The sequence below is a fragment of the Variovorax sp. YR216 genome (genome assembly GCF_900107745.1).
Classification (GTDB): Bacteria; Pseudomonadota; Gammaproteobacteria; order Burkholderiales; family Burkholderiaceae_C; genus Variovorax.
The window spans coordinates 163,591-218,869 of record NZ_FNRO01000003.1 but is presented as its reverse complement, the minus strand read 5'-3'; the positions used below and the strand labels follow the sequence as shown (position 1 = coordinate 218,869).

Below are 55,279 nucleotides of genomic sequence, written 5' to 3'. Positions count from 1 at the left end.
CACCAGATACAGCGCCACCAGCCACAGCAGCAGGCGGCTGCGCAGCGAACGGAGCCTGAAGCTCGGCAACACGCGTGGATCTCATGCCGGCGCAACGCGCCAGCCCAGGCCACGCACGTTGCGGATCGTTTCCGCGCCGAGCTTGCGCCGCATGCCGTGGATCAGCACGTCGATCGCGTTGCTCGTGACTTCCTCGCCCCAGCCATAGATGCGGTCCTCCAGTTGCTCGCGCGACAGGATCGCGCCGGGGCGCTCCAGCAGCGCGTGCAGCAGTGCGAACTCGCGCGCGGTCAGCACCTCACGCACCCCGTTGACGACCACGTCGCGCGTGGTCAGGTCGAGCTGCAGCGTGGCGGTGCCGATCACCGAATGCGCCGCGCCGTCGCGCCGCCGCACCACGGCGCGCATGCGCGCAAGAAGCTCGCGCAACTCGAAGGGCTTGAGCAGGTAGTCGTCCGCGCCGAGGTCGAGCGTCTCGATCCGGTCGTCGAGCCCGTCGCGCGCGGTGAGCACCAGCACCGGCGTCGCGTCGCCGCGCTTGCGGGCGCGGCGCAGCACCTCGGTGCCGTCGATCTTGGGCAGGCCCATGTCGAGCAGCACGCAGGTGTAGCCGCCATCGGCCAGTGCGCTGTGCGCCAATGCGCCGTCGCGCACCCAATCGACCGACCAACCGGCGTTGTCCAGGGCATGCACGAGGCTGCGGCCGATCATTTCGTCGTCTTCCACCAGCAATGCGCGCACGGGGTCTCCTTGTGACTGGAACACAGCCTCCACGAGGCTACGCCCGTTTTCTTAGCCTTGCATGAGTGCGCCGGCGAGCGGATCGGGGCATTTGGTCAGCTTCTGCTGGGATTGGGTCCAGAACATGGCGGTGTCTGTCCACACATGGCTTCAGGAGCAAACCGGGATGAAGTTCCAACTCAAGGCTGTACTGTTCGGCGCCGGCCTGCTGGCCGCGCTCGCCGCCCAGGCACAACAACTCCCCGCCGACGCGCCGGCCGGCACCACGGTGCAGTGCAAGGATGGAAGCTACGCCTCGCCCGACACCAAGTCGGGCGCATGCCGCGGCCACAAGGGCATCAAGACCTGGTACGGCAAGGCCGATGCCAAGACCGGCACGGCTGCGGCGGCGCCGGCTGCAGCACCGGCAGCACCGGCAGCACCGGCAGCAGCCGCTCCGGCCGCCCCGGCGGCGGCACCTGCCGCCAAGGCGCCTGCGGCGTCCGACCCGTCGAAGATGGCCGCAGCACCCGGCGGCGGCGTGGGCAAGGTCTGGGCCAACGACGAGACCAAGGTCTACCACTGCATGGGCGACCGCTACTACGGCAAGACCAAGAAGGGCGAATACATGACCGAAGCCGACGCCAAGGCCAAGGGCATGCACGCCTCGCACAACAAGGCATGTGGGTGAGTTCACCCCCAGCCTCGCCCACTGCGTGTGGCTCTGACACCCCCTCCGGGGGCAACCCCGGCGGCCCGGCAAAGCCGGTTCCGCGGGGTTCCTGGCCTTGGCTAGAAGCGCTCGCCGGCGCCTAGGTAGCGCCATTGCCCGACGGGGAGGTTGCCGAGGACCACGTTGCCGATGCGGATGCGCTTCAGGCCGACGACCTTGAGGCCCACCAGCTCGCACATGCGGCGAATCTGTCGCTTCTTTCCTTCGGTCAGCACGAAACGCAACTGCTCCGGGTTCTGCCAGTCGACCTTTGCCGGCTTCAGCGGCTGACCATCGAGGCTCAGGCCGTGGCGCAGCTTCGCGAGTTGTTCGCGCGGGAAGGCGGCCTGCGAGTTCTGCGCCACAGGCCCGTAGGAGACGCGGACGAGGTATTCCTTTTCCATCGACGAGTCCTCGCCGATGAGCTGCCGCGCCACGCGGCCATCCTGGGTCAACACCAGCAGCCCCACGGAGTCGATGTCGAGCCGGCCGGCCGGGGCGAGCCCCCTGAGCTGCTGCGGAGAGAAGCGGTGCCGGCTCTGGTCTTCGCGCCAGTGCGTGCGTGAGTTGATCAACACCACGGCAGGATCGTGCCCATCCTCGGCCTGCCCGCTGACATAGCCGACGGGTTTGTTCAGCAGGATCGTCACCTGCTGTTGCTGCTGGCTCTGCGCCTTGCGGTCGACCTCGATGCGGTCGGCGGGGGTGACCTTGACGCCCATTTCCGCCACCTGCCCGTTGACCTTGACCCAGCCATTGGCGATCCAGTCGTCTGCCTCGCGGCGCGAGCACAGGCCCAGTTCGGCCATGCGTTTGTTGAGGCGGGAAGGTGCGGTGGTGTCGGACATGGGGATCGGCGGGCTCGGATTGCAGCGATTTTCCGATATCCATGCGCCGATGTTCCAATCGCTGCTTCCTCGCCGACTCCTTGCTGCAGCGCCGCCTCGATGAACATCGTCGTCCTCACTTCGGTCGCCATGCTGGCCTTTGCCGGCAACTCGCTGCTGTGCCGGCTCGCGCTGCAGCACACCGGTATCGACGCCGCCACCTTCACGTCGGTGCGGCTGGTCTCCGGCGCGCTGGTGCTCTGGCTGATCGCATCGCGCCGCTCCGGCGCGCAGCCCCGGCGGCTCGCGGGCGGATGGCTTTCGGCGCTGGCCCTGTTCGCCTATGCCGAGGCGTTCTCCTTCGCGTACATCAGCCTGCCGGCCGGCACCGGCGCGTTGCTGCTGTTCGCGGCGGTGCAGATCAGCATGCTCGGCTGGGGCCTCTCGAAGGGCGAGAAGTTCTCGCGCTGGCAGGCGATCGGCTTCATGCTGGCGGTGGGCGGGCTGGTCTTCCTGCTCCTGCCGGGGATCGCCGCGCCGCCGCTGCACGGCGCGCTGCTGATGATCGTGGCGGGCGTCGCGTGGGCCGTCTATTCGCTGCGCGCCAGGGGCGCGGGTGATCCGACGCAGGTGACCGCGGGCAACTTCGCGCGATCCGCACCAATCGCATTGATCGTCAGCGCCGCGATGCTCTCGTCGATGCGCTGGAGCCCCGCCGGCATCGCCTACGCGGTCGCGTCGGGCGCGCTCACCTCGGGGCTCGGCTACGTGATCTGGTACGCGGCGCTGCGCGAGCTTCGGGTGACCAGCGCCGCGACGGTGCAGCTCAGCGTGCCGGTGATCGCGGCCTTCGGCGGCGTGGCGTTCCTCGGCGAATCCGCCAGCCTGCGATTGCTGGTCGCGTCGGTGCTGGTGCTCGGCGGCGTGGCGATCGTGCTGCTGATGCGCAGCCGTCAGGCCACCAGCCGGTAGCCCACCGCCGTCTCGGTCAGCAGATGGCGCGGCTGCGCCGGATCGGCTTCGAGCTTCTGCCGCAGGTGGCCCATGTAGATGCGCAGGTAGTGGCTCTGCTCGCCATGCGACGGCCCCCACACCTCGCGCAAAAGCTGCCGCTGCGTGAGCACGCGCCCTGCATTGGCGACCAGCACCGACAGCAGCCGGTATTCGGTCGGCGTGAGATGCACCTCGGCACCCGCGCGCCGCACGAGCCGCGCGGCGCGATCGACCTCGACCTCGCCGAAGCGGAACACCGGCTCGGGCTCTTCGCCGCCCGCTGCGGCACGCGGCCTGCGCAGGTTGGCGCGCACGCGTGCGAGCAGCTCGCCCGTACCGAAAGGCTTGGTCAGGTAGTCGTCGGCGCCGGCATCGAGCGCGGCGATCTTGTCCGCCTCGTCGCTGCGGGCCGAGAGCACGATGATCGGCACGCCCGACCAGCCGCGCACATCGCGGATCAGGTTCACGCCATCGCCATCGGGCAATCCGAGATCGAGCACCAGCAGGTCGGGCTGGCGCGTGCCGGCCGCGGCCAGCCCGTCGCGCAAGGTGCCCGCCTCGTGCACCTGCCAGCCTTCGGCCTCCAGCGCACCGCGAACGAAACGGCGGATTTGCGGCTCGTCCTCGATCACGATGGCGGTGGGGCTGGGCATGGCTTCAGAGCGGGATTTCGACAGGTTCAGGCGGTGTGCGGCGCGGCAGCGTGACCGTGAATTCTGCCCCGCCGCCTTCCGCATTCGCCGCCGCGATCTGGCCGCCGTGCGCGCTCACCACCGCCTTGCAGATCGCGAGCCCGAGCCCGACACCCGGCGTCGCAGACTCGGCCTGGCCGCGCGTGAACTTGTCGAACAGCGTCTGCTCGCGGCCCTTCAGCGAAGCAGGCAGGCCCGGCCCGTGATCGCGCACGCCGAGCACCAGGGAGCCTTCGGGCGCGCGCGCGCTGACGACCACAGGCGGCGCACCGTACTTGGCCGCGTTCTCCAGCAGATTGACCAGCACGCGCTCGATCAGCACCGCATCGAATTCGACGAGGGGCAGGTCCGGCGGCAGATCGGTCTGCACCGTCATGTCGCCGAGCGCCGGTCGCGCGGCGCGGATGGCGGATCCGACCACCTCTTCGACCGACTGCCACTCCCGGCGCAAGCTGACCGCGCCGCCGGCGATGCCGCTTTCCAGACGCGCCATGTCCAGCAAGTTGCTGACCAGCGCATGCAACTGATGCGCCTGCGAAACGATCGCGCGCGCAGCCTCGCGCTGCTCACCGCCTTCGGGCAGTGTCTGAAGCGATTCCGCGAGTGCGATCAATGCCGTGAGCGGCGTGCGCACGTCGTGCGAGATCGCGCCGAGCAGTGCATTGCGCAGCCGCTCCGACTCGATCTCGACCACCGCCTGCTGCGCCACTTCGACGTAGTGCACCCGCTCCAGCGCGATCGCGATCTGCCGCGCGAGCGTGTCGAGCTGCTGCGCCTGTTCGGGAATCAGCAGCCAGCGCGGTTGCGCCGGTTCGAGCGCGAGCACGCCGCGCACGCGCATCGGCGCCTTCAGCGGCACGTAGTGCCACGGCTGAGCGGCCAATGTCGTGGTGGCGAGGCCGGCCGGTTGCCCATGGCGGAAGGCCCAGTCGGCCACGCTGGCGTCGAAGCCTGGCGCGGCATCCTGCGGGATCACGAGGCGGTCGTTGGCATCGGTCAGCAGAACCAGTGCGCGGCCTCCGAAATGCCCCTGCACCGCGGCCGCGCCGAGCTGCGCGACCTGCGTGCTCTCGAGCGCCGCCGACAGCTCGCGCGTGAGCTCGAAGAGCGATTGCGCGCGCCGCTCGCGGCTCGCCGAAACACTCGCGGCAAAACGCAGCCCCGCGGTGAGCTGCCCCACCAGCAGGCCGACCGCGAGCATCACCGCGAAGGTCAGCACGTACTGAATGTCACCCACTGCGAACGACAGGCGCGGCGGGACGAAGAAGAAATCGAAAGCCGCGACGTTGAGCAGCGCCGAGAGCGCCGCCGGACCGCGGCCGAAGCGCATTGCGACCCCAACCACGCCGAGCAGGAAAAGCATCACGATGTTCGCAAGCTCCAGCACGCCCACGAGCGGCGCCACCAGCGACGTGACCGCGACGCTGATGGCGGCCGCCCAGGCATAGGCGGGCCAGCGTGCGCGGGGGCGATCCTCCATTGCCGACCCGGCGCGCCGCGCGGCCACCGGCCCGCTCGACAGCCGGCGCGAACTCTCGGCCCGCGCGACTTCGACGATGTCGAGGCCCGGTGCGTCGCGTGCGAGCCGGCGCGCGAGCGGGGTCGCCGGCCACCAGCGCACCCAGCCGGGCGCGGAGGTCGCGCGGCCGACGACGAGCGTCGCGCAGTTGAGCCGCTGCGCCTGCGCGGCGAGCGCGGCGGCGATGTCCTCGCCGGTCAGCACCGCGGTCTCCGCGCCGAGACCTTCCGCGAGCTTGAGCACCGCGAGGATGCGGTCGCGCCGCGCCGCGTCGAGTCGCTGCAGGCGCGGCGTTTCGACATACGCCGCATGCCAGCGCACGTTGAGCTGGCCGGCCAGCCTCGCTGCGGTCCGCACCGTCTGCGCCGCGCCTTCGTCCGGGCCGACGCAAGCCAGGATCGCGCCGGACGTGTTCCAGGCTGGCGGGCCCGCATCGCCGAGCGGGCCGGACTGCTCGACGCGCCAGTTGCGCACGTCGTCTTCCACATGCTCGGCGGTGCGGCGCAGCGCGATCTCGCGCAATGCGATCAGGTTGCCCTTGCGGAAGAAGTTCTGGGCCGCGCGCTCGGCCTGGTGCGGCACATAGACCTTGCCGGCAGCGAGCCGCGCGGTCAGTTCGTCGGGCGTGACGTCGACCAGCACCACCTCGTCCGCCTCGTCGAGCACCGAGTCGGGCACCGTCTCGTGCACGCGCACGCCGGTGATCGCCCCGACCGTGCCGTTGAGGCTCTCGAGATGCTGGACGTTGAGCGCCGACCACACGTCGATGCCCGCGGCAAGCAGTTCCTCCACGTCCTGCCAGCGCTTGGCGTGGCGCGAACCGGGCGCGTTGGTGTGCGCGAGTTCGTCGACCAGCAGCACCGCGGGCTTGCGCGCGAGCGCGGCGTCGAGGTCGAACTCGGCGAGCGAGCGGCCTCGATGGCTCACGCTGCGCAGCGGCAGCACGTCGAGCCCCGAGAGCAGGGCCGCCGTCTCGCTGCGGCCATGGGTTTCCACGACGCCGACCAGCACGTCGCGGCCGGCCGCACGCTCGCGTTGCGCCGCGCTCAGCATCGCCCATGTCTTGCCGACACCCGCACTGGCGCCGAAGTAGATGCGCAGCCGACCCCGCCGCGCCCGCGCCTCATCCGCGCGCCATTGCGCGAGCAGGACGTCGGGGTCGGGACGGGCGTCGTCGTTCATCGGATCGGGCGACGCAGGTTACCCCATTGGATCAGGGAGCCGGTTGGGCATCGAGCGCGAGATTGAGCGCAAGCACGTTCACGCGCGGATCGCCGAACAGGCCGAACAGCGGCCGCTCGGTGCGCGCATCGATCATCGCCAGCACCTGCTCCACCGGCAGATTGCGGGCGCGTGCGATGCGGGGCGCCTGATAGCGCGCGGCGGCCGGACTGATGTCCGGATCGAGGCCGCTCGCCGACGCGGTGACCAGATCGATGGGCACCGGCACGGTATTGCCCGGATCGGCCGCCCGCAGTGCCTCGATGCGCGCCTTGACGGCGTCCGCGAGCGCCGGGTTGAGCGGCCCCTGGTTGGCGCCACCCGACGCCCCGCCGTTGTAGGGCATGGGCGCTGTGGCGGAAGGACGGCCCCAGAAGTGCTTCGGGTCGACGAAGTTCTGGCCGATGAGTGTCGAGCCGACCGGCTTGCCGTCGCGGATGACGAGGCTACCGGCCGCCTGATCGGGAAACGCGGTGCGCGCGACGCCGGTCACGGCAAAGGGATAGACGATGCCCGTGATCGCGCTGAGCAGCACGAAGAGCACGATGGCGGGACGAAGGGTGTCTTTCATGTCGATGTCCTCAGACCAGACCGATGGCCACCAATAGCCAGTCGATGAGCTTGATGCCGATGAAGGGAACGATCAGGCCGCCCAGGCCGTAGATCGCGAGGTTGCGGCGCAGGAGCGAGGCCGCGCCCACCGGCCGGTAGCGCACGCCCTTGAGCGCAAGCGGGATCAGGAACACGATCACCACCGCATTGAAGATCACCGCCGACAGGATCGCCGACGAAGGGCTTGCCAGCCGCATCACGTTGAGCGCGCCCAGTTGAGGATAGGTCGAGATGAAGATCGCCGGGATGATCGCGAAGTACTTCGCGACGTCATTGGCGATCGAAAAGGTGGTGAGCGAGCCGCGCGTCATCAAGAGCGCCTTGCCGGTCTCCACCACTTCGAGCAGCTTGGTCGGATTCGAATCAAGGTCGACCATGTTGCCCGCCTCCTTCGCGGCCTGCGTGCCGCTGCCCATCGCGACGGCCACATCGGCCTGCGCGAGTGCGGGCGCGTCGTTGGTGCCGTCGCCGGTCATCGCGACGAGACGGCCATCGGCCTGGTAGCGGCGGATCAGCGCGAGCTTGTCCTCGGGCGTGGCCTCGGCCAGGAAGTCGTCCACGCCGGCCTCGGCCGCGATCGCGGCGGCGGTGAGCTTGTTGTCGCCGGTGATCATCACCGTCTTGATGCCCATGCGGCGCAGTTCGGCGAAGCGGTCGCGGATGCCGGTCTTCACGATGTCCTTGAGCTCGACCACACCGAGCACGCGCTCGCCTTCGGCCACCGCGAGCGGCGTGCTGCCGCGGCGCGCGACCGCGTCGGCCGCATTCGCGAGCGCGGCCGGCATTGCGCCGCCAAGCGCTTCGACGTGGCGGCGCACCGCATCCACCGCGCCCTTGCGCAGCACGATCGGATGGACATCGAGGCTGTTCGAGGCCGCCGGGAGATCGACGCCACTCATGCGCGTCTGCGCAGTGAAGGGCACGACATGCGCGCCTTCGACCGGCGCATCGACGGTGCCGCCTCGCCGCGCGAGCTCGACGATGCTGCGGCCCTCGGGCGTTTCGTCCGCCAGCGATGCCAGCAGCGCGGCGCGCGCGAGGCGCTCCTGCGACACACCCGGCGCAGGCATGAAGGCGCTGGCCTGCCGGCTGCCGTGGGTGATGGTGCCGGTCTTGTCGAGCAGCAGCACATCGACGTCGCCCGCGGCCTCGACCGCTCGGCCCGAGGTGGCGATCACGTTGGCCTGCATCATCCGGCTCATGCCGGCCACACCGACCGCCGAGAGCAGTCCGCCGATGGTGGTCGGGATCAGGCACACCAGCAGCGCGACCAGTGCGGTGAGCGACACCACCGTGCCCGTGCCCGCCGCGCCGACGCTGAACACCGAGTAGGGCAGCAACGTGGCGGTGACGACCAGGAACACCATCGTGAGCGCCACCAGCAGGATCGTGAGCGCGATCTCGTTCGGCGTCTTCTGGCGCTTGGCGGCCTCGACCATGCCGATCATGCGGTCGAGGAAGGATTCGCCCGGGTTCACCGAGATGCGCACCACCAGCCAGTCGGACAGCACGCGCGTGCCGCCGGTGACCGCGGAGAAGTCGCCGCCCGATTCGCGCACCACCGGCGCGGATTCGCCGGTGATCGCACTTTCGTCGACCGAGGCCACGCCTTCGATCACTTCGCCGTCGAGCGGAATCACGTCGTGCGTCTCGACCAGCACCACGTCGCCGCGACGCAGGTCGGTCGACTTCACCGGCAGCCACTTGCCGCCGTGCCGGGGGTCGGCCAGCTTCTTGGCCCAGGTGTCCTTGCGCAGCCCGCGCAGCGAAGCGGCCTGCGCCTTGCTGCGGCCTTCGGCCAAGGCCTCCGCGAAATTGGCGAAGAGCACCGTGAACCACAACCAGATCGACACCGCGAGCACGAAGGCCGGCGGCATGCCCGTTTCACCGGGGTAGCTCAGCGAGTGCACCCAGAGCACGGTCGTGACGATGCTGCCGATGTAGACGATGAACATCACCGGATTGCGCCACTGCACGCGCGGGCTCAGCTTGGTGACAGCGGCCCAGAGCGCCGGCTTCACCAGCGCGGCGTCGAACAGGGAAAGGGAGGTCTGCGTTTTCATGTCGTTGATCACATCCAGAGCATCAGGTGCTCGACGACGGGGCCCAACGCGAGCGCGGGGACGTAGTTGAGGAGCCCCACCAGCAGCACCGTGCCGATCAGCAGCGCCACGAACAGCGGCCCGTGCGTGGGCATGGTCCCCGCGGTGACGGGGATGCGCTTCTTGGCGGCCAGCGCGCCCGCGATCGCGAGCACCGGCACGATCACGCCGAAGCGGCCAAACCACATCGCCACCGCGAGCAGCCCGTTGTAGAAGGGCGTGTTGGCCGACAGGCCGGCGAAGGCGCTGCCGTTGTTGTTGCCGGCCGAGGTAAGCGCATAGAGGATCTCGGAGAAGCCATGCGCACCCGGATTGGCAATGCCCGCCTTGCCCGCATCCGCGATCACCGCAATGGCCGTGCCGGCCAGCACGAGGATCGGCGTGACGAGGATCGCGATCGAGGTCAGCTTCATCTCGTGGACTTCGATCTTCTTGCCGAGGTACTCCGGCGTCCGGCCGATCATCAGCCCCGCGATGAACACCGCGAGGATCGCGAAGATGAGCATGCTGTAGAGGCCGGTGCCGACGCCGCCGAAGACGACTTCGCCGAGTTGCATCAACACCATCGGCACCATGCCGCCGAGCGGCGTGAACGAATCGTGCATCGCGTTCACCGCGCCGCAGGAGGCCGCGGTGGTGACCGCGGCGAAGAGGCCCGACGCCGCGATGCCGAAGCGCACCTCCTTGCCTTCCATGTTGCCGCCCGACTGCAACGCGCTTGCGGCCTGGTCCGCGCCGAGCGCACCCAGCAGCGGGTTGCCGGCCTGTTCCGCCGGAATCACCACGACGACCGCGGCGACGAAGATCACCGTCATCGCCGCCAGCACCGCCCAGCCCTGGCGCAGGTCGCCGACAACGCGGCCGAACGTGAAGCACAGCGCGGCCGGGATCAGGAAGATCGCCAGCATCTGCACGAAGTTGGCAAGCGCGGTCGGGTTCTCGTAGGGGTGCGCCGAATTGGCGTTGAAGAAGCCGCCGCCGTTGGTGCCGAGCATCTTGATGGCCTCCTGCGAAGCCACGGGCCCCATCGCGAGCGTCTGCGTCGTGGTGGTCGCGTCTTCCGTCACCGGATTGCCCGCCGCATCCTTGACCGGCTGGCCGGCAGCGTCGAGCTTCGGGTTCTGATAAGCGGTGGCCTCGACGGTGGTCACCGTCTTGTAGGCATCGAAGTTCTGGATCACGCCCTGGCCGACAAAGAAGATCGCGAGCACGAAGGAGACCGGCACCAGCAGCCACACCGTGATGCGCGTGATGTCGACCCAGAAGTTGCCGACGAAGCCCTTGCCGTCGGTGCTGCGTGCCGCAAAGCCGCGCGCCAGTGCGAACGCGACCGCGATGCCGGTGGCCGCGGAGAAGAAGTTCTGCACCGCGAGCCCGAGCATCTGCGTGAGATAGCTCATCGTCGATTCGCCGGCGTAGCCCTGCCAGTTGGTGTTCGACACGAAGCTCACCGCGGTGTTGAAGGCCGAATCCGGCGACACCGCCGCCATGGCCGCCGGATTGAGCGGCAGCCAAGCCTGCAGCCGCTGCAGTGCGTAGACCGCCAGCGCGCCGAGCGTGTTGAAGGCGAGCAGCGCGATCGCGTAGCTGCGCCAGTGCATCGGTCGATCGGGCGACGTCCCCGCCAGCTTGTAGAGCGGCGCTTCGGCCGCCTGCGTCCAGCGCGGCAGCCGCCCTTCGCACATCGCGGCGAGGTAGCGCCCGAGCGGCCAGGCAAGCAGGCCCAACACCACGAGATAGAGACCCAGCAGGGCCCATGCGGAGGCATTCATTTCAGAACTCCTCCGCACAGATGAGTGCGAACACGAGATACGCGAACAGGATCACGGCGACGAGGCCGCCGAATCCGTAGAGGATTTCAAGGCTGATCACGGCCGCGCCCTCCGTGGCGTTTCGAGCCTGATCAGGCCGGCCACCATCGCCACCATGGCGATCCACAAGGCCGCCAGCGAGGCCAACCACACGATGTCCATTCGATTCACTCCTGCGTACAAGACATGGCATGCAGTCTCGGCAGGCACGCGTAAAAAGGGGGAACAGACTCCGTGCGGGGCCGTAAAGAAAGCGTAAAAGCCGCCCGCGCGCAGTCGCCATGCGTTGCGTTTTTCACGCAAGCCGCGGCTGTTGCAAGTGCGTGGGCCGCAGCGTGATTTCGTTGATACCCCCTCTGGCGCCGGAGGCTTACAACCCTTTTCGCGACCTGTCGAAAGGGAACATCATGGACAGCGAATCGATTGCACTGGTGGTCGACGAACCCATCGCCGGCCACTTCTACTGGGTGCTGCAGAAGCAGGACGGCGCCGACTGCAAGCCCATCGATGCGGCCGCGGGGCCGATGCCGACCTACGGCGCGGCCATGATGGCCGGCATCGAGGCGCTGCAGCGCCGGGCGGATGCGCGCGGCGCGGATGCAGGCGGTGCGCCGACCATCACCACCTACGTCGATCCCGAAGAGGATCTCGGCCCGCCCACCATCCACTGAGCGCGCCGGCCTTCCGCCGAACTCTCGATTCGAGACGGCGGCCATCTCGAATCAAGAGCCCTCGGACGGTCTCGCTGCGGCACACTCCGGCGCTTCATGCGCCGGAGCACGGCGCCAATCCAACACGAGACATCCATGATCCGAAAGCTGCTCACCCTCTGCACGCTCGCAGTGGCCTTTGCCGCCACCGCGCACGCAGACACCTATCCCTCGAAACCCATCCGCATGGTGGTGCCCTTCCCGCCCGGCGGCGGCACGGACATCCTGTCGCGGCTGGTGGCCAACAAGCTCACCGAAGTCAGCAAGTGGACCGTGGTGGCCGACAACCGCGCCGGCGCGGGCGGCACCATCGGCATCGCCGAAGCGGCGCGCGCCGCGCCCTCGGGCTACGAGATGGTCATGGGCCAGAAGGACAACATGGTCGTCGCGCCCTGGCTCTACAAGAACCTGAGCTACGACCCGACCAAGGACCTCGTCGCCGTCGCGCACGTGGCGTACACGCCGGTCATCATCGTCACGCGCGCCGAGTCGAAGTTCAAGACGCTGGCCGACGTGGTCAACGCAGCGCGTGCGCAGCCGGATGCGGTCACCTATGGCTCGCCGGGCAACGGCACCACCATTCACCTCGCGGGCGAGATCTTCAAGAGCGCGGCCAACATCAAGCTGCGGCACGTGCCTTACAAGGGCTCGAACGCCGCGATGATGGACGTGCTGGCTGGCAACGTCGACCTGATGGTCTCGTCGGTGCCGTCGGCCATCGCGCAGATCAAGTCCGGCAAGCTGCGCCCGCTGGCGGTGACCTCGCTGCGCCGCAGCAGCTCGCTGCCCGACGTGCCGACCGTGGCCGAGCTGGGCTACAAGGACTTCGACGTGAGCACCTGGTATGGCCTCTTCATGCCGGCCGGCACGCCGAAGGACATCATTGCCAAGGTCAACGCCGAGGTGAACAAGCTGCTGGCGACGCAGGAGATGAAGGACGCGATCATCGGCCAGGGCGCCGAGCCGCAGAGCATGACGCCCGAGCAGTTCGGCACGCTGCTGAAGACCGACTACCAGAAGTGGAAGGGCATCGTCCAGGCTTCTGGCGCCACGATTGAGTAGCACCCCCAGGCTCGCGCACTTCGTGTCGCTCTCCACCCCCTCCAGGGGGCAACACCGGCGGACCGGCGGAGCCGGATCCGCGGTGTTTCCCGAACGGGCCTGGCTTCGCCGGCCCTAAGGTCGCTGCGCGTCAGTCGCGGACGTCGGCGACCGGGTTGCTGCCGAAGTCCGCGCGGCCCAGATATTTCAGGATCTTCGCCGCGGCGGATTGCGGCGAATCGAGCTTTCCATCGGCCTTGAGGCGCTCGAAGCGCACGCGGTCCGGGAACATGTCCGGGTCGCCGCCCCGCAGTTCCACCTGCATGTCGGTGTCGATCACGCCCGGCGCGAGCGACACGATCCGCGCGGCGCCCGGGCCCTTCTCTTCCAGGGCCACGGCGCGGGAGAAGTGATCCATGCCGGCCTTCGCGGCGCAGTAAGGCGCCTGGCTTCCCATCGCATTGCGGCCGAGGCCGGACGAAATGTTGAGCACCTTGCGGTCGGCGCGCCAGCCCTTGGTTGCACCCAGGAAGGCTGCGGTGAGCAACATCGCCGATTCCAGCCCGACGCGCAGGGCCTGCGACAGGTCGGCGGGCACGGCTTCGGACAACGGACGGATGCGCCCCACGGTGCCGGCGTTGTTGATCAGCGTGGCGCTGTCGAAAGAAGCGGCGTCGAGTGTTGCGAGCCATGCCGAAAGCCGCTCGGCGGCAGCCACCGGCTCCGCGAGATCGAGCTGCCACTGTTCCAGCTCGGCGCCGGCCTCACGGGCCAGTTGGGCGAGCTGATCGTCGCTCCGGCGGGAGATGCACAAGAGGCGTCGGCCCGGTTGCAGAAGCTGTTCGGCCATGGCACGGCCCAGGCCGCGCGATGCGCCGGTGATGACGGTGAGATGCGAAGAAGTCATGGCGGATTTCGTGAGAAACATCTTGCGGACGGGATTTGCCGCGCCTGCGATGGTATCGGCGCGAGGGCAGGCGCTGACTAGAATCGGCCCGCTTTCCTCGACAGAACATGCCCACGCACTACCAAGCAGCGAGTGATCCCGGCCCTTTCGCGCGGCGTTTTGGCATTTCCTTCCAGCCGCAATCGTCGGTGGTGCAACCCGGTCAGCAGGGCCACTTCGTGCGCCGGCCGCGCGCCGACGCCAGCAGCAAGGCCCAGCTCGAACGCTTCGAGGTCGCCCCCGGACGCTGGGGACTGATTCCTCTCTTCTCGAAGGACGGGCAGGAACAGGACACCTTCGAGGCGCGGGCCGAAACCGCCGCCGCCGAACGCAATTTCTACCAACCGTGGAAGCGCGGCCATCGCTGCGTGATCCTTGCCGATGCGCTCTTCCAGCGGGGCGACGAACCCGACACCGTCGTGCGCGTGTCACGCTCCGACGGCGAGCCGCTCGCATTGGCCGGCCTGTGGAACGGCTGGCGCGCACCGAACGGCGATTGCGTCGAAAGCTTCGCACTGATCACCTTCAGCCTGCCCGAACGCCCCGAGCAACGCCGCTGCGCGATCCTGCGAGACGCCTGGGTCGACGACTGGCTCCACTGCCCCGTCGAGGAAACCGCGGCCTACCTGCGGCCCTACGCCGACGACAAGCTGGTGAGGGAAATCCTGCCGCGCTAGTTTCTGCCGCTCATCCCGTTCACGCCGTTCACGCGCAGCGCGGCCAGATCGAGCACCCGGAGCCCGCCATATTCCACACGGATCGCGCCCTGCGCCTGCAGCGTGCGCAGGGCTTCGTTCACCCGCTGGCGTGACAGGCCGATCAGATAGGCGAGTTCCTGCTGCGTGATGCGCAGCAACTCGCCCACGCCGGGAAACAGCACCGGGTTGAAGAGCGCCGCCAGATTGCGCGCCACCCGCGCGTCCGGGTTGTTCAGCCGGTCCGCCTCGCGCGCCGCGATGAACTGCCCGAGCCGCTCGTTGAGCTGGTTCATCACGAAGCGGTTGAAGCCGATGGAGTGGTCCAGCAGCCAATGGAAGTCGTCGACCGGCAGCCCCGCCACCACGCTGCGCCGCAGCGCCTGGATGTTGTAGCGGTAGGGCTCGCGCTTGAGCGCGGTGCCTTCGCCGAACCAGCCGCCGGGCGGCAGGCCGCTGTAGGTCATCGAGGTGCCGTCGGCGTTGTCGTTGCTCATCTTGAGCAGGCCTTCGACCACACCGAACCAGTAGGTCGGCGGGCGGCCGATGCGGCAGACGAGATCGCCGGGCTCGGCCTCGCCGACGACTACCGCGGACTCGGCACGACGCCGTTCGACCGGCGTGAGCGTGTGCATCCAGGGGATGTTTTCGAGTTCTTCGGGGGTGGCCGGGCGCACGCGATCGCGCAGTGTGGAGGCGCCGTTTTCCTTGCCAGGGGGCATCGGGAAACTCCGGGGAGTAGTGTCCCTAGGATTGTCGTCGTAACGACAAGTTGGCGTCAAAGTTGGTTCTACAGTCCGCCCCATCGTGCAGACCACAGCCAACACTTTTCCCCGTTTGCTGCAAGGCCACGCCCAGCGGCAACCCGATGCGCCCGCCATCCGCGAGAAGGATCTCGGCATCTGGCAGACCTGGACCTGGTCGCAGGTCGCGCGCGATGTGCGCGAGATCGCCTGCGGGCTCGCGAGCCTGGGCTTCAAGGCCGGCGACAACCTCGCGATCGTCGGCGCCAACCGGCCGCACCTCTACATGGCCATGGTCGCGGCGCAAAGCCTGCGCGGTGTGCCGGTGCCGCTCTACCAGGACGCGGTGGCGGGCGAGATGGTCTTCATGCTCGACGATGCTTCGGTCGAATTCGTGATCGCCGAGGACCAGGAGCAGGTCGACAAGCTGCTCGAGTGCCGCGACCTCCAGAAGGACCGCGGCCATGCGATCCGCCACATCGTCTATGACGATCCGCGCGGCCTGCGCAACTACGACCAGCCGGGACTGATCGACTACGACAAGCTCTGCGAGCTCGGCCGCGCGTGGGACTCGGCGAACCCCGGCGCGTTCGATGCAGCGGTGGCCTCGGGCGAACCGACCGACGTGGCCGTGATCCTCTACACCTCCGGTACCACCGGCCGCCCCAAGGGCGTGTGCCAGACACATGCGAGCTTCATCGCGGCGGGCCGTGGCGGCGTGGAGACCGACAAGCTCGGCCCCGGCGACAACATCATGAGCTACCTGCCGATGGCCTGGGTCGGCGACCACCTGTTCTCGGTCGCGCAATGGCTCGTCGGCGGCTTCACGCTCAACTGCCCGGAGTCAGCCGAGACGGTGATGAACGACATGCGCGAAATCGGCCCGAGCTACTACTTCGGCCCGCCACGCACCTTCGAAGGCCTGCTCACCGCCGTGTCGATCCGCATGGAGGACGCGGCCGCGCCCAAGCGCTGGCTGTACGCGAAGTTCATGGCGCTTGCGCGACGCGTCGGCGCGGACATCCTCAACGGCGCGCAGGTGAGCCTCGGCGACCGGCTGCTCTACAAGCTCGGCGACCTGCTGATCTATGGCCCGCTGCGCAACGTGCTCGGCATGAGCCGCATCCGCGTGGCCTACACCGCGGGCGCGGCGATCGGGCCGGACCTCTTCCGCTTCTATCGCTCGATCGGCGTCAACCTCAAGCAGTTCTACGGCCAGACCGAGACCTGCGCCTATGTCTGCCTGCAGCGGGACGGCAAGGTCAAGCTGCAGACCGTGGGCAGCGCCGCGCCGGGCATCGAACTCAAGATCGCGCCCGACGGCGAAGTGCTGGTTCGCGGCGTCTCGGTGCTCAAGGAGTACTACAAGCGGCCCGATGCGACGGCGGAAGTGCTCGACGCCGATGGCTACTTCCACACCGGCGATGCGGGGGTGCTCGATGCCGAAGGGCATCTGCGCATCATCGACCGCGCGAAGGACGTCGGCCGCATGGCCGCGCCGCAAGGCGCGACGGCGGGCGCGATGTTCGCGCCCAACTACATCGAGAACAAGCTCAAGTTCTTCCCGCAGATCAAGGAAGCGGTGTGCTTCGGCCACGAGCGCGACGAGGTCTGCGCCTTCATCAACATCGATTACGAGGCCGTGGGCAACTGGGCCGAGCGGCGCGGACTGCCGTATGGCGGCTATGTCGACCTCGCTGGCAAGCCGGATGTGCTGGCGCTGGTGGCCGACTGCATCTCGAAGGTCAACGCCGACCTCGCCGCCGAGGAAGGCATGGCCGACACGCAGATTGCGCGCTTCCTGGTGCTGCACAAGGAGCTGGACCCGGACGACGACGAGCTCACCCGCACGCGCAAGGTGCGGCGCGGCTTCATCGCCGGCAAGTACGCGGTGCTGGTCGATGCGCTCTATGGCGGCAAGTCCGAGCAGTTCATCGAGACGCAGGTCAAGTTCGAGGACGGCCGCACGGGCGCGGTGAGCGCGACCCTGAAGGTCGTCGAAGCCAAGCGCTTCGCACCGATGAAGGCGGCCGCATGACGAGCAGAAAAATTGGCGACGTGATCCTCGACGTCCAGAACATCTCGCTGAGCTTCGGCGGCGTGAAGGCGCTGACCGACATCAGCTTCAACGTCCGCGAGCACGAGGTGCGCGCCATCATCGGCCCCAACGGCGCGGGCAAGAGCTCGATGCTCAACTGCATCAACGGCGTGTACCAGCCGCAGCAGGGCTCGATCACCTTCCGCGGCAAGCACTTCAAGCACATGAACTCGCGGCAGGTCGCCGAGATGGGCGTGGCGCGCACTTTCCAGAATCTCGCGCTCTTCAAGGGCATGAGCGTGCTCGACAACATCATGACCGGCCGCAACCTCAAGATGAAGAGCGGCCTGCTCGCGCAGGCGCTGCGATGGGGCCCGGCGGAGCGGGAAGAACTGGCGCACCGCGAATTCGTCGAGCACATCATCGATTTCCTCGAAATCCAGCTGCACCGCAAGACGCCGGTGGGCCGCCTGCCCTACGGCCTGCAGAAGCGCGTGGACCTCGGCCGCGCGCTCGCGATGGAGCCGCAAGTGCTGCTGCTCGACGAGCCGATGGCCGGCATGAACGTGGAAGAGAAGCAGGACATGAGCCGCTTCATCCTCGATGTGAACGACGAGTTCGGCACCACCATCGTGCTGATCGAGCACGACATGGGCGTGGTCATGGACATCTCCGACCGCGTGGTGGTGCTGGACTACGGCAAGAAGATCGGCGACGGCACGCCGGACGAAGTGCGCAGCAATCCCGATGTGATCCGCGCTTACCTCGGAACGGAGCATTGAGATGGGATTCTTTCTAGAGACACTCTTCGGCGGCCTGATGGTCGGCATGCTGTATTCGCTGATCGCGATCGGCTTCGTGCTGATCTACAAGGCCTCCGGCGTCTTCAACTTCGCGCAGGGCGCGATGGTGCTGTTCGCGGCGCTCGCGATGGCACGCTTCTCCGAGTGGATTCCGAAGTGGCTCGGCTTCGAGAGCCAGATCCTCGCGAACCTGCTGGCCTTCTTCGCGGCGATGGCGGTGATGATCGCGGTGGCATGGCTCATCGAGCGGCTGGTGCTGAGCAAGCTGGTCAACCAGGAAGGCATCACGCTCCTGATGGCGACGCTCGGCATCGCCTACTTCCTCGACGGCCTCGGCCAATCGATCTTCGGCAACGACATCTACAAGATCGACGTCGGCATGCCCAAGGACCCGCTGATGGTGCTGGAGAACGTCTTCCAGGGCGGCCTGCTGCTGAGCCAGGAGGACCTGATCGCCGCGCTCGTGGCCGCCGCGCTGGTGGTGGTGCTGGCGCTCTTCTTCCAGAAGACCTCGACCGGCCGCGCATTGCGCGCGGTCGCTGACGACCATCAGGCAGCGCAGTCGATCGGCATTCCGCTCAACCGCATCTGGGTCATCGTGTGGTCCGTCGCGGGCTTCGCGGCGCTGGTGGCCGGGATCATCTGGGGCTCGAAGCTCGGCGTGCAGTTCTCGCTCTCGCTGGTGGCGCTGAAGGCGCTGCCGGTGGTGATCCTCGGCGGGCTGACTTCGATCCCCGGGGCGATCGTCGGCGGCCTGCTGATCGGCGTTGGCGAGAAGCTGTCCGAGATCTATCTCGGACCGATGCTCGGTGGCGGCATCGAGATCTGGTTCGCCTATGTGTTGGCGCTCGTCTTCCTGCTCGTACGGCCCCAAGGCTTGTTCGGCGAAAAGATCATCGATCGGGTCTGAAGCATGCTGTACAGAGAAAACGGCCAGTTCAAGTCGACCTACCGCGCCGACCAGCAGATCTTCCCGATCCGGCAGGACCGCATCCTGATCCTCGCGCTGCTGGTCGTCGCCTTCGCCGTGGTGCCGGCGGTCGCGTCGGACTACTGGATCCGCGCGATCCTGATCCCCTTCCTGATCCTCTCGCTCGCGGCGCTCGGGCTCAACATCCTGGTGGGCTACTGCGGGCAGATCTCGCTGGGCACCGGCGCCTTCATGGCGGTGGGCGCCTACGCGGCCTACAACTTCCATGTGCGGATCGAGGGCATGCCGCTCATCGTTTCGCTGCTGCTCGGCGGACTGTGCTCGACCGCGATCGGCGTGCTGTTCGGCATCCCGAGCCTTCGCATCAAGGGCCTGTATCTCGCCGTCGCGACGTTGGCGGCGCAGTTCTTCACCGACTGGGCGTTCCTGCGCATCAACTGGCTCACGAACAACTCCGCCTCGGGCTCCGTGTCGGTGTCGAGCCTGAGCCTGTTCGGCCTGCCGGTGGAAACCGCAGCGCAGAAGTACCTCCTGTGCCTCACGCTGCTCGCGGTGTTCGCGCTGCTCGCGAAGAACCTGGTGCGCAGCGCGGTCGGACGCGAATGGATGGCAATGCGCGACATGGACGTGGCCGCAGCCGTCATCGGCATCCGGCCGGTGTACGCCAAGCTCTCGGCCTTCGCGGTGAGCTCGTTCATCGTCGGTGTGGCCGGCGCGCTGTGGGGCTTCGTGCACCTGGGCACCTGGGAGCCGGCGGCGTTCAACATCGACCGCTCGTTCCAGTTGCTCTTCATGGTGATCATCGGCGGGCTGGGCTCGATCATGGGCAGCTTCTTCGGCGCGGCCTTCATCGTGCTGCTGCCGATCCTGCTGAACAACCTGCCGGGCTGGTTCGGCATCTCGATCTCGACCGCCTTCGCATCGCACCTCGAATTCATGATTTTCGGCGCGCTGATCGTGTTCTTCCTGATCGTCGAGCCGCATGGATTGGCGCGGCTGTGGTCCACCGCCAAGGAAAAACTGCGCCTCTGGCCCTTCCCGCATTGATCTCGTTCGCAAACCCATAAGGAGACAGGCATGAAACTGAAATCGCTCGCTCTGGCCGCAGTGCTGGCCGCCACCGCCGGTGCATCGCTCGCGCCGTCGCTCGCGCAGGCGCAGGCCAAGGAGCAGTTCTTCCCGCTGCTGGTCTACCGCACCGGTCCTTACGCGCCCAACGGCACGCCCTGGGCCAACGGCAAGCAGGACTACATCAAGCTCATCAATGCGACCGGTGGCATCAACGGCGTGAAGATCAGCTACGAGGAATGCGAGACCGGCTATGCCACCGACAAGGGCGTCGAATGCTACGAACGCCTCAAGGACAAGGGCGCGACGCTGATCGACCCGCAGGCCACCGGCATCACCTTCGCGCTGACCGACAAGGCGCCCGCCGACAAGATCCCGCTGCTGACGCTCGGCTACGGCCTCTCGGCCTCGCAGGACGGCAACGTGTTCAAGTGGAACTTCCCGCTGATGGGCAGCTACTGGACCGCCGCCGACATCCTGATCCAGCACATCGCCAAGAAGGAAGGCGGCGCCGACAAGCTCAAGGGCAAGAAGATCACGCTGGTCTACCACGACTCGCCGTTCGGCAAGGAGCCGATCCCGCTCTTGCAGGAGCGCGCGAAGATGAACGGCTTCGAGCTGAACCTGATCCCGGTCGCGGCGCCGGGCATCGAGCAGAAGTCGGCCTGGCTGCAGGTGCGCCAGCAGCGGCCCGACTACGTGCTGCTGTGGGGCTGGGGCGTGATGAACTCCACCGCGCTGAAGGAAGCGGTCGCCACCGGCTACCCGCGCGAGAAGATGTACGGCGTGTGGTGGGCCGGCGCCGAACCCGACGTGAAGGACGTCGGCGCCAATGCCAAGGGCTACAACGCGCTGGCGCTCAACACCGCGGGCACCGAGCCGAAGGTGATCCAGGACATCCTGAAGAACGTGCACGACAAGGGCCAGGGCACCGGTCCGCGCGATGAAGTGGGCTCCGTGCTCTACACGCGCGGCGTGATCATCCAGATGCTCGGCATCGAAGCCGTGCGGCGTGCGCAGGAGCGTTTCGGCAAGGGCAAGGTCATGACCGGCGAGCAGGTGCGCTGGGGGCTGGAGAACCTCGCGCTCGACCAGAAGAAGCTCGACGCGCTGGGCTTCGCGGGCGTGCTGCGGCCGATCAGCACTTCGTGCCAGGACCACATGGGTTCGACCTGGGCGCGCATCGAGACCTGGGACGGCGCCAAGTGGAACGTGGGCGCGGACTGGTACCAGGCCGACGAGCAGATCATCAGGCCGATGGTCAAGACGGCGGGCGAGAAGTACGCGGGCGAGAAGAAGCTCAACCGCCGCGACGCCTCGGACTGCGGCGCGTGAGCTTCAGCGACTGAAGGCACTTCGAGTCACCATGAGCGAACGCAACGTCCTTCTCGACGTCAACGGCATCGAGGTCATCTACAACCACGTGATCCTCGTGCTGAAGGGCGTGTCGCTCACGGTGCCCGAAGGCGGCATCGTGGCGCTGCTCGGCGGCAACGGCGCAGGCAAGACGACCACCTTGCGCGCGGTGTCGAACCTGCTGGCGGGCGAGCGCGGCGCGGTGACCAAGGGCACGATCGAGCTGCGCGGCGAGCGCATCGAGGCGCTGTCGCCGGCCGAGCTGGTCAAGCGCGGGCTGATCCAGGTGATGGAAGGCCGGCACTGCTTCGCGCACCTGTCGATCGAGGACAACCTCATGACCGGCGCCTACACGCGCACAGACGGCAAGGCCGCCGTGGCCGAGACGCTGGAGAAGGTCTACGCCTACTTCCCGCGACTGAAGACGCGGCGCAGCTCGCAGGCCGCGTACACCTCGGGCGGCGAACAGCAGATGTGCGCCATCGGCCGCGCGCTGATGGCGAACCCGAACATGGTGCTGCTCGACGAACCCTCGATGGGCCTCGCGCCGCAGATCGTGGAGGAAGTCTTCGGCATCGTGAAGGACCTCAACGAGAAGGAACGCGTGACCTTCCTGCTCGCCGAGCAGAACACCAACATGGCGCTGCGTTACGCGGACTACGGCTACATCCTCGAGAACGGCCGCATCGTGATGGACGGCGAGGCCAAGAGCCTGCGCGAGAACGAGGATGTGAAGGAGTTCTACCTCGGCGTCGGCGGCGCCGATCGCAAGAGCTTCAAGGACGTCAAAAGCTACAAGCGCAGGAAACGGTGGCTGGCATGAGCGACTACTACGACGCACTCGAAGTGCGCGATCCCGAAGAGCGCGAGCGCGACCTGCTCGCCGCGTTGCCGAAGCAGATCATGCAGGCGCAGACGGCAGCCTCAGCATTCGCGACCATCCTCGACGGCGTGAGGCCCTCGGACATCACGAGCCGCGAGGCGCTGGCAAAGTTGCCGGTCACACGCAAGTCGGAGTTGCTGGCATTGCAGAAGGAGCGCCGCGCGAGCGACCCCTTCGGCGGCTTCTCCGCGATCCGCTTCGGCTCGCGCATGACGCGCGTGTTCGCAAGCCCCGGCACCATCTATGAACCAGAGGGCGAGGCGCGCGACTACTGGCGCACCGCGCGTGCGCTGTACGCGGCGGGCTTTCGCGGCGGCGAGCTGGTTCACAACTGCTTCAGCTACCACATGACGCCGGCGGGCTCGATCATGGAAAGCGGCGCGCGTGCGCTCGGCTGCACCGTGTTCGCGGGCGGCACGGGGCAGACCGAGCAGCAGGTCGAGGCGATCATGGACCTCAAGCCTGCAGGCTATGCGGGCACGCCGAGCTTCCTGAAGATCATCATCGAGAAGGCGGCCGAAAAAGGCGTCGCGCTACCGTCGCTCACCAAGGCGCTGGTGTCGGGCGAAGCCTTTCCGCCGAGCCTGCGCGACTGGATCGCCGAGCGCGGCGTGACCGGCATGCAGTGCTACGCGACTGCGGACCTGGGACTGATCGCCTATGAGACTTCCGCGCGCGAAGGCCTGGTGCTCGATGAAGGCGTGATCGTGGAGATCGTGCGTCCGGGCACCGGCGACCCGGTGCCGGAAGGCGAAGTCGGCGAGATCGTCGTGACCACGCTCAACCCCGACTACCCGCTGATCCGCTTCGGCACCGGCGATCTCTCGGCCGTGCTGCCGGGGCACTGCCCCACGGGGCGCACCAACCAGCGCATCAAGGGCTGGCTCGGCCGCGCCGACCAGACGACGAAGGTGCGCGGCATGTTCGTCCATCCGGGGCAGGTCGCCGAGATCGCGCGGCGCTTTCCGGAAGTGCAGCGCGCGCGGCTGGTGGTCGAAGGCGAGATGGCCGACGACCGGATGACGCTGAAGCTCGAATGCGCGAACGCGCCGGAGGGGCTCGCACAGCGCATCGGCGAGGCGATGCGCGACGTGACCAAGCTGCGCGGTGCGGTCGAATTCGCGAACCCGGGCAGCTTGCCGAACGACGGCAAGGTGATCGAGGATCTGCGTTCCTACCGGTAACCCGGTGCAGGCCGGCAGAATGCCGGTGGATCCCCAACGCGCAGACCCCCATGACCATCGAGTTGAACAAGGAAGCCCGCCAGGAGGCCATCGCCTCGATCGAGCGCTATTTCCGCGAGAACATGGACGAACCCATCGGCAACGTCGCCGCGGGCGCCCTGCTGGGCTTCGTTCTCGAGGAGATCGGCCCGGCGATCTACAACAAGGCGGTGGCCGATGTGCAGGAGCGGCTCCAGGCCCGGGTGATGGAACTGGACATCGAGGTGCACGAGGACGAGTTCCAGTACTGGCGCAAGTACGACAAGGCCCGCGGTCGCAAGTGACGGGCGTCGTGCGGCGCGCACGTGCCCCCGCCTTCACGGCTCCTTTGAACCGCGCGCCGCGCTGCGCGCCCAGGCGCGCTGCTTGCGGCTCCACGCACGCAGCCTCTTGTCGGAGGGCTCGCCGCTGTCGTCCGATGCGCTGGCGATGAGATGGCCGAGCAGCTGCTCCTGCTCGGCGCTCAATGCCTCCGGAAAGATCGGCTTCACGATGACGATGTGATCCGCATTCGCGCCGCGCCGTGTCGCCGGGAAACCCAGCCCCGGCAGGCTGTAGCTCAGTCGGTCGCGGCGCAGTGCCACCGGCTTCAGCCCCATCAGCGTGGGCACCTCGATCGTCCGGTTGGCAATCCACGCGAATCCATCGACCGGGACCTCGCAGCGGATCGTGCCGTCCTCGTCAAGCTCGAAGAGCTCGTGCGCGAGCAACTCGACGCGGATCTCGAGATCGGCCGGTGGCGGGTTCCCGCGCGCGCGGCGTCCGTCGACGTGCAGAAGATCGCCTTGCCGGACGCCCGGCGGGATGCGGACCTTGAGCTGGTAGGCGCGCGTCAGCGTTCCGGCGCCCTGGCAGTCCGGGCAGGTGCGCTGCGCGATGCCGCCGCCGTGGCAGGCGGCGCATTCGGTCATCCCGCCGGGCCAGCCGAAGAAGCTGCGCTTCGGGATGGCGCCCGATCCGCCGCATTGGGCGCAATTGCCGCCGAGCACCTGATGCCCGGCGCCGTCGCAGGTGGCGCAGGTCAATGTCATGCGGCCGCGCAACGCCTTGATACAACCTGCCGCGGCCTCTTCGAGGGTGAGCTTGATCTTTCGCTGGATCGGGCGGCGGCGCGGTTGCGCGGGGTCTTCCTCGGCAGCGTGCGGGGCGGTCTCGTGGGCCGGCGCATCCGTCGCTTCGGGACGCGCGCGGAACCCGGCGTTGCGGATTTCCTCGAAGGCGCGGTTGATCCGCTGCATGCGCGCCACTGCGTCGGCGCTGCTGTTGCGATCCGGGTGCCACTGCGAAACGAGGCGCCGCCACGCGGCCTTGACTTCGTGCTCGGTGGCGTCGGAGCCCAGTCCCAGTTCGGAAAAAGCGTTGTCGGTGGTCAATTTGGATCCTCGCTCGGTCGGCGAGAATTATCCCTGAGCGCTTCCTGCCGGAAGCGCCTGATCAGAGGCTCCCGGCCGCCAACATGAACATCAAGAAGACCCTTCGCATTTCCTCACTCGCCCTCGCGACCGCCCTGCTCGGCCCCTGGGCGGCCGCCACGACCGCCTCGGACGCGCCCGCCTTCAACGAAGCCTTCAAGGGCTACGACGCCTGCTTCCTGCTTTATGACGTGAACGCGAAGAAGCTCGTCGCCGAGTACAACCCCGGCGGGCGCTGCAAACAGCGCATCGCGCCGAACTCGACCTTCAAGGTGCCGCTGTCGCTGATGGCTTTCAACGAAAAGCTCATCGACCAGCAGACCGTCTTCAAGTGGACCGGCCAGAAGTACGACCGGCCCGAACTCAACCGCGACCAGACCCCGCGCAGCTGGCTGCAGAACTCGGCCCTCTGGGTGTCGCAGGACATCGCCCCGTCGCTCGGGTACGCACGCATCGGCAAGTACCTCGATGACTTCAACTACGGCAACCTCGACTTCAGCGGCGACATCGGCAAGAACAACGGCCTGACCAACGCGTGGCTGAGCAGCAGCCTGCAGATCTCGGCGTACGAACAGCTCAACTTCCTCAAGGCAATGGAAGCGCATCAACTGCCGGTGTCGCGCGAAGCCATCGACCAGACGCGGCAGAACATGGCGCTGGGCAAGCTCGAGAACGGCGCCGAGATCTACGGCAAGACCGGCGCAGGCCGCCACCGGATGCGCACCAGCGACCGCACGCCCAGCAAGCTGCGCGACGGCTGGTTCGTCGGCTTCGTCGAAGGCAGCGCCGAGCACTACATCTTCGTGAGCAATCTCACCGACCGGCAGGCGCCGGGCGCGGACGACCGCTACGCAGGCAGCCAGATCCTGAAGCCGATCGTCATGCGCATCCTCAACGAACGCATGGCGCACTGACAGGCCGGTCGGCCAGTGGCAGCGCGATCCCCGCCTCGGCGAACACCTCGCGCACGACAAACAAGCCATTGAGCGCCGCCGGGAACCCCGCGTATACCGCCATCTGCATCACCACCTCGACGATCTCCTCGGGCTTGCAGCCGACGTGCAGCGCGGCGTGCACATGCACGCGCAGTTGAGGCAGCGCGTTGCCCAGTGCACACAGCGCAGCCACGGTGGCGAATTCGCGCTCCCGCAGACCGAGACCTTCGCGAGCATGCACCTCTCCGAATGTTCCGACCAGATAGCGCTCGAATGCCGGGAACGACTTTGCGAGCCCTTCGGCCACTGCGATGCCCGCAGGCCCGTCCACCGCGGCGAGCATGCGCAAGCCGCGTTCGTAGCGTTGACTTTCCAAGTTCATCAATTCCTCCGATCAAGATGACAGGCCGCACTGTAGGGAGGGCTGCCGCGCCCCGGAATGACCGAGTTCGTGATACTTTTTTGGTATGAAGTCACGCTTGGATTCACGCTCACTTGCTCTTTTCCTCGCCGTCGCGGATGCATTGAGCTTTCGCCAGGCCGCCGAAACCCTCCATCTGTCGCAGCCGCCGCTGAGCCGCGCCATCCGGGAACTCGAGGAGCGTCTCGGAGTGCTCCTTTTCGACCGCGACACGAAGGGCGTCCATCTCACCGATGCCGGTCACAAACTGGTCCCTTATGCGCGAGCCATCGACAAACTGCTTCGCGAAGCCGAGACAAAGCTCAGGCCCCGGACTCTGCCGGCCACCTTGCGGCTGGGCCTCACGAGCTCGGTGGAGGCAACGTGGTTTCGCGGCCTGGCGCAGCGGATCCAGGCCCGGCATCCCGGCACGGCCGTCTCCGAAATCTCCGACACCTCGCCACGGCTCGTACGGCGGCTTCGCGCCGGCAGGCTGGACGCCGCCTTCATCGCCCTGCCCACGAACACGGAAGGACTGGACGTGGTGGAACTCGACCGTCTGCCGATGATCGTGGCCATGTCGTCCGCTCATCCGCTGGCGAAGCGCAGGATCGTTCGCCTCGCCGATCTGGCGGACCAGCCGGTCTTCTGGTTCGAGCGGGCGCGCCAACCCGCGTTCTACGACCATTGCCAGCGCATCTTCGCCCGACGCGGCTTCGCGCCATCCCGGCTAAGGGAACCGACCGACCATCACGTGCTCCTGTCCGACGTGGCCAGCGGCCGGGGTATCGCGCTGCTGCCCAAGTCCTTTGCCGGCCTCCGGCGCACCGGCGTCGCGTACCGGGCACTGGCCGAAGGAGATGAGTTGGCTGCGGGCATCGGGTTGGCGACTGCGAAAGACCGACCGGCGGTGCGAGACCTGCTCGCGTCAGCGGCGCGCGAGGCCTGAAGCCCAGCCCGCCGGCCCCATGCCGCAGTGGGTGGGCGCAGGCATGCTCCTTGCGGCATCTTCACGATGCCCCACTCGTTCTTCCAGCCGCCCGCCGCTTCCCGCTACGCCCTGCGCAACCTGCGCGCGCCCCGCTGCCTCGTGCAGGCCGACCTGCCGGGCGACGCGGCCGGCGACCTCGTGGCCATCGACCTGCTGGTGGACGGTGGACGCATTGCCGCCATCGACGCCGTGGGCCGCATGCCCGCGGACCTCGGCCCCGATCTCGACGCATCGATGGTGCTGCCCGGCATGGTCGATTGCCACACGCACCTCGACAAGGGCCACATCTGGCCGCGACAGGCCAACCCGACCGGAGACGGCGCCGGCGCGTCGGCCGCCACGATGCGCGACCGAACCGCCCGCTGGAACGCGGACGACGTGCGCCGCCGCATGGAGTTCGGCCTCGCGACCGCCTACGCCAAGGGCGTGGTCGCGATCCGCACGCACCTGGATTCGCTGGCCCCGCAGGCGTCGATCTCGTTCCCGGTGTTTCGCGAAGTGCGCGAGCGCTGGGCGGGGCGCGTCGACCTGCAGGTGTCGTCGATCGCGCCGCTCGACATCTTCCTCACGGACGAAGGCCGCCAGCTCGCCGACATCGTGGCCGAGAGCGGTGGCCGCCTCGGCTGCGTCACGCGCTCGGGCCGCTTTCCGGGCGAAACGATGCCGCCGGACATGGACGAGGCGCTGGTACAGGTGTTTCGCCTCGCGGCCGAGCGCGGGCTCGACCTGGACCTGCACGTGGACGAATCCACCGACCCTCGCGCGCGCGCCCTGATCCGCGTCGCACGGACCGCGGTCGCCGAGGACTTCGCAGGCCGCATCCTCTGCGGCCACTGCACTGCCCTGGCGCTGCAGACCGACAAATTCATCGAGGAGACGCTCGACGCGTGCCGCGATGCCGGCATCGACATCGTGAGCCTGCCGACGGTCAACATGTACCTGCAGGACCGCAGCCAGTCCGGGCGCACGCCGCGCTGGCGCGGCGTGACCGTGCTTCACGAGATGAAGGCTCACGGCCTGCGCGTGGCGCTGGCGGGCGACAACTGCCGCGATCCCTTCTATGCCTACGGCGACCACGACATGCTCGACACCTTCACCCAGGCGGTGAAGATCCTGCATCTGGACCATCCGCTGGGCGACTGGATCCGCGCCGCCACCGAGACGCCGGCCGCGATCATGGGCATCGACCGCGGCGTGCTGAAGGCGGGCGCGGGCGCGGACTTCCTGGTGCTCAAGGCACGCAGCTATTCCGAGATGCTCTCGCGCACGCAGTTCGACCGCACGGTCGTTCGTTCGGGACGCGCGATCGACACCCGCTTGCCTGACTATCGCCTGCTCGACGACCTGATGGCGGGCTGATCTCGGATCGCAACAGTCGGCCCCAACTTTCGCGCGCTTTCGTGCGGTCTTGACGGTGCCGGGGGTCCGCGCACCGGCACCGGCCGCACCGGTCCGCATCGCCGTGGCATCCTCGACCGCGCAACAGGCAGACACCGCGCTGCGCGGCAGACGATGGCTTTTGAGAAACTGCGGATCTCCGGACAGGAAGGACAACCCTACAGGCTCGGCGAGCCCATGGAAGTCCATGACCGCGAGATCTTCCTCGGCACGCTCGACCCGGTCACCGTCAGCCGCGACGGCACCGAGGTGCTGATCCAGCGCTTCATCCCTTCGGCCTTCCTCCGGAAGGAGAAGCGGAATTTCGGCCCGCTCGTGCTGCTCGAGGTCACCACCTATCTCGCCGAGCAGTTCCAGGGGCTGCAGGCGGTGAGCTACCTGCTGAGCCGCGAGATCGAACTGCACGGCGACGGCATGAAGGTCGCGCTTGCGCGTTCCGCGCTGCTGCAGGCGATCGGGGCCGAGGCGGTGGCGATCTCGCCGCGTCCGGACTCCGAGACACCGGGCAACTTCGTGGTCCAGGGTGTCTGGGCCTACAACGAGCGCAATCTCGCGGCGCTGTGGCACTGCCTCGAACGGGAACGGGCGATCTACCGGCAATGGGATGCCGCGGTCGAGACCGGCCAGTCCATCGTGGTGCTGCGCGACCGCCTGCGCCAACTGCTGGCGCGCGGCCCCGGCTTCAGGGGCGGCGAAGCGGCGGACTGAGCACGGCACTCGCCCGCTTCACGGCTTGCGCCATACGCTGGCGAGCCACGGCTGCTGCTCGAACGGCAGCCCGGTCGGCCGGTAGTAGTGACCGAGCTCGACGAATCCGGCGGAAGTCATCAGCGCCCGCCAGCCCGCGAGGTCGTGGAAGGCGCCATAGCGCTCGCCGCGCCATCCCTCCTGCCCTTCCCCGCGCGGATTGGAGCTGAACAACACGCCGCCGGGTTTCAGCGATGCCCGCAGTTCGCCCAGCACGCGCGGCAGTTCCTGGTGCGGAACGTGGAACAGCGAGGCATTGGCAAAGATGCCGTCGAAACGCGCTGGCGGCAGGTCCAGCGACAGGAAGTTCTGCTGCCAGACCTCGCAGCCGCTGCAGGCCCGCGCCATCTCCGCAAAATGCGGCGCGCCTTCGAGGCCGATGGCCACATGGCCGAGCTGCGAGAAGGTCCGCAGGTCGCGGCCCGGGCCGCAGCCGAAATCGAGCAGGACGAAGGGAGGCGGCACCTCGATGTGCTCGAGCAATGCCGCGATGTTCTGGCTGACGTCATGGCCGCGCGTGGCGGCCCAGAAGTCCTCGGCCTGCCCGTCGTAGTGCGCCAGCGTTCGGGATTCGATGCGTTCGAGTTCTTCGGGCGAAAGAGGCATTCAGTGCGCGGCGGGCTCAGGCGGGCTATCCGGCGATGTAATGCTGGAGCTGCTCGATGATGAAGTTCTGCTCCGAAATGATGCCCTTCACGATGTCGCCGATCGAGATCAGCCCAACCAGCTTGTCGCCGTCCATGACCGGCAGGTGCCGCACGCGGCTCTCGGTCATCAGCGCCATGCATTCCTCGCTGGTCTGGTTCGGCCGCACATAGATCACCGCGCTGGTCATCACGTCACGCAGCGGCGTCTCCTTGGAAGAGCGCGCCAGCAGCACGACCTTGCGCGCGTAGTCGCGCTCGGTCACGACGCCGACGATGCGATCTCCCTCCATGACCAGCAGCGCACCGACGTTTTTTTCGGCCATCAGCTTGACGGCCTCGAAGACCGTCGCCGACGGTCCGATCGAGTACACCGACGCGCTACCCTTGGCCTTGAGAATTTCAGCCACTGTCTTCATGCTTTCAGTCCTCCGGGATGGCAAGCGCTTCCATTCTGCGCGGCACGCACGGCGCTCACAAGACAAACACTGACGACGGTGTCGAAATTACGACGGGAGTTCTACTTTCAGGGCGTTGCGCCCGGTGACGCGAGCCCCGCGAGCAGCCTCGGCAGCAGATCCTCGGACGCGCCGCGCAACACGGCGCTGGCAGACGTGTCGAGGTGCAACGGCTCCATGTTGAGCGTGATCAGCCGGCCGCCTGTCGACAGCGCCTCCATCGGAAGATCGGCCGCCGGATAGACGACCGCGGTGCTGCCGACCACGATGAAGACATCGCACTCCTGCGCGGCCGTGCGCGCATCGAGCAGCACGCCCTCGTTGAGCATTTCGCCGAACATCACCACGTCGGGCCGCGCGCGCGATCCGCAGCGCTTGCAGCGGTTGAGCAGCCACGGGCCGCGGCGGTTGCCGCAATGGTCGCAGCGCCAGCGCCGCAGCGAACCATGGAGTTCGAGCACGTCCAGGCAGCCGGCAACGGTCAGCAGTCCGTCGACGTTCTGCGTGACGAGGCGCGTCGCCGGGCGCAGCCGCTGGAGTTGCGCCAGCGCCAGATGGCCGGGATTGGGCCGCGCGCCTTCGACGGCGGACAGGCGCTGCGACCAGAACCTGGAGAAACCCGCGGGATCGCGCTGGAGATCGTCCGCGTGCGAATACTGCAGCGCGCTCTGGTTCATCCACAGGCCATCCGCATCGCGGTAGGTGGGGATGCCCGAGGCCTTCGACAGCCCCGCGCCCGAGAAGACGACGATGCGCCGGGCCTCGCACAGCAACTCGATGGCGGTCGCTAGGGGTTCACGGCTTTCGGTCATCGATCGATCGGGGCATTCGACGGGGCAGTGATTCTTGCACGCGGCGCGCGCGGTCGATGGGCCGAAAATGCGAGGCTCTGCGCGCCATTTCAATCGCTCAACTGCAATTCAAGAAAGACTGGGAAGACCATGGAAGCAAGCCGGCAAGACTGCGACGTGCTCGTGATCGGCGGAGGCCCCGCGGGCTCGACGGTGTCCACGCTGCTCGCGCGGCAGGGCCGCCGCGTCGTGATGCTCGAGAAAGACCATCACCCGCGGTTCCACATCGGCGAATCGCTGCTGCCGGGCAACGTGGACCTCTTCGAGAAGCTCGGCGTGCGCGAGGAAGTCGACCGGATCGGCATGCCAAAGTTCGGCATCGAGTTCGTGCCGCCGGATCTCGACTACCGCAGCTATGTCGACTTCTCCGAGGGCTGGAACCCGCGCAAGGATTCGGCCTGGCAGGTGCGACGCTCGGAACTCGACGAATTGCTCTTCCGCAATGCGGCCAGACAGGGCGCGGTGACGCTCGAGGGCGCCCGCGTCCGGCAGGTGGATTTCGACGATGCAGGCGCGACGGTGCAGGCCACGCTCGAAGACGGCACCCGTCGCACCTGGCGCACGCGTTTCGTGGTCGATGCGAGCGGGCGGGACACGGTCCTCGCCAACAAGCTCAAGAGCAAGCAGAAGAACCCCGACCACAACAGCACCGCGCTGTTCGGCCACTTCCGCAACGCGCGCCGGCTCGAAGGCAAGCGCGAAGGCAACATCAGCATCTGCTGGTTCGAGCACGGCTGGTTCTGGTTCATCCCGCTGGCCGACGGCACCACCAGCGTGGGCGCGGTGTGCTGGGCCTACTACCTGAAGGCGCGCGACAAGCCGCTGAAGGACTACTTCTTCGACACCATCGCGATGTGCCCCGAACTGCACGACCGGCTGAAGGACGCCACGCTGGTGGACGACATGGTGCACGCCACCGGCAATTTCTCGTACAGCAGCACGCACGCCACCGGCGAGCGCTACCTGATGGTGGGCGACGCCTTCACCTTCATCGACCCGATGTTCTCCTCGGGCGTGTTCCTCGCGATGCAGAGCGCGTTCGACGGCGCCAGACTGGTGGAAACCGCGCTCGACCGCCCCGCCGATCTGCCCGCTGCGCGCAAGGCGCTCGAGAAGCGCATGCGCGTCGGGCCGCGCGACTATTCGTGGTTCATCTACCGGGTGACCAACCCGACGATCCGCGACATGTTCATGCACCCGAACAATCTCTTCAAGGCCAAGCAGGGACTGATGTCGCTGCTGGCCGCCGACATCCACCACGGGCCGTCCTACCGGCGGTCGCTGTTCATGTTCAAGGTGCTGTACTACTTCATCTCGGTCATCAACTGGCGGCGCACGATCGGGGGCTGGAAGCGGCACCGCTTCAACATCCGCGACATGGGCCCGCTGCGGGGCGAATCCATCCTCAAGGGCGAGTGACCCTGCTGTCCCCTAGGGGGATACCGGGATGAGTCAGCGATGGGTCAGCCGATAAGATCGCCGGTCCAATTGCCCACTCCATTCGTACTCGGAGAGACTATGAAGAAATTGCTCGCCTTCACCGCGATCGCCGCGGTCGTTGCAGGCGTCCACGCCCAGGACTTTCCCGGCTCCAAGACCATCACCATGGTGGTGCCGTTCGCCGCCGGCGGCCCCACCGACCGCGTGGCCCGCGATCTCGCCGAAGCGCTGCGCAAGCCGCTGGGCGGCGCCACCATCGTGGTCGACAACGTGCCGGGCGCCGGCAGCTCGATCGGCGCGGCCAAGGTGGCGCGCGCGACGCCGGACGGCTACACGCTGCTTCTCAACCATATCGGCATGTCGACGATCCCGACGCTGGTGCGCAACGTGCCCTTCAAGGTCGAGACCGACTTCGAATACCTCGGCATCGTGAACGACGTGCCGATGACGCTGATCTCGCGGCCCACGATGGAGGCGAACAACTACAAGGAACTCACCGCCTGGATCGCGGCCCACAAGGGCAAGATCAACCTCGGCAACGCAGGCGTGGGCTCGGCTTCGCACCTGTGCGGCCTGCTCTTCCAGAGCGCCACCAAGACCGAGATGACGCCCGTGCCATACAAGGGCACCGCGCCGGCGATCACCGACCTGATGGGCGGCCAGATCGACCTCTTGTGCGACCAGACCACGAACACCTCGCCGCAGATCGAAGCCAAGAAGGTGAAGGCCTTCGCGGTGACCACCTCCAAGCGGCTCACCACCCCGCTGCTGAAGGACCTTCCCACTTTGCAGGAAGCAGGCCTGAAGGACTTCCAGGTCACGATCTGGCATGGACTCTATGCGCCGAAGGGCACGCCGCCGGCGATCGCCAAGAAGCTCAACGAAGCGCTGAAGGCGGCCCTGAAGGATCCTGAATTCATCCGGAAGCAGGAAGGCCTCGGCGCCGTGGTGGCGAGCGACGGCCGCATCGAACCCGAAGGCCACAAGAAGTTCGTGGCGGCGGAAATCGCCAAATGGAGCCCGATCATCAAGGCCGCTGGCGTCTACGCTGATTGAGCTCACCCCCAGCCTCGCTCACTTCGTGTAGCTCGGGCACCCCCTTCCAGGGGGCAACCCCGGCGGCCCGGCGGAGCCGGTTCCGCGGGGTTTCGCGAACAAGAAAAGGCCCCTCGCGGGGCCTTTTCTATTTGGGCCGACGCCTACTTCGGGCGTATGGCATCAGCGGTTCCCTGGATGAAGGCCTTCAGCTTGTCAACGTCCTCCTGCGTCAGCTTGCCGGTGAAGTCCGGCATGCCGCGCTCCATCGCCGGGCCCTTGAAGATGAACTTGTCGAGGTTCTCGATGAAAGCCGGGTCCATGTAGCCGAGGTTCGGGATGTTGCCGCCGCGGTCGACGCCGGGCACGCCGTGGCAGAAGACGCAGTTGCTCACATAGAGCATCGTGCCGGCCTCGGCTTTCGCCGGGTCGTACTTCACGCCCTGCAGCAGCTTGCCCATGCGGTACTCCACGAACTGCGGTTTCGGCGCGTTGCCGCCGATGGCGAAGGTGTAGACCGTGCCCGGACCCTGCCGCTCGGTGGCGCGCTGCGCGAGGCCGTAGACACCGCCCCAGCCGACCGCGACCGAGACGTACTGCTTGCCGTCGACCATGTAGGTGGCAGGCGCAGCGACGACGCCGGTGCCGGTGGGCGTTTCCCAGAGCTTGTCGCCGGTCTTGGCGTTGTAGGCCACCATGCGGCCGTCCGCCGTGCCCTGGAACACGAGGTTGCCGGCAGTGGTGAGCGTGCCGCCGTTCCACGGCGAGACATGCTCGACACCCCAGACCTCCTTCTGCGCGATCGGGTCCCACGCGACCAGCCGGCCCATCGGCTTGCTCGCAGGGGGTTCGGCATTGGCGAACTTGGCGGTGTTCCAGCCCAACGCCGAATGCGGCCGGCCCGGCGCGTTCTCGTTGAACTTCCAGTCCTTGTCGTCCATCAGGTTCAGCGGCACATGCTGCGCCGGAAGGTAGGCCAGCCCCGTCTGCGGGTTGAACGACATGGGATGCCAGTTGTGCGCCCCGAACGGGCCCGGAATGCTGTCGTTCGGCTTGGTGCCGTCGCGCGCGGCGGCCACCTCGATCGGCCGGCCGTTCTTGTCATAGCCGGTCGCCCAGTTCACCTCCACGAAGTTCTTCGCCGAGATGAACTTGCCGTTGGTGCGATCGATGACGAAGAAGAAGCCATTCTTCGGCGCATGCAGGATCACCTTGCGCGGCTTGCCGTCGATCTTGAGGTCGGCCAGGATCATCGGCTGGGTCGATGTGTAGTCCCAGTTGTCGCCGGGCGTCTCCTGGTAGTGCCAGACGTACTTGCCGGTGTCGGGGTTGAGCGCGACGATCGATGCGAGATACAGGTTGTCGCCGCCCTTTGGACTGCGCTGGCTGCGCGCCCATGGGGATCCGTTGCCGGTCCCGACATACATCAGGTTGAGTTCGGGGTCGAAGGCGAAGGTGTCCCATGGGGTGCCTCCGCCGCCCGAAACCCAGTACTTGTTGCTCGGGTCCCAGGTCTTCGCGGCCTTGGCCATCGAGGCGTCCTCGAAGGGCTTGGATGGATCGCCCGGCACAGTGAACCAGCGCCATTTCTGCTCGCCGGTCGCAGCGTCGTAGGCGGTGACGTAGCCGCGCACGCCGTACTCGGCGCCGCCGTTGCCGATGACGACCTTGCCCTTGAACACGCGCGGCGCGCCGGTGATGGTGTAGGAGCGCGCGTGATCGATGAGCGTGTCCTTCTCCCAGACGACCTTGCCGCTGGCGGCATCGAGCGCGATGAGGCGGCCGTCATAGGCGCCGACATACACCTTGCCCTGGTAGATCGCCACCCCGCGGTTGACCACGTCGCAGCAGCCCTTGAAGCCCTTGGCGCGATCGACCTTCGGATCGAAGGTCCAGAGCGCCTTGCCGGTGCGCGCGTCGATCGCATGCACCACGCTCCACGAGGCGGTGACGTACATGATGCCGTCCACCACCAGCGGCGTGGCCTCGACGCCGCGCGTCGATTGCAGGTCGTACGACCACACGAGCCCGAGGTCCTTCACGTTGGCCGCGTTGACCTGGTCGAGCTTGCTGAATCGCGTCTCCGCATAGTCCAGGCCATAGCTCGGCCAGTCAGGCGTCCTGGCCGCGTTGGCGCGGATGAAGCCCCCATCCACCTTCTGCGTCGCGGCCTTGATGTGCTCGGGCGAGCCCTTCGCGGGCTGGGCCACGGCGGTGGCAGCGCCCAGGCACAGCAACGCGCCCAGCGCCAGCGCGGCGTACGTCTTGGTCATCGTGTCGTCTCCTTCGTTGTGGCCGAAGGATGGTCCGCCCGGGCACTTTGTTCATCTTCGGGATTTCCCTAGACCCTCAGTGTTCCATTGCGGAACAGATTCGACGTCTTTCCCCACTCTGGAGACGGAAGTGCCCTTGTCGACGCTCAATCCGGCGGGTGGTCCCCGGCAGCTTTTCGCAAGGTCGCCCGCGGAGCGCGTGGCACTGGCGCGGCAGCAGTTCTTCGAGGAGGGCGTGCGGCCTTCCGGGCTCGTCGGCGAAGCCGTCATCCAGTCGTGGATGCGCTGCACCCGCATCCACGCCAACCGGCAGCGCGTGATCGCCTTCGATGCGGTGACGCCGAGCCGGCTGCACGCCACGATGGGCCGCAACCGCGAACTGCTCGACGCCGCGCGACAGGAACTGGTCGGCATGGAAAGCTCGCTCGCCGGCACCGACTGCCGCGTGCTGCTGACCGACGGGCACGGCGTGATCGTCCATGTCACGCAGCATCCGGGGACAGCGGAACAGCCGATCCTGCGCAAGACCGCGCGCATCGGCGTGAACATCGCCGAAAGCGTGGTGGGCACCACCGCGCCCGGCATCGTCGCGACCACCGGCCAGGCCTGCACCGTCGACGGCGCCGAGCACTACTTCGAGTACCTGCGCCAAATGCAATGCGCGGCCGCGCCGATCCGCGACGTGCACGGGCAGCTTGCGGGCGTGCTCGATCTCACGGTGGAAGCGCGCCGCTTCGGATTCGATGCGGCATCGATGGTCGCGCTGTATGCCACCACGATCGAGAACCGGTTGATGCTCGCGCAGTCGCAGGACCGGCTGGTGCTGCACTTTCAGGCCAGTCCCGCCCTGCTCGGCACGCCGCTCGAGGCGCTCGCCGGCATTGCGCCGGACGGCACCGTGGCGTGGCTCAACGGGGCAGGGGCGCGCCTGATCGGTGGAGTCCCCGAGGCGGGGCCGTGCGATGTCGAGATGCTGTTCGGCCTCGACCTCGCTGCGCTGCTGCGACTGACACGCAGGGAAGCGGCGCAGCCCGTGCGGCTTGCCAGCGGGCTCGGCGTCTGGTTGCAGGCGCAACTGCAGGGGCACGACGGCGTGGACTTCGGGCATGCGGTCGCCATGGCCTTGCCGGAAGAGAAGGCCGAAGCGGTGGACACCACGCCGCAGCAGGTGGTCGATGCGTCGCCGTCGGCGCACGACGCAGACGGCACGCTGCGCGGACACAGCCGCAAACTGATCGAAGACACGCTGGCCCTTCATGGCGGCAACATCTCGCATGCCGCGCGCCAGTTGCGCGTGTCGCGCGGCACGCTGTATCGACATCTCAAGAGCCTGCGCGAACGCGACGCGGGCTGACGGCCTCAGGCCAAGGATTCCGAGGCTGTCGGGCGGACGCGCCGCGCCTGCGCATCCGTGCGCAAGGGTCGCAGGTATTCGTGCAAGGCCAGTGCGGCGGCGCCGACCGCGGGCGTCCACGCGCCATAGCGCGGCGAGCGGATCACCGGCTGCACGAGGCCCGCGCTCTCCGCGTAGCGCGCGACGGTGTCGATCGCACCACGAAGAAACTCCGGATGGGCCTCGCACGACTTGCCGCCGACCACGATCGCACGCGGCTCGAACGTCACCCAGAGGTTCTGGAGCAGCACGCCAAGGTAGCGCGCGGCACGTCGCGTGTCGCCGCCCGGCTGCTCCAGCACGCGCGAGCTGATGAAGGCCTCGGCGCAGCCCAGCCGACCGCACGAGCATCGCGGACCGTCGATCTGCAAGACGGTGTGGCCGATCTCGCCGGCCATGCCTTGCGCGCCGATGAAGAGCCGGTCGTTGAGCACGATGCCGGCGCCGACACCGACGTCGCAGCTCACGAAGATCAAGGGATCCTCGCCCTCGCCGTCCGAGAATTCGAACTCGCCCAGCACTGCCGCATCGGCATCGTTCTGCAACTGCACCGCCACGTCCGGGACCTGTTCGCGTGCGAGCGCGCGCGCGAGCCGCGGCAGCAGGTCGACGTCGCGCCAGCCGAGGTTCGGCGCGAAGCGCACCACGCCGGTCGCATCGTGCACCGCGCCCGGCACGCCGACGCCGATGCCCGACAGCCGCAGACCCGACGCGAGCAGATGACGATGAGCGGCCGCGACCATGCGGGCCACCTGCGCGCACACCACCGCAGGCGTGTGGTCGGCGAGCGGTTTCGCATCGGAATGCAACACGTCGCCCTGCAGCGAGACGCACACCACGCGCACCACCTCGATCGCGATCTCCACGCCGACCAGCGCGCGCACGCCGACGTTGATGTGCAGCGGCGTCGAAGGCCGCCCCATGCCGTCGCCGACCGAGACACCCGCCTCGCCGAGCCAGCCATCGTCGAGCAGCTCGCGCACCAGCAGGCTCACGGTGGACTTGGTGAGCCCGCTTTCCGCGGCAAGCCGCGCGCGAGAAAGCCCCGGCTGCGCGCGCACCAGGCGCAGCAGCACGCTGCGGTTGATGCGCCTGACCAGTTGCTGGTCGCCCTTGGTCTTCATGCCACGCCCATGTCAGTTGTCCACCGCGCCAAGATGCGACCCGCGACGCATGAATCCGTCGAGACCGCAGGCCAGGAATACCGTGGAACCGGCTTGGCCGGGCCACCGGTCTTGCCCCCGGTCGGGGGTGGGCGGCCACACGAAGTGGGCAAGCCTGGGGGCGAGTTCATATCATGCGTGTTCCGCCTGCGTCTTACCCTCGGGGCGCTTGCCCGCGATGATCATTCCAAGCACTTCGTCCTCGGTCACGTCCGCGGTCCGGTAGGTGCCGACCAGCTTGCCGTTCTTCATGACCGCGAGCCGGTCGCTCAGGCCGAACACATCCGGCATGTCGTGCGTGATCAGGAAGATGCCGACACCGTCGGCCTTCAGCTGCTTGACCAGCGCGCCGACCATCGCCGTCTCTTCGGGCCCAAGTGCCGCGCAGGGCTCGTCCATGATCAGGATGCGCGCGTTGAAGTACAGCGCACGCGAGATCGCCACCACCTGCCGTTGCCCGCCCGACAGCCGCCGCACCGGCACGCGGATGTTGGTGAAGTTCTTGTTCAGGCGCTGGAAGACCTTGCGCGCCTGCCCTTCCATGAAGTGGTCGTCGAGCGTGCGCCAGGGTGTGAGCTTCTCGCGGCCGAGGAAGAGGTTCGCGACCGAATCGAGGTTGTCCGCGAGCGCGAGCGTCTGGTAGATGGTCTCGATGCCCTGCGCCTGGGCTTCGGAGGGTGTGCGGATGTTGACCTTCTCGCCCGCGATCAGCGTGTCGCCCGAATCGATCGGGTACGCGCCCGCGAGCATCTTCATCAGCGTGGACTTGCCCGCGCCGTTGTGCCCGAGCAGCGCGACCACTTCGCCGGGATAGAGATTGACGCTGACGTCGTCCACCGCCTTCACGCCGCCGAAGGCCTTGCGGATGTTGCGCAGCTCGACCAGTGGCGCGTTCATGACGTCTCTCCAAAGCGCTTGCGATAGAGCACGTCGAACACCACCGCGATGATGAGCACCTGCCCGATGATGACCATGCGTTTGCCGATCGGCACGTCGAGCAGCAGCATCCCGCTGTCGAGCGACTGCATGATGAGCGCCCCCAGCACCGACCCGAGGATCGACCCGCTGCCGCCCGCAAGCGCGGTGCCACCGATCACGGCGGCGGCGATCACGTAGAGCTCCATGCCGGAGCCCAGCGAGTTGGTGCCCGCATTGAGCCGCGCGATGGAGACGATCGCCGCGATGGTCACCAGCACCGCGAGCAACGCAAAGAGCATCAGCGTCACGCGCTTGACCGGAATACCCACCAGCGCGGCCGCATCCGGGTTGCCGCCCATCGCGAACACATAGCGCCCGAAGCGGGTGCGGTGCACGATGAACGACAGCGTGACCGCGACCGCCGCCCAGATCAGCACCGGGATCGGGATGCCCTGCGGTTCGGTCTTCGAGGCGATCTGGTAGCTGTTCATGACCGCCGCGAAGGCGAACACGATCGCGACCGGCACCGCAGTTAGCAGCAGCTCCATCCACAGCGGCTCCACCGGCATTTCGTGCCGCTGGCGTGCACGGCGCTTCTGGAACATCCGGCCGAAGAAGACGATCGCGACGAGCACCGCGATCAACCAGCTCGCGGTGGTGCCGATGCCGCCGTCATAGCCGCCGCCCAGGCGCTGGAAGAACTCGTCGTTGACCGGCTGCGTCTTGCCGTCGGCCACGAGGAATGCCGCGCCGCGGAACGACATCAACCCGCCCAGCGTGACCACGAACGACGGCACGCCCAGCACCGCGGTGAGCCCGCCCTGGTAGAGCGACACCAGCAGCGCCACCGCCAGCCCCGCAAGGCTCGCGGCCTGCCACGACCAGCCCGAGGTGTATTGCAGGTACGCGACCAGCACCCCGACGAAACCCATCACCGAGCCCACCGACAGATCGATGTGGCGGGCCACGATGATCAGCACCATCACGGTCGAGACGATGCCGACGACCGCGGTCTGCTGCGCGACGTTGTAGAGGTTCTCGGGCGACAGGAACACGCCGCCCGACATCACGTGAAACACCACCGCCATCACCGCCAGCAGCACGCCCATGAGCAGCAGCCGGAGGTCGACGCCGGTGCGGCGCCACAGAGAAGAAGACGATGTCATGGTGGTTGCACCTCACTGCGAGAAATACCGCGGAACCGGCTTCGCCGGGCCGCTGGTGTTGCCCCCTGCAAGGGGGGATGCGTAGCGACACGAAGTGCGCGCAGCCCTGGGGGTGGGGATCACTTGCAGGCTGCAGGGGCCTTGTCTGCCTGGACGCCCTTGCAGAGCTCGTCCTTCTTGATCCAGCCCGCCTTCACGACCACGTCGAGGTTGTCGCGCGTGATCGGCACCGGAGTGAGCAGGCGTGACGAGATGGCGATCTTCTTCTCGCCACCGCTCCAGTCCGCCGCCTTCTCCACCGGCTTGCCCTGCACCAGCGCGACCGCGGCGGCGGCGGCCTCGCGGCCGAGTTCGCGTGAGTCCTTCCACACGGTCACGGTCTGCGTGCCGAGCGCGACGCGGTTGAGCGCCGCGAAGTCCGCATCCTGCCCCGACACCGGAATGCCACGGATGCCCTTGGCCGTGAGCGCCGCGACCGCGCCGCCCGCGGTGCCGTCGTTGGCCGCCACCACCGCATCGACCTTGTTGCCGACCTTGGTGAGGATCTGCTCCATGTTCTTCTGCGCGACTTCGGGCTTCCAGCCGTCGGTGTACTCGTCGCCGACGATCTTGATGTCGCCCTTCTTGACCGCCTCGTCGATCACCTCCTGCTGCCCGGCGCGCAGGAAGTTGGCGTTCGGGTCGGTCGGCGAGCCCTTGATCATCACGTAGTTGCCCTTGGGCTGGACCTTGTAGACCGCGCGCGCCTGCATGCGGCCGACTTCGACGTTGTCGAAGGTGATGTAGAAGACCCCGGGGGCTTCGATCAGCCGGTCGTAGGCGACCACCGGCACCTTCTGCTTGAGCGCCTTGTTGACGGCGGGGAGGATGGCGTCCTTGTCCATCGCGAGCACGATCAGCGCCTTGGCGCCCTTCGACATGAGGCCGTCGATGTCGCCCAGCTGCTTTTCGGGCGAACCACCCGCATCGGCGCTGATGTACTTCGCACCGAGCTTTTCGAGCTGGGCCTTGATCGCGGCCTCGTCGGTCTTCCAGCGCTCTTCCTGGAAGTTGGACCAGCTCACGCCCACCACGGTCTGGGCGCAGGCCCCGATGGCGGTCAGTCCGAAGGCGAGTGAGGTCAGGGTACGGGCGAGCTTCATGCGAGTCTCCAGGCTTGTGATGGGTGGATGTTGGCTCGGGACCGACCTGCCGGAATGCGTGGAACGGCAGTTAGTTCGAGGGCCGAACTAACTATCGCAGCCACGCGCGGCGAATGGCATCGGGACTATCCCTGCGGGTAAATGCGCTACTTCCGGATTGGTCACTCCCGATACGATTTCCGGCAGAACGCAATCCCTGCGCGGGCTGGAGACGATATGGAGACTGCAATTCCGGTGGCGGAGCGCACCGCGCTCTACCGCACGATGGTGCGAATCCGTGCCTTCGAGAACGCCGCGGAGGCGGCCAGCCAGGGCGGCGTGAGCGCCTACGGCCAGCAGGCGGCGGGTGCCGCGAAGGTGCGCGGGCCGTTGCATCTCTCGACAGGACAGGAAGCGGTGCCGGCCGGCGTCTGCGCGCATCTCGCGCCGGCCGACTACCTCACCTCCACGCACCGCGGCCACGGCCACACGCTGGCCAAGGGTGCGGATCTCGTGCGCATGATGTGCGAGCTGTTCGGCAAGGCGTGCGGCTTCAACGGCGGCAAGGGCGGCTCGATGCACATCGCCGATTTCTCGGTCGGCATGCTGGGCGCGAACGGCGTGGTCGCCGCAGGGTTGCCGATCGCGGTCGGCGCGGCGCATGCGCAGAAGCTGCTGAAGAAGGACGCGATCACCGTCTGCTTCTTCGGCGACGGCGCGATCAATCGCGGACCGTTTCTCGAAGCACTCAACTGGGCGCGCGTGTACGCGCTGCCGGTGCTGTTCGTCTGCGAAGACAACCGCTGGAGCGCCACCACCGCGAGCGGTCCGATGACCGCGGGCGACGGCGCTTCGGTGCGCGCGGAGGCGATGGATATAGCGGCCACGCAGGTCGACGGCAACGATGTTTTCGCCGTGCATGCGGCGGCGGGCCGGCTGATCGGCGAGGTGCGCGCCGGGAGCGGACCGCGCCTGCTGCATGCGCTCACCTATCGTGTGAAGGGGCACGTCTCGGTGGATCCTGCGGCCTACCGCGATCCGGCCGAGTTGGCCGCCGCGCTCGAAACCGACCCGATCGCGCATGCGCGCGCGCTGCTTGCGGGCCGCATCGAGACCGCCGTGCTCGACGCCATCGAGAACGAGGCGCACACGGAAGTCGAAGCGGCGCTCGCCGCCGCGGATGCCGCGCCATGGCCCGAGGCCGGTGCCGCGTTCACCGATGTTCAGAGCACGGGAGAAGGCCAGTGGACATGACGGACATGGGCAGCGAAACCCCGGGAGGCCGCTCGACCACCCTCGAACTCAGCTATGCCGAAGCCGCGGCCCTGGCGTTGCGGCATGAGATGGAAGCCGATCCGCGCGTGGTCGTGCTCGGCGAGGATGTCGGGCGCGGCGGCATCTTCGGCCAGTACAAGGGCCTGCAGCAGCACTTCGGCAGCGAGCGCGTGATCGACACGCCGATTTCCGAAGCCGCGATCATGGGCGCCGGCGTGGGCATGGCGCTCGCCGGGCTGCGGCCGGTGGTCGAGATGCGGGTGGTCGACTTCGCACTCTGCGGCATGGATGAACTCGTGAACCAGGCCGCCAAGAACCGCTTCATGTTCGGCGGCCAGGGCCGCGTGCCGCTGGTGGCGCGGATGCCAGGCGGCATCTGGGACGCCTCGGCGGCGCAGCACTCCCAGTCGCTGGAGGCGTGGTTCGCCCATCTCCCCGGTGTCGTCGTCGTGTGCCCATCGACGCCGCAGGACAACCATTCGCTGATGCGTGCGGCGCTGCGCTGCGGCGATCCGGTGGTCTACATCGAGCACAAGACGTTGTGGGGCATGCGCGCAGCGGTGGATCCGTCGCTGGAGATTGCGCTCGGCCAGGCCGCGCACGTGCGGGGCGGCGATGCGCTGACGCTGGTGAGCTGGAGCCGGCAGATGCACGCTTGCGCCGCCGCGTGCGACACGCTTGCGGCCGAGGGCATCGAGGTGGATCTGATCGACCTGCGCACGCTCTGGCCCTGGGACCGCGAGGCGGTGCTCGCTTCTTGCGCACGCACGGGGCGCCTGCTCGTCGTGCACGAGGCGGTACAGGCCGCCGGCTTCGGCGCGGAGATTGCCGCCACTGCGGCCGAAGCGACCGGCTGCCGCGTCGCCCGCCTCGGCGCACCGCGCATCCCGGTCGGCTATGCGCCGGTGCTCGAAGCGCAATCGCGCGTGAGCGCGGAGCGCATCGCGCAGGCCGCCCGCTCGTTACGGGGCTGAACGTGACGACCGCGCCGGAACCGGCCGATCTGCCGGACTCTGTCTTCTTCAAGCTCGTGCGCGTCGTCAACCTGACGGCGCGGCCTTTCCAGCAGCGCGTCGGACGGCAGCATCAGCTCACGCTCAACGAGTGGCGAACGATGGCTGTGCTGGGCACGCGGCCGGGCCTGACCGCCACGCAGGTCGCGGATCTCACCGGGCTCGACAAGATGGCGGTGAGCCGCGCGCTGGGGGGCCTGCAGCGCCACAAGCGGCTGCATCGGCACGAGGATCCGACCGATCTGCGGCGCACGCGGCTGTACCTCAGCAGCATCGGCAAGACACTCTTCGCGACCGTGAAGGCGCAGGCGCGCGAGCGCGAAGCCGAGCTGTTCGCGGGGGTGGCGCCGGACGAGCTCGGCCAGCTCGACGCCATCCTCGACAAACTCATCGAATCGGTCACGGACCATGCCGACCGGCCGGCCTGAGCCGGTTCGGGTGACGGGGGTTTTCACCCGCGACGCCGGGTTGCTTCCCCTGTAAAAAGCCCGCATTCGAACCACAGGGAACCCCCATGTCTCCATCCTTTCCGCTGCGCCGCCGCACCGCGCTGAACCTCGTCGCATGGGCCGCATTGACCGTTGTCGCAGGTTCGGCCGCCGCGCAGTCGAGCTGGCCGACCAAGCCGGTGCGCATCGTGGTGCCGTTCGCACCCGGCGGCACCACCGACATCCTCGCGCGCGCGGTCGCGCCGGAGCTCTCGAAGGCCTTCGGCCAGCAGTTCATCGTCGACAACCGCGCGGGCGCCGGCGGCAACGTGGGCGCGGAGATCGTCGCAAGGTCGCCGAACGACGGCTACACCCTGCTCATGGGCACGGTGGGCACCCACGGCATCAACCGTGCGCTCTACCCCAAGCTGCCGTACGACCCGATCAAGGACTTCGCGCCGATCACGCTCGTCGCCGCGGTGCCGAACGTGATGGAGATGAACGTCGACAAGGCGAAGGCGCTGGGTATCAACAACGTGGCCGATTTCGTGAAGTACGCCAAGGCCAATCCCGGCAAGCTCAACATGGCGTCGAGCGGCAGCGGCACCTCGATCCATCTTGCGGGCGAGCTGTTCAAGAGCATGACCGGCAGCTACATGACGCACATCCCGTACCGGGGCTCCGGTCCGGCGCTCATGGACATGGTGGGCGGCAATGCGGACGTGATGTTCGACAACCTGCCCTCGTCGATGCAGCAGATCAAGGGCGGCAAACTCAAGGCGCTGGCCGTGACCAGCGCGAAGCGCTCGCCGGCCTTGCCCGACGTGCCGACCGTCGAAGAGGCCGGCGGTCCGCTGCTCAAGGGCTACGAGGCCAGTTCATGGTTCGGGCTGCTCGCGCCCGCCGGTACGTCCCCCGACATCATCAACCGCATCCAGCACGAAGTCGCCAAGTCGCTGTCGACCCCCGCGATCAAGGAAAAGATGGAAGCCCAGGGCGCGATCCCGAGCGGCAACACGCCCGCCGAATTCGCCAAGCTCATCGAGAGCGAGCACGAAAAGTGGGCAAAAGTCGTGAAAGCTTCCGGCGCGAAGGTGGACTAGCAAGAGCCAGAAGCACCGCGGAACCGGCTCCGCCGGGCCGCTGGTGTTGCCCCCGGTCGGGGGTGGAGAGCGACACGAAGTGCGCGAGCCTGGGCGCGAGCTAAACCTCCCAGGTCACGTCCTTTTTGTCGGCGAGGGAATCCTTCAGCATGTGCAGCAACGGTGCGCCGCGCTGCCGGATGCCGATGTGGTGCTTCTCGGCTTCGTTGTCATGCCCTTCGACCGCGTAGTCGTCGTCGTTGTGGACATTGGTCGCCTCGCGCTGCATGGCGGTTTCGAGCGCCGCGATGGCCGCAGGCATCTGCTCGACGGTGATGACGCCCTTGGGTGCAGGCGCCTTGCCGATGATGTCGAACATCTGGCGCGCATGCACTTCGAGCATCACGAAGGGTGGCGTCGCACGGGAGTTGAATCGATACAGCATGGTGCCTCTCTCTCTTACTTGTAGATGTAATCGCGGACAAACGGGTACCGCGACTGCGCCCCGCGGATCGTGCCATCGTCGACCTTGCCATCCGGCTTGGTCGAAAGCATCTGGTGCAGCGCAATCCAGCCCTGCTCGAAACTCATCGCCGAACCCGCCAGGTACAACCGGTACGCGCGCAGGACACGCTCGGCGTTCTCGCCCTGCGGGCCGCCGCTGCCCCGGAGCACTTCGCGCGCCCTGTCGAGCTGTGATTCGAGCGCGTCCGACCATGCCCACAGTGTGCGCGCATAGTGCGGGCGCAGGTTCTCGGTATCGACCATCTCCAGCCCTGCCGCCGCCGTCTCGCGCAGCACATGCGTCACGTGGAGCAGTTCGCCACCCGGGAAGATGTACTTCTCGATGAAGTCGCCCATGCCGGCGCCGAGTTGCGTGTAGTCGAGCTGGCCCGACGTGATGCCGTGGTTGAGCACCAGCCCCCCCGGCACGAGCAGCGAATGGATCTTGCGGAAATACACCGGCATGTTGGCCGCGCCGACGTGCTCGAACATGCCGACCGACGAGATCTTGTCGAAAGGCTTGGCGGGGTCGAGCTCGCGGTAGTCGCGCAACTCCACGCGCACGCGGCCCTGGAGGCCCTTTTCCTCGATCAGCCGCTGCACGTGCGCATGCTGGTTCTTCGACAGCGTGATGCCGGTCGCGTCCACGCCGTAGTGCTCGGCCGCCCACATCAGGAGCGCGCCCCAGCCTGAGCCGATGTCGAGGAAGCGATCCCCGGGCCGGAGCGTCAGCTTGCGGCAGATGTGATCGAGCTTGGCTTCCTGCGCCTCGCCGAGTGTCATGTCTGCGTCACGAAAGTAGGCGCAGGAGTACACGCGGCGCTGGTCGAGCCACAGCGCGTAGAAGTCGTCCGAGACGTCGTAGTGGAACTCGATCTGCCGGGCGTCCTTCCCGAGCGAATGCGAGCCACGCGATTTGGCGCGGCGCTGCAGGCGGCTCCACCAGGAGGTGTTGGTCTCGGCCGGATTGCCGGGCAGCAGGCTGACGGTGGCGTCGATGAGATCGCGCATCGCGCCCTCGATCTGGACGCGGCCTTCGACATAGGCCTCGCCGATGGCGCCGACCTGCCGGGTCGCGAGCTTGGCGAGGGCGGACCACTCGGTAAATGCCAGGGTGATCCGGGAACCGGGCTTGGCGACCTGCCGGCCGTCAGGCAATTGCAGCGTGATGGGAACGGGCAGCGTGGAAAGCTGGGACTCGATCTTCGGCAACAGGCTTTGCATGTTACTGATTCTTGCGAGCGCACGCGGCCGCGTCAACTGGGGTCCTCGGGCAAACCCGGTGGCGACGTGGGTTGACACCAGATCGTTTATGTCTAAACTATTTATCCATGAATAGCTCAACCCCGAACCTTCACCGCGTGTTGTGCATTGGCGGCGGTCCCGCCGGCCTGTATTTCGCGCTGTTGATGAAAGCCCGGCAGCCGGCCCTCGACATCACCGTGGTCGAGCGCAACCGCCCCTTCGACACCTTCGGCTGGGGTGTCGTGCTCAGCGACCAGACGCTCGACAACCTGGCCGCAGCCGATTCGGACACGGCGAAGCTCATCGGTGGCGAGTTCCATCACTGGGACGACATCCAGGTGTTCTTCAAGGGCCGCCAGGTGCGCTCGGGCGGACATGGCTTCTGCGGCATCGGCCGCAAGCGCCTCTTGAACATCCTGCAGGAGCGCTGCCTCGCGCTCGGCGTCAAGCTGGTGTTCGAGACCGACGTCACGGACGACCAGGCGCTGGCCGCGCAATACAACGCCGATCTGGTGATCGCGAGCGATGGCCTCAACAGCCGCATCCGCCAGCGCTACGCGGATGTGTTCGACCCCGACATCGACCTGCGCCAGTGCCGCTTCGTCTGGCTCGGGACGCACCAGACTTTCGATGCCTTCACCTTCGCGTTCGAAGAGACGGAGCACGGCTGGTTCCAGGCGCACGCCTACCAGTTCGACAACGACACCTCCACTTTCATCGTCGAGACGCCCGAGGAAGTCTGGAAGGCTCACGGCCTCGACCAGATGGAGCAGCCGGAGGCGATCGCCTTCTGCGAGAAGATGTTCGCGAAGTACCTCGGCGGACACCCGCTCATCAGCAACGCGACGCATCTGCGCGGTTCGGCCAACTGGATCCGCTTCCCGCGCGTCATCTGCAAGAACTGGACGCATCGCATCGACGTGAACGGCCGCAAAGTGCCCGTCGTGCTCATGGGCGATGCAGCGCACACCGCGCACTTCTCGATCGGCTCCGGCACCAAGCTGGCGCTGGAAGACGCGATCGACCTCGCGAACGAGTTCGGGACCGGGCACGCCATCGACGAGGTGTTGACCGCCTACGAGGCGCGCCGCAGCGTCGAAGTCCTCAAGATCCAGAACGCGGCGCGCAACTCGACCGAATGGTTCGAGAACGTCGACCGCTACACCGGCATGGAGATCGAGCAGTTTGCCTACTCGCTGCTCACCCGCTCGCAGCGCATCAGCCACGAGAACCTGCGCCTGCGCGATGCGACCTGGCTCAACGGCTACGAGCAATGGCTCGCCGGCGGCAAGTCGCTGCCGCCGATGCTGATGCCGCTCACGGTGCGCGGGCTCACGCTCAAGAACCGCATCGTGGTCTCGCCGATGGCGACCTACAGTGCGGTCGACGGCGTGCCGCAGGACTTCCTGCTGGTGCACCTCGGCGCGCGCGCTCTCGGCGGCGCCGGCATGGTCTTCGTCGAGATGACCAGCCCGACACCCGAAGGCCGCATCACCCCGGGGTGCACGGGGCTCTACAACGATGCGCAGCAGGCCGCCTTCAAGCGCATCGTCGATTTCGTGCATGCGCAGTCGACCGCGAAGATTGCGATGCAGCTCGGCCACAGCGGGCCGAAGGGCTCGACGCAGGTCGGCTGGGAAGGCACCGACGAGCCGCTGCCGCAGGGCAACTGGCCGTTGCTCTCCGCCAGCGCCCTGCCCTACGGCGAGCAGAACCAGACGCCGGCGCAGATGACCCGCGCCGACATGGAGCAGATGCGCGACCAGTTCGTCGCCTCGACGAAGCGCGCCGCTGAAGCGGGATTCGACTGGCTCGAGCTGCACTGCGCGCACGGCTACCTGCTCTCGTCCTTCCTGAGCCCGCTGACGAATCTGCGCACGGACGAGTACGGCGGCAGCCTCGAGAACCGCCTGCGCTATCCGCTCGAAGTGTTCCGGGCGATGCGCGCCGCCTGGCCGCAAGAGCGTCCGATGAGCGTGCGGATCTCGGCGCACGATTGGGCGCCGGGCGGCAACACCGCCGACGACGCGGTCGAGATGGCGCGCGCCTTCAAGGAAGCCGGCGCGGACTTCATCGACGTGTCTTCGGGGCAGACCACGCGCGCCGCCAAGCCGGTGTACGGCCGCATGTACCAGACGCCGTTCGCGGACCGCATCCGCAACGAAGTCGGCATCTCCACCATCGCGGTCGGCGCGATCACCGACGCCGACCAGGCCAACAGCATCATCGCCGCGGGCCGGGCCGACCTGTGCGCCCTGGCGCGGCCGCATCTCGCGGACCCGGCCTGGACGCTGCACGAGACCGCGAAGCTGCAGAACCGCGACGTCGACTGGCCGAAGCAGTACCTGAGCGGGCGCGACCAGATGTACCGCGAGATCGCGAAGCAGCAGCAACTGGCGGCCGCAATGGCAGCAGGCCAACGCCCGGCGGCCGAAGAGAACCACTGATGGACCTCGAAGCCCGCGCCCACAGCGAGCATCCGGAGGAGCTGCGCCTCTGGCTGCGCCTGCTGACCTGCACCCAGCTCATCGAGAAGCAGGTCCGCAATGAGCTGCGCGAGCAGTTCGCGACGACGCTGCCGCGCTTCGATCTCATGTCGCAGCTCGAGCGCGCGCCCGAGGGGCTGAAGATGAACGAGCTCTCGCGCCGCATGATGGTCACCGGCGGCAACGTCACGGGCATCACCGACCAGCTCGTGTCCGAAGGCCTCGTGGAGCGGGTCGACGTCGAAGGCGACCGCCGCGCCTGGCGCGTGCGCCTCACGTCGCGCGGACGCAAGCTCTTCAACGACATGGCGCAGCAGCATGAGGCATGGATCTGCGAAGCGTTCTCCGCGCTGAACGCGAAGGAGATCGCGCAACTTCACAAGCTGCTCGGCAAGGTCAAGCAGCACTCACATCAACAATTGGCGGAGGCTCTATGAAGCACTACATCGGCGCGGACAATCCCATGCGCGCCCAGTTCGATCCGAAGGCGGGCTATGAGGCCACCCATTTCTCCTGGTCGTTCAAGGACGGCGTCGGCACGGTCACGCTCAACCGGCCCGAGCGCAAGAATCCGCTGACCTTCGATTCGTATGCCGAGCTGCGCAACCTGTTCCGCGCGCTGTACTTCGCCACCGACGTGAAGTCGATCGTCGTGACCGGCGCGGGCGGCAACTTCTGCTCGGGCGGCGACGTGCACGAGATCATCGGCCCGCTGACCAGAATGCAGATGCCGGAGCTGCTGGAGTTCACGCGCATGACCGGCGATCTGGTGAAGGCCATCCGCCATTGCCCGCAGCCGATCGTCGGTGCGATCGACGGTGTTTGCGCGGGCGCGGGCGCGATGATCGCACTGGCTTGCGACATCCGCTATGGCTCGCCTTCGACGAAGACCGCCTTCCTGTTCACGCGCGTCGGTCTGGCGGGTGCCGACATGGGTGCCTGCGCGCTGCTGCCGCGCGTGATCGGCCAGGGCCGCGCGTCCGAACTGCTCTTCACCGGCCGCGCGATGAATGCCCAAGAAGGCCTGGCATGGGGCTTCTTCAATGCGCTGCACGAAGGCGATAGCCTGCTCGACGCCGCGACCGCGATGGCGCGCGAGCTCGCGCAGGGTCCGACGTTCGCGCACGGGATGACGAAGACGATGCTGTCGCAGGAATGGGCCATGACCATCGACCAGGCCATCGAGGCCGAAGCGCAGGCGCAAGCCATCTGCATGCAGACCGAGGACTTCAAGCGCGCGTTCGAGGCCTTCGCGGCCAAGCGCAAGCCCGTCTTCGAGGGGGACTGATCCATGGCCGCATCTGCTGTCGATCCCTCGACGACCCATCTGGCGCTCCCGTTCTTCGACGAAGCGCATCGCGCGCTCGCACGCGACCTGCTGCCATGGGCGCGCGCACAGTCGGTGGACGAGCGCGACGATCGCGCCGCCTGCCGCGATTGGGTGCGCCGCCTCGGCGACGCCGGCTGGCTGCGCTACTGCGTGCCGGCCGCATCGGGCGGCGCGCTTCCCCGGCTCGATTCGCGTGCGCTGGTGCTGCTGCGCGAGACGCTGGCGTTCCACTCGCCGCTCGCCGATTTCGCCTTCGCGATGCAGGGTCTCGGCAGCGGCGCGATCACGCTCGCGGGCACCGCCGAGCAGCATGCGAACTATCTGGCGCCGGTGGGTCGCGGCGACAAGATCGCAGCCTTTGCGCTGAGCGAACCGGACGCCGGCTCGGACGTCGGCGCCATGGCGATGCGCGCCGAGCCCACCGCCGATGGCTGGCGCCTGAGCGGCGAGAAGACCTGGATCAGCAACGGCGGGCTCGCGGACTTCTACTGCGTGTTCGCCAAGACCGACCCGACCGCCGGTTCCCGTGGCATTACCGCCTTCATCGTCGATGCGAAGACGCCGGGCCTGGACACTTCGTCGCACATCGACGTGATGGCGCCGCACCCGCTCGCCACGCTGCGCTTTGACGGCTGCGTGGTTCCGCGCAGCGCGCAGCTCGGCGAACTGAACGGCGGCTTCAAGCTGGCCATGCGCACGCTGGACATCTTCCGCGCCTCGGTCGCCGGCGCCGCGCTGGGCATGGGAAGGCGCGCGTTGACGGAAGGCGTGCAGCACGCACAGAAACGGAAGATGTTCGGTCAGACGCTGGCCGACTTCCAGCTCACCCAAGCCAAGCTCGGCGAGATGGCGGCGCTGATCGACGCCGGCGCGCTCCTGACGTATCGCGCCGCATGGATGCGCGACGACAGCGAGCGTCGAGGCGAGCCGGCCGTCGGCGACCTGACCGCCGCCGCCGCCATGGCGAAGATGACTGCCACCGAGAACGCCAGCCGGGTGATCGACATGGCGCTGCAGATGCATGGCGGCCTGGGCGTCAAGGTGGGCACCAAGGTCGAAAGCCTGTATCGCGACATCCGTTCGCTGCGCATCTACGAAGGCGCGACGGAGGTTCAGCAACTCATCATCGGCAAATCCGTACTGAGGACCCAATGACTGCAAGTGCGCAAATCGACCGCTTCGTGCATGACCGGCTGCCGCCAGCCGATCAACTGCCGATCTTCCGGTACGACCTGCCCGAGCTTCGACTGCCTGATCGGTTGAATCTGGTCGAGGAGTTGCTCGACAAGGCGGCCGACAAGGGTTTCGCGGACAAGCCGATGTTGCGCTCGCCGGGGCGAACGCTGACGTATGCCGAGGCCGCCATCGAGGTCAACCGGATCGCGCAGGTGCTGACCGAGGACCTGGGGCTGGTGCCCGGCAATCGCGTGCTGCTGCGCGGCGGGAATTCGATCCCGATGGCCCTGGGGTGGCTCGCGGTGGTCAAGGCCGGGATGATCGCGGTCGCGACCATGCCGCTGCTCCGGGCCAAGGAGTTGGGCGAGATCCTGGAGAAGTCGCAGCCTTCGGCCGCGCTGTGCGACGGCAAGCTGCTGGATGAGCTGCAGACGGCGCAGCAGGCGCATCCTGTTCTCAAGACGATCATCGCGTTCAATCAGCCGGACGCGCCGGACTCGTTGTCGGCACGGGCTGCAACGAAGAGCGGTGTGTTCAAGGCATGCCCCACGTCCGCGGACGACGTCGCGCTGCTGGCTTTCACTTCGGGCACGACGGGCAAGCCGAAGGCGCCGGTCACCACGCACCGCGATGTGCTCGCGATGTGCCAGACATGGCCGCGCCATATCCTGAAGGCGCGCAGCGAGGACATCGTGATCGGCTCGCCGCCGCTGGCCTTCACCTTCGGGCTGGGCGGCCTCCTGATCTTCCCGATGTGGGCAGGCGCGTCGGTCTACTTCCACGATGGCCCGTATACGCCCGAGACGATGGTGCAGGTCATCCGCAATGTCGGCGCCACGATCTGCTACACGGCGCCGACCTTCTATCGCCAGATGGCCGCCTTTGCGAAGCAGCACGGCGTGCCGAGTCTTCGCATCAGCGTCAGCGCCGGCGAAGCACTTCCCGACGCGACGCGGCAGATGTGGAAGCAAGCGACTGGCATCGAGATGCTCGACGGCATTGGCGGCACCGAGGTGTTTCACATCTACATCTCTGCGGCGGGCGACGACGTGCGCCGAGGCGCGGTCGGCAAGGCCGTGCCTGGATTCAGCGCCAGGATCGTCGACGACGAAGGCAACGAGGTGCCGCGTGGCACGGTCGGCAAACTGGCCATCATCGGGCCGGTGGGTTGCCGCTATCTGGACGATCCGCGCCAGACCCACTACGTCAGAAACGGCTGGAACTATCCCGGAGACGCCTTCGTCGAGGACGAAGACGGCTACTTCTTCTATCAGTCGCGCGCTGACGACATGATCGTCACCGCCGGATACAACGTTGGCGGCCCCGAAGTCGAAGACGCGCTGCTCAAGCACCCAGCGGTGGCGGAATGTGGCGTCATCGGCAAGCCGGACGAGGAGCGCGGGATGATCGTCAAGGCGTTCTGCGTACTCAAGCCGGGGCACACCGGCGATGCCGCGCTGGTCAAGGCGCTGCAGGACCACGTGAAGGCAACCATCGCCCCTTTCAAATATCCCCGTGAAGTCGAGTTCGTGGCGAACCTGCCGCGCACCGAAACCGGAAAACTCCAACGATTCAAACTGAGGCAACTCCCATGATCAAATTTCTCCAACCCCCAGGCTGGGCTCCTCCGAAGGGCTACGCGAACGGCGTGGCCGCACGCGGCACCATGGTCTTCGTCGGCGGACAAATCGGCTGGAATGCACAGCAGCAATTCGAATCCGACGACTTCATCGAGCAGACGGGCCTGGCCCTGCGAAACATCGTCGAAGTCTTGCGCGAGGCTGGCGCCGGGCCCGAGCACATGGTGCGCATGACCTGGTACGTGACCGACCGCGACGAGTACAACAGGCGTCTGGGTGAACTCGGGCCGGTGTACCGCGATGCGATGGGCCGCAACTTTCCTGCGATGACGTGCGTGCAGGTGGCGGCGCTGGTCGAATCCCGCGCGAAGGTCGAGATCGAGGTCACGGCGGTCGTTCCAGACTAACCCCCAGGCTCGCGCACTTCGTGTCGCTCTCCACCCCCTTTCAGGGGGCAACACCGGCAGGCCGGCGAAGCCGGTTCCGCGGTGTTTCAGAGTTGAGGGATACGGCGATCGCGTCGGATCGCGAAAAAGAAAAAGCCCACCGAAGTGGGCTTTTCTTTTTGACTGGCGATCTTTTGAATCGCCAGAAATTTGGTTGCGCGAGCAAGATTTGAACTTGCGACCTTTGGGTTATGAGCCCAACGAGCTACCAGGCTGCTCCATCGCGCGGCAGATTTAAATTATAGCCTATTCCGCAGCGGCTTGCTCGTCGGCAGCCTCAGAAACTTCAGGGCGATCGACCAGCTCGACCAGGGCCATGGGCGCGTTGTCGCCCACGCGGAAACCCATCTTCAGAATGCGGGTGTAGCCACCAGGACGAGCCTGGTAACGCGGGCCGAGTTCACCGAAGAGCTTCACGACGCTGTCGCGGCTGCGCAGGCGATCGAAGGCGAGGCGCTTGTTGGCGACCGTCGGCTTCTTGGCCAGCGTGATCATCGGCTCGATGACGCGGCGCAGTTCCTTGGCCTTGGGGACCGTGGTCTTGATGACTTCGTGCTCGATGAGCGAATTCATCATGTTCTGCAGCATCGCAAGGCGGTGCGAGCTGGTGCGGTTGAGTTTGCGGAGTCCGTGTCCGTGACGCATGGTGCTTTCCTTTACTTTATAAAAACAGGCAGCCGTGTCAGGTACTGCCCGGTGCACAGGCCCAGATGGGCCGAATTC

The 55,279-nt window shown here is 67.3% G+C and carries 54 protein-coding genes and 1 tRNA gene (1 of these 55 cut by a window edge); 30 read left to right on the top strand and 25 right to left on the bottom strand.

Annotated features, from left to right (window positions below; all coding sequences use genetic code 11):
• Positions 1-72: the 5' end (the start) of a sensor histidine kinase gene (locus BLW05_RS10915; RefSeq protein ID WP_093162489.1), read on the bottom strand. The gene continues 1,281 nt to the left of window position 1, outside the view; 72 of the gene's 1,353 nt are visible here — the first part of the coding sequence; the start codon lies at positions 70-72; its stop codon lies beyond the left edge, outside the window.
• Between the two features lie 9 nt (positions 73-81).
• Positions 82-741, bottom strand: coding sequence for a response regulator (locus tag BLW05_RS10910; RefSeq protein ID WP_093162488.1), 660 nt, complete (start codon positions 739-741; stop codon positions 82-84).
• A gap of 166 nt (positions 742-907) precedes the next feature.
• Between BLW05_RS10910 and BLW05_RS10905 the strand changes: the two genes are divergently transcribed.
• Positions 908-1,411 carry a DUF3761 domain-containing protein gene (locus BLW05_RS10905; RefSeq protein WP_093162486.1) on the top strand — a complete coding sequence of 168 codons (504 nt, stop codon included), beginning with the start codon at positions 908-910 and terminating at the stop codon, positions 1,409-1,411.
• 101 nt (positions 1,412-1,512) lie between these two features.
• On the opposite strand, the gene BLW05_RS10900 is transcribed toward BLW05_RS10905, so the two are convergent.
• Positions 1,513-2,280 (bottom strand): pseudouridine synthase, encoded by a 768-nt coding sequence (locus BLW05_RS10900; RefSeq protein ID WP_093162485.1) that lies wholly within the window; start codon positions 2,278-2,280, stop codon positions 1,513-1,515.
• 99 nt (positions 2,281-2,379) lie between these two features.
• Between BLW05_RS10900 and BLW05_RS10895 the strand changes: the two genes are divergently transcribed.
• Positions 2,380-3,231, top strand: coding sequence for a DMT family transporter (locus BLW05_RS10895; protein ID WP_093162483.1), 852 nt, complete (start codon positions 2,380-2,382; stop codon positions 3,229-3,231).
• Here BLW05_RS10895 and kdpE read toward each other — a convergent pair.
• Genes kdpE through kdpF form a run of 6 tightly spaced genes read right to left on the bottom strand, consistent with a single transcriptional unit; the run spans position 3,213 to position 11,270 of the window.
• Positions 3,213-3,905, bottom strand: coding sequence for a two-component system response regulator KdpE (gene kdpE, locus BLW05_RS10890; protein WP_093162482.1), 693 nt, complete (start codon positions 3,903-3,905; stop codon positions 3,213-3,215). The genes BLW05_RS10895 and kdpE overlap by 19 nt on opposite strands.
• A 4-nt stretch (positions 3,906-3,909) precedes the next feature.
• A complete protein-coding gene (locus BLW05_RS10885; protein ID WP_093162480.1) occupies positions 3,910-6,645 on the bottom strand; it encodes a DUF4118 domain-containing protein in 2,736 nt (911 codons plus the stop codon).
• 31 nt (positions 6,646-6,676) lie between these two features.
• Positions 6,677-7,255 carry a potassium-transporting ATPase subunit KdpC gene (kdpC, locus tag BLW05_RS10880; RefSeq protein ID WP_093162479.1) on the bottom strand — a complete coding sequence of 193 codons (579 nt, stop codon included), beginning with the start codon at positions 7,253-7,255 and terminating at the stop codon, positions 6,677-6,679.
• 10 nt (positions 7,256-7,265) lie between these two features.
• On the bottom strand, positions 7,266-9,359 hold the full coding sequence (kdpB, locus tag BLW05_RS10875; protein WP_093163130.1) for a potassium-transporting ATPase subunit KdpB: 2,094 nt from the start codon (positions 9,357-9,359) through the stop codon (positions 7,266-7,268).
• An 8-nt stretch (positions 9,360-9,367) separates the two neighbouring features.
• Positions 9,368-11,170 (bottom strand): potassium-transporting ATPase subunit KdpA, encoded by a 1,803-nt coding sequence (gene kdpA / locus BLW05_RS10870; protein WP_093162477.1) that lies wholly within the window; start codon positions 11,168-11,170, stop codon positions 9,368-9,370.
• 1 nt (position 11,171) lies between these two features.
• On the bottom strand, positions 11,172-11,270 hold the full coding sequence (gene kdpF / locus BLW05_RS10865; RefSeq protein ID WP_093162476.1) for a K(+)-transporting ATPase subunit F: 99 nt from the start codon (positions 11,268-11,270) through the stop codon (positions 11,172-11,174).
• Between the two features lie 346 nt (positions 11,271-11,616).
• Between kdpF and BLW05_RS10860 the strand changes: the two genes are divergently transcribed.
• Both BLW05_RS10860 and BLW05_RS10855 read left to right on the top strand, forming a co-directional pair.
• A complete protein-coding gene (locus BLW05_RS10860; RefSeq protein WP_093162474.1) occupies positions 11,617-11,880 on the top strand; it encodes a hypothetical protein in 264 nt (87 codons plus the stop codon).
• Positions 11,881-12,015: 135 nt separating this feature from the next.
• Positions 12,016-12,981 (top strand): Bug family tripartite tricarboxylate transporter substrate binding protein, encoded by a 966-nt coding sequence (locus BLW05_RS10855; protein ID WP_093162473.1) that lies wholly within the window; start codon positions 12,016-12,018, stop codon positions 12,979-12,981.
• 130 nt (positions 12,982-13,111) lie between these two features.
• Here the strand turns inward: BLW05_RS10855 and BLW05_RS10850 are convergent, their stop codons facing one another.
• Positions 13,112-13,867: an SDR family NAD(P)-dependent oxidoreductase gene (locus tag BLW05_RS10850; RefSeq protein WP_093162471.1), complete on the bottom strand. Its 756-nt coding sequence runs from the start codon at positions 13,865-13,867 to the stop codon at positions 13,112-13,114.
• Between the two features lie 107 nt (positions 13,868-13,974).
• On the opposite strand from BLW05_RS10850, the gene BLW05_RS10845 reads away from it, so the two are divergent.
• Positions 13,975-14,583 carry an SOS response-associated peptidase family protein gene (locus BLW05_RS10845; RefSeq protein ID WP_093162470.1) on the top strand — a complete coding sequence of 203 codons (609 nt, stop codon included), beginning with the start codon at positions 13,975-13,977 and terminating at the stop codon, positions 14,581-14,583.
• Here the strand turns inward: BLW05_RS10845 and BLW05_RS10840 are convergent.
• Positions 14,580-15,323 carry a Crp/Fnr family transcriptional regulator gene (locus BLW05_RS10840; protein WP_093162469.1) on the bottom strand — a complete coding sequence of 248 codons (744 nt, stop codon included), beginning with the start codon at positions 15,321-15,323 and terminating at the stop codon, positions 14,580-14,582. The genes BLW05_RS10845 and BLW05_RS10840 overlap by 4 nt on opposite strands.
• Positions 15,324-15,408: 85 nt before the next feature.
• On the opposite strand from BLW05_RS10840, the gene BLW05_RS10835 reads away from it, so the two are divergent.
• From BLW05_RS10835 to BLW05_RS10800, 8 genes are read left to right on the top strand one after another with little or no spacing between them, the layout of a single operon-like run.
• Positions 15,409-17,382 (top strand): AMP-dependent synthetase/ligase, encoded by a 1,974-nt coding sequence (locus tag BLW05_RS10835; RefSeq protein ID WP_093162467.1) that lies wholly within the window; start codon positions 15,409-15,411, stop codon positions 17,380-17,382.
• On the top strand, positions 17,379-18,164 hold the full coding sequence (locus BLW05_RS10830; protein ID WP_093162466.1) for an ABC transporter ATP-binding protein: 786 nt from the start codon (positions 17,379-17,381) through the stop codon (positions 18,162-18,164). The genes BLW05_RS10835 and BLW05_RS10830 overlap by 4 nt, the downstream gene beginning before the upstream one ends.
• A gap of 1 nt (position 18,165) precedes the next feature.
• Entirely contained in the window at positions 18,166-19,095 is a 930-nt protein-coding gene (locus tag BLW05_RS10825) for a branched-chain amino acid ABC transporter permease (RefSeq protein ID WP_093162464.1), read from the top strand.
• 3 nt (positions 19,096-19,098) lie between these two features.
• A complete protein-coding gene (locus BLW05_RS10820) occupies positions 19,099-20,163 on the top strand; it encodes a branched-chain amino acid ABC transporter permease (protein ID WP_093162462.1) in 1,065 nt (354 codons plus the stop codon).
• Between the two features lie 30 nt (positions 20,164-20,193).
• Positions 20,194-21,519, top strand: a complete 1,326-nt coding sequence (locus BLW05_RS10815) for an ABC transporter substrate-binding protein (protein ID WP_093162461.1) — start codon at positions 20,194-20,196, stop codon at positions 21,517-21,519.
• A 31-nt stretch (positions 21,520-21,550) separates the two neighbouring features.
• Entirely contained in the window at positions 21,551-22,363 is an 813-nt protein-coding gene (locus BLW05_RS10810; RefSeq protein WP_093162459.1) for an ABC transporter ATP-binding protein, read from the top strand.
• Positions 22,360-23,607 carry a phenylacetate--CoA ligase family protein gene (locus BLW05_RS10805; RefSeq protein WP_093162458.1) on the top strand — a complete coding sequence of 416 codons (1,248 nt, stop codon included), beginning with the start codon at positions 22,360-22,362 and terminating at the stop codon, positions 23,605-23,607. The genes BLW05_RS10810 and BLW05_RS10805 overlap by 4 nt, the downstream gene beginning before the upstream one ends.
• A 50-nt stretch (positions 23,608-23,657) precedes the next feature.
• Positions 23,658-23,930 (top strand): DUF2164 domain-containing protein, encoded by a 273-nt coding sequence (locus BLW05_RS10800; RefSeq protein WP_093162457.1) that lies wholly within the window; start codon positions 23,658-23,660, stop codon positions 23,928-23,930.
• Positions 23,931-23,963: 33 nt separating this feature from the next.
• Here BLW05_RS10800 and BLW05_RS10795 read toward each other — a convergent pair whose 3' ends face one another.
• On the bottom strand, positions 23,964-25,019 hold the full coding sequence (locus BLW05_RS10795; RefSeq protein ID WP_093162455.1) for a DnaJ C-terminal domain-containing protein: 1,056 nt from the start codon (positions 25,017-25,019) through the stop codon (positions 23,964-23,966).
• Positions 25,020-25,102: 83 nt separating this feature from the next.
• Between BLW05_RS10795 and BLW05_RS10790 the strand changes: the two genes are divergently transcribed.
• Positions 25,103-25,972 carry a penicillin-binding transpeptidase domain-containing protein gene (locus BLW05_RS10790; RefSeq protein ID WP_093162454.1) on the top strand — a complete coding sequence of 290 codons (870 nt, stop codon included), beginning with the start codon at positions 25,103-25,105 and terminating at the stop codon, positions 25,970-25,972.
• On the opposite strand, the gene BLW05_RS10785 is transcribed toward BLW05_RS10790, so the two are convergent.
• Positions 25,950-26,375 (bottom strand): carboxymuconolactone decarboxylase family protein, encoded by a 426-nt coding sequence (locus BLW05_RS10785; protein WP_093162452.1) that lies wholly within the window; start codon positions 26,373-26,375, stop codon positions 25,950-25,952. The genes BLW05_RS10790 and BLW05_RS10785 overlap by 23 nt on opposite strands.
• 85 nt (positions 26,376-26,460) lie before the next feature.
• On the opposite strand from BLW05_RS10785, the gene BLW05_RS10780 reads away from it, so the two are divergent.
• The 3 genes from BLW05_RS10780 to BLW05_RS10770 all read left to right on the top strand — a co-directional run bounded on the left by BLW05_RS10780 (position 26,461) and on the right by BLW05_RS10770 (position 29,490).
• Positions 26,461-27,342 carry a LysR family transcriptional regulator gene (locus BLW05_RS10780; RefSeq protein ID WP_093162451.1) on the top strand — a complete coding sequence of 294 codons (882 nt, stop codon included), beginning with the start codon at positions 26,461-26,463 and terminating at the stop codon, positions 27,340-27,342.
• Between the two features lie 66 nt (positions 27,343-27,408).
• Complete coding sequence (locus BLW05_RS10775) at positions 27,409-28,743, top strand: cytosine deaminase (protein ID WP_093162449.1); 1,335 nt, start codon at positions 27,409-27,411, stop codon at positions 28,741-28,743.
• Positions 28,744-28,959: 216 nt separating this feature from the next.
• Positions 28,960-29,490, top strand: coding sequence for a hypothetical protein (locus tag BLW05_RS10770; protein ID WP_093162448.1), 531 nt, complete (start codon positions 28,960-28,962; stop codon positions 29,488-29,490).
• Between the two features lie 18 nt (positions 29,491-29,508).
• On the opposite strand, the gene BLW05_RS10765 is transcribed toward BLW05_RS10770, so the two are convergent.
• The 3 genes from BLW05_RS10765 to BLW05_RS10755 all read right to left on the bottom strand — a co-directional run bounded on the left by BLW05_RS10765 (position 29,509) and on the right by BLW05_RS10755 (position 31,443).
• Positions 29,509-30,135 carry a class I SAM-dependent methyltransferase gene (locus tag BLW05_RS10765; protein ID WP_093162447.1) on the bottom strand — a complete coding sequence of 209 codons (627 nt, stop codon included), beginning with the start codon at positions 30,133-30,135 and terminating at the stop codon, positions 29,509-29,511.
• Between the two features lie 25 nt (positions 30,136-30,160).
• A complete protein-coding gene (locus tag BLW05_RS10760; RefSeq protein WP_093162445.1) occupies positions 30,161-30,592 on the bottom strand; it encodes a CBS domain-containing protein in 432 nt (143 codons plus the stop codon).
• A gap of 107 nt (positions 30,593-30,699) precedes the next feature.
• Positions 30,700-31,443 (bottom strand): SIR2 family NAD-dependent protein deacylase, encoded by a 744-nt coding sequence (locus BLW05_RS10755; protein ID WP_093162444.1) that lies wholly within the window; start codon positions 31,441-31,443, stop codon positions 30,700-30,702.
• 129 nt (positions 31,444-31,572) lie between these two features.
• On the opposite strand from BLW05_RS10755, the gene BLW05_RS10750 reads away from it, so the two are divergent.
• Together BLW05_RS10750 and BLW05_RS10745 are read left to right on the top strand one after the other, a co-directional pair.
• The gene (locus BLW05_RS10750; RefSeq protein WP_093162442.1) at positions 31,573-32,901 is read left to right on the top strand and encodes an NAD(P)/FAD-dependent oxidoreductase; all 1,329 of its coding nucleotides are present in this window, start codon (positions 31,573-31,575) and stop codon (positions 32,899-32,901) included.
• 99 nt (positions 32,902-33,000) lie between these two features.
• Positions 33,001-33,978 carry a tripartite tricarboxylate transporter substrate-binding protein gene (locus BLW05_RS10745; RefSeq protein ID WP_093162441.1) on the top strand — a complete coding sequence of 326 codons (978 nt, stop codon included), beginning with the start codon at positions 33,001-33,003 and terminating at the stop codon, positions 33,976-33,978.
• Positions 33,979-34,121: 143 nt separating this feature from the next.
• On the opposite strand, the gene BLW05_RS10740 is transcribed toward BLW05_RS10745, so the two are convergent.
• Positions 34,122-36,230, bottom strand: coding sequence for a PQQ-dependent dehydrogenase, methanol/ethanol family (locus BLW05_RS10740; RefSeq protein ID WP_093162439.1), 2,109 nt, complete (start codon positions 36,228-36,230; stop codon positions 34,122-34,124).
• Between the two features lie 130 nt (positions 36,231-36,360).
• On the opposite strand from BLW05_RS10740, the gene BLW05_RS10735 reads away from it, so the two are divergent.
• A complete protein-coding gene (locus BLW05_RS10735; protein WP_256330181.1) occupies positions 36,361-37,584 on the top strand; it encodes a helix-turn-helix domain-containing protein in 1,224 nt (407 codons plus the stop codon).
• 5 nt (positions 37,585-37,589) lie between these two features.
• Here the strand turns inward: BLW05_RS10735 and BLW05_RS10730 are convergent, their stop codons facing one another.
• The 4 genes from BLW05_RS10730 to xylF all read right to left on the bottom strand — a co-directional run bounded on the left by BLW05_RS10730 (position 37,590) and on the right by xylF (position 42,012).
• Entirely contained in the window at positions 37,590-38,747 is a 1,158-nt protein-coding gene (locus BLW05_RS10730) for an ROK family transcriptional regulator (protein WP_093162436.1), read from the bottom strand.
• A 171-nt stretch (positions 38,748-38,918) separates the two neighbouring features.
• Positions 38,919-39,683, bottom strand: coding sequence for an ATP-binding cassette domain-containing protein (locus BLW05_RS10725; protein WP_093162434.1), 765 nt, complete (start codon positions 39,681-39,683; stop codon positions 38,919-38,921).
• Complete coding sequence (locus BLW05_RS10720) at positions 39,680-40,870, bottom strand: sugar ABC transporter permease (RefSeq protein WP_093162433.1); 1,191 nt, start codon at positions 40,868-40,870, stop codon at positions 39,680-39,682. The genes BLW05_RS10725 and BLW05_RS10720 overlap by 4 nt, the downstream gene beginning before the upstream one ends.
• A gap of 119 nt (positions 40,871-40,989) precedes the next feature.
• Positions 40,990-42,012: a D-xylose ABC transporter substrate-binding protein gene (gene xylF, locus BLW05_RS10715; RefSeq protein WP_093162431.1), complete on the bottom strand. Its 1,023-nt coding sequence runs from the start codon at positions 42,010-42,012 to the stop codon at positions 40,990-40,992.
• Between the two features lie 216 nt (positions 42,013-42,228).
• On the opposite strand from xylF, the gene BLW05_RS10710 reads away from it, so the two are divergent.
• The 4 genes from BLW05_RS10710 to BLW05_RS10695 all read left to right on the top strand — a co-directional run bounded on the left by BLW05_RS10710 (position 42,229) and on the right by BLW05_RS10695 (position 45,810).
• Positions 42,229-43,245, top strand: coding sequence for a thiamine pyrophosphate-dependent dehydrogenase E1 component subunit alpha (locus BLW05_RS10710; RefSeq protein WP_093162430.1), 1,017 nt, complete (start codon positions 42,229-42,231; stop codon positions 43,243-43,245).
• On the top strand, positions 43,242-44,240 hold the full coding sequence (locus BLW05_RS10705) for an alpha-ketoacid dehydrogenase subunit beta (RefSeq protein ID WP_093163128.1): 999 nt from the start codon (positions 43,242-43,244) through the stop codon (positions 44,238-44,240). The genes BLW05_RS10710 and BLW05_RS10705 overlap by 4 nt, the downstream gene beginning before the upstream one ends.
• 2 nt (positions 44,241-44,242) lie before the next feature.
• On the top strand, positions 44,243-44,707 hold the full coding sequence (locus BLW05_RS10700) for a MarR family winged helix-turn-helix transcriptional regulator (RefSeq protein ID WP_256330180.1): 465 nt from the start codon (positions 44,243-44,245) through the stop codon (positions 44,705-44,707).
• Positions 44,708-44,793: 86 nt separating this feature from the next.
• Positions 44,794-45,810, top strand: a complete 1,017-nt coding sequence (locus tag BLW05_RS10695) for a Bug family tripartite tricarboxylate transporter substrate binding protein (RefSeq protein WP_093162428.1) — start codon at positions 44,794-44,796, stop codon at positions 45,808-45,810.
• A gap of 100 nt (positions 45,811-45,910) precedes the next feature.
• Here BLW05_RS10695 and BLW05_RS10690 read toward each other — a convergent pair whose 3' ends face one another.
• Positions 45,911-46,234: a DUF1840 domain-containing protein gene (locus BLW05_RS10690; protein WP_093162427.1), complete on the bottom strand. Its 324-nt coding sequence runs from the start codon at positions 46,232-46,234 to the stop codon at positions 45,911-45,913.
• 14 nt (positions 46,235-46,248) lie between these two features.
• On the bottom strand, positions 46,249-47,517 hold the full coding sequence (locus BLW05_RS10685) for an SAM-dependent methyltransferase (RefSeq protein WP_093162425.1): 1,269 nt from the start codon (positions 47,515-47,517) through the stop codon (positions 46,249-46,251).
• A gap of 107 nt (positions 47,518-47,624) precedes the next feature.
• Here BLW05_RS10685 and BLW05_RS10680 point away from each other — a divergent pair, with 107 nt between their 5' ends.
• The 6 genes from BLW05_RS10680 to BLW05_RS10655 are packed head-to-tail and all read left to right on the top strand — an operon-like array spanning position 47,625 to position 54,517.
• A complete protein-coding gene (locus BLW05_RS10680) occupies positions 47,625-49,985 on the top strand; it encodes a bifunctional salicylyl-CoA 5-hydroxylase/oxidoreductase (RefSeq protein ID WP_093162424.1) in 2,361 nt (786 codons plus the stop codon).
• The gene (locus BLW05_RS10675) at positions 49,985-50,461 is read left to right on the top strand and encodes a MarR family winged helix-turn-helix transcriptional regulator (RefSeq protein ID WP_093162422.1); all 477 of its coding nucleotides are present in this window, start codon (positions 49,985-49,987) and stop codon (positions 50,459-50,461) included. Before BLW05_RS10680 ends, BLW05_RS10675 begins: the two co-directional genes overlap by 1 nt.
• Entirely contained in the window at positions 50,458-51,312 is an 855-nt protein-coding gene (locus BLW05_RS10670) for an enoyl-CoA hydratase family protein (protein ID WP_093162421.1), read from the top strand. The genes BLW05_RS10675 and BLW05_RS10670 overlap by 4 nt, the downstream gene beginning before the upstream one ends.
• A 3-nt stretch (positions 51,313-51,315) precedes the next feature.
• Entirely contained in the window at positions 51,316-52,509 is a 1,194-nt protein-coding gene (locus tag BLW05_RS10665) for an acyl-CoA dehydrogenase family protein (protein WP_093162419.1), read from the top strand.
• On the top strand, positions 52,506-54,125 hold the full coding sequence (locus BLW05_RS10660; protein WP_093162418.1) for an AMP-binding protein: 1,620 nt from the start codon (positions 52,506-52,508) through the stop codon (positions 54,123-54,125). Before BLW05_RS10665 ends, BLW05_RS10660 begins: the two co-directional genes overlap by 4 nt.
• Positions 54,122-54,517 (top strand): RidA family protein, encoded by a 396-nt coding sequence (locus tag BLW05_RS10655; protein WP_093162416.1) that lies wholly within the window; start codon positions 54,122-54,124, stop codon positions 54,515-54,517. Before BLW05_RS10660 ends, BLW05_RS10655 begins: the two co-directional genes overlap by 4 nt.
• 190 nt (positions 54,518-54,707) lie before the next feature.
• Here BLW05_RS10655 and BLW05_RS10650 read toward each other — a convergent pair.
• Together BLW05_RS10650 and rplQ are read right to left on the bottom strand one after the other, a co-directional pair.
• Positions 54,708-54,784 (bottom strand) — tRNA-Met (locus BLW05_RS10650).
• 18 nt (positions 54,785-54,802) lie between these two features.
• The gene (rplQ, locus tag BLW05_RS10645; RefSeq protein ID WP_088954778.1) at positions 54,803-55,201 is read right to left on the bottom strand and encodes a 50S ribosomal protein L17; all 399 of its coding nucleotides are present in this window, start codon (positions 55,199-55,201) and stop codon (positions 54,803-54,805) included.
• Positions 55,202-55,279 lie beyond the last annotated feature (78 nt).

Bases quoted from the DNA above. Each gene is read 5' to 3' on its own strand.
- BLW05_RS10905 (WP_093162486.1), top strand. From the start codon at position 908: ATGAAGTTCCAACTCAAGGCTGTACTGTTCGGCGCCGGCCTGCTGGCC.
- BLW05_RS10900 (WP_093162485.1), bottom strand. From the start codon at position 2,280: ATGTCCGACACCACCGCACCTTCCCGCCTCAACAAACGCATGGCCGAA.
- BLW05_RS10895 (WP_093162483.1), top strand. From the start codon at position 2,380: ATGAACATCGTCGTCCTCACTTCGGTCGCCATGCTGGCCTTTGCCGGC.
- kdpE (WP_093162482.1), bottom strand. From the start codon at position 3,905: ATGCCCAGCCCCACCGCCATCGTGATCGAGGACGAGCCGCAAATCCGC.
- BLW05_RS10885 (WP_093162480.1), bottom strand. From the start codon at position 6,645: ATGAACGACGACGCCCGTCCCGACCCCGACGTCCTGCTCGCGCAATGG.
- kdpC (WP_093162479.1), bottom strand. From the start codon at position 7,255: ATGAAAGACACCCTTCGTCCCGCCATCGTGCTCTTCGTGCTGCTCAGC.
- kdpB (WP_093163130.1), bottom strand. From the start codon at position 9,359: ATGAAAACGCAGACCTCCCTTTCCCTGTTCGACGCCGCGCTGGTGAAG.
- kdpA (WP_093162477.1), bottom strand. From the start codon at position 11,170: ATGAATGCCTCCGCATGGGCCCTGCTGGGTCTCTATCTCGTGGTGTTG.
- BLW05_RS10860 (WP_093162474.1), top strand. From the start codon at position 11,617: ATGGACAGCGAATCGATTGCACTGGTGGTCGACGAACCCATCGCCGGC.
- BLW05_RS10855 (WP_093162473.1), top strand. From the start codon at position 12,016: ATGATCCGAAAGCTGCTCACCCTCTGCACGCTCGCAGTGGCCTTTGCC.
- BLW05_RS10850 (WP_093162471.1), bottom strand. From the start codon at position 13,867: ATGACTTCTTCGCATCTCACCGTCATCACCGGCGCATCGCGCGGCCTG.
- BLW05_RS10845 (WP_093162470.1), top strand. From the start codon at position 13,975: ATGCCCACGCACTACCAAGCAGCGAGTGATCCCGGCCCTTTCGCGCGG.
- BLW05_RS10840 (WP_093162469.1), bottom strand. From the start codon at position 15,323: ATGCCCCCTGGCAAGGAAAACGGCGCCTCCACACTGCGCGATCGCGTG.
- BLW05_RS10830 (WP_093162466.1), top strand. From the start codon at position 17,379: ATGACGAGCAGAAAAATTGGCGACGTGATCCTCGACGTCCAGAACATC.
- BLW05_RS10825 (WP_093162464.1), top strand. From the start codon at position 18,166: ATGGGATTCTTTCTAGAGACACTCTTCGGCGGCCTGATGGTCGGCATG.
- BLW05_RS10820 (WP_093162462.1), top strand. From the start codon at position 19,099: ATGCTGTACAGAGAAAACGGCCAGTTCAAGTCGACCTACCGCGCCGAC.
- BLW05_RS10815 (WP_093162461.1), top strand. From the start codon at position 20,194: ATGAAACTGAAATCGCTCGCTCTGGCCGCAGTGCTGGCCGCCACCGCC.
- BLW05_RS10810 (WP_093162459.1), top strand. From the start codon at position 21,551: ATGAGCGAACGCAACGTCCTTCTCGACGTCAACGGCATCGAGGTCATC.
- BLW05_RS10805 (WP_093162458.1), top strand. From the start codon at position 22,360: ATGAGCGACTACTACGACGCACTCGAAGTGCGCGATCCCGAAGAGCGC.
- BLW05_RS10800 (WP_093162457.1), top strand. From the start codon at position 23,658: ATGACCATCGAGTTGAACAAGGAAGCCCGCCAGGAGGCCATCGCCTCG.
- BLW05_RS10790 (WP_093162454.1), top strand. From the start codon at position 25,103: ATGAACATCAAGAAGACCCTTCGCATTTCCTCACTCGCCCTCGCGACC.
- BLW05_RS10785 (WP_093162452.1), bottom strand. From the start codon at position 26,375: ATGAACTTGGAAAGTCAACGCTACGAACGCGGCTTGCGCATGCTCGCC.
- BLW05_RS10780 (WP_093162451.1), top strand. From the start codon at position 26,461: ATGAAGTCACGCTTGGATTCACGCTCACTTGCTCTTTTCCTCGCCGTC.
- BLW05_RS10775 (WP_093162449.1), top strand. From the start codon at position 27,409: ATGCCCCACTCGTTCTTCCAGCCGCCCGCCGCTTCCCGCTACGCCCTG.
- BLW05_RS10770 (WP_093162448.1), top strand. From the start codon at position 28,960: ATGGAAGTCCATGACCGCGAGATCTTCCTCGGCACGCTCGACCCGGTC.
- BLW05_RS10765 (WP_093162447.1), bottom strand. From the start codon at position 30,135: ATGCCTCTTTCGCCCGAAGAACTCGAACGCATCGAATCCCGAACGCTG.
- BLW05_RS10760 (WP_093162445.1), bottom strand. From the start codon at position 30,592: ATGAAGACAGTGGCTGAAATTCTCAAGGCCAAGGGTAGCGCGTCGGTG.
- BLW05_RS10755 (WP_093162444.1), bottom strand. From the start codon at position 31,443: ATGACCGAAAGCCGTGAACCCCTAGCGACCGCCATCGAGTTGCTGTGC.
- BLW05_RS10750 (WP_093162442.1), top strand. From the start codon at position 31,573: ATGGAAGCAAGCCGGCAAGACTGCGACGTGCTCGTGATCGGCGGAGGC.
- BLW05_RS10745 (WP_093162441.1), top strand. From the start codon at position 33,001: ATGAAGAAATTGCTCGCCTTCACCGCGATCGCCGCGGTCGTTGCAGGC.
- BLW05_RS10740 (WP_093162439.1), bottom strand. From the start codon at position 36,230: ATGACCAAGACGTACGCCGCGCTGGCGCTGGGCGCGTTGCTGTGCCTG.
- BLW05_RS10730 (WP_093162436.1), bottom strand. From the start codon at position 38,747: ATGAAGACCAAGGGCGACCAGCAACTGGTCAGGCGCATCAACCGCAGC.
- BLW05_RS10725 (WP_093162434.1), bottom strand. From the start codon at position 39,683: ATGAACGCGCCACTGGTCGAGCTGCGCAACATCCGCAAGGCCTTCGGC.
- BLW05_RS10720 (WP_093162433.1), bottom strand. From the start codon at position 40,870: ATGACATCGTCTTCTTCTCTGTGGCGCCGCACCGGCGTCGACCTCCGG.
- xylF (WP_093162431.1), bottom strand. From the start codon at position 42,012: ATGAAGCTCGCCCGTACCCTGACCTCACTCGCCTTCGGACTGACCGCC.
- BLW05_RS10710 (WP_093162430.1), top strand. From the start codon at position 42,229: ATGGAGACTGCAATTCCGGTGGCGGAGCGCACCGCGCTCTACCGCACG.
- BLW05_RS10705 (WP_093163128.1), top strand. From the start codon at position 43,242: ATGACGGACATGGGCAGCGAAACCCCGGGAGGCCGCTCGACCACCCTC.
- BLW05_RS10695 (WP_093162428.1), top strand. From the start codon at position 44,794: ATGTCTCCATCCTTTCCGCTGCGCCGCCGCACCGCGCTGAACCTCGTC.
- BLW05_RS10690 (WP_093162427.1), bottom strand. From the start codon at position 46,234: ATGCTGTATCGATTCAACTCCCGTGCGACGCCACCCTTCGTGATGCTC.
- BLW05_RS10685 (WP_093162425.1), bottom strand. From the start codon at position 47,517: ATGCAAAGCCTGTTGCCGAAGATCGAGTCCCAGCTTTCCACGCTGCCC.
- BLW05_RS10680 (WP_093162424.1), top strand. From the start codon at position 47,625: ATGAATAGCTCAACCCCGAACCTTCACCGCGTGTTGTGCATTGGCGGC.
- BLW05_RS10675 (WP_093162422.1), top strand. From the start codon at position 49,985: ATGGACCTCGAAGCCCGCGCCCACAGCGAGCATCCGGAGGAGCTGCGC.
- BLW05_RS10670 (WP_093162421.1), top strand. From the start codon at position 50,458: ATGAAGCACTACATCGGCGCGGACAATCCCATGCGCGCCCAGTTCGAT.
- BLW05_RS10665 (WP_093162419.1), top strand. From the start codon at position 51,316: ATGGCCGCATCTGCTGTCGATCCCTCGACGACCCATCTGGCGCTCCCG.
- BLW05_RS10660 (WP_093162418.1), top strand. From the start codon at position 52,506: ATGACTGCAAGTGCGCAAATCGACCGCTTCGTGCATGACCGGCTGCCG.
- BLW05_RS10655 (WP_093162416.1), top strand. From the start codon at position 54,122: ATGATCAAATTTCTCCAACCCCCAGGCTGGGCTCCTCCGAAGGGCTAC.
- rplQ (WP_088954778.1), bottom strand. From the start codon at position 55,201: ATGCGTCACGGACACGGACTCCGCAAACTCAACCGCACCAGCTCGCAC.